The following is a 57671-nucleotide window of genomic DNA, read 5'->3' as shown; positions in this document are numbered from 1 at the left end:
GTTTATTGCAGGAACACGGTTTATTCGCAGAACTCTTTGAGCAAACCCATCGCCTGTTAAACAGCGACTACCCGGTAAATGCCCTGTTGGGGATTGCGCTCGAAAGCACAGACGCCCGCATTCGTGACAGCAAGCCGGTCACACCGGCTTTCGTGTTTGCCGTATTGCTCTGGTTCCCTCTAAAGGCCAAAGCCCTGCAATTACAACAGGAAGAAAACATTCCCGCCCTGCCGGCGCTGGAACGGGCCATGAATCATGTTATCGCCGAACAGAATAAGGTCATTGCCATACCCAAGCGCTTTACTCAGGTCATGCGGGAAATGTGGCTCCTGCAATTTCGCTTTAACAAGCGCCACGGTGGAAGAGCGCTTAATCTGTTAGAACACCCGCGTTTTCGCGCCGCCTTTGATTTTCTTGCCTTGCGGGCCTTGGCCGGTGACGAATCGATGGAATTGGCTCAATGGTGGACAACATTCCAGGACGTGCCTGAGGAAGAGCAAACGGCGATGATTGCGGCTTTAGCACCACCGCCTTCGCGAAAACCCAAACGACGCCGCAAGCCTAAAACCGTGTCATGACCTGTGTTTATTTAGGCTTAGGCAGCAACCTCGGCTCCGCCGAGAGGCAGTTGCGCCTTGCCTTGGCGGCCTTGCGGACTCTCCCTGATACCTGTCTTTTACAGACAGCGCCCTTTTATCGCAATGAGGCCTGGGGAAGAAAAGCTCAACCTCGGTTCACCAACACCGTGGCCGCCATTCAAACCCGCCTTTCTCCACAGGCCTTACTGGCCCACTGCCACCGCATTGAACACAACCAGGGCCGCCTGCGTGAGATCAAATGGGGTGCAAGAACCTTGGACATTGACATTTTGCTGTTTGGTTCCCTGGTTATGGATAGCTTAAACTTGACCATCCCTCATCCGCGCCTGCTGGAAAGAGACTTTGCCTACCTACCTCTGCTCGCACTGAATCCACACGTTACACTTCCTGACGGGCGTCTGCTGTCTGATGCCCTTTGTTTTTAATTGCATGTTGTCTTTTTTAAAGAACTAACTACACTAGATATAACCACGGCGGTTTTTTGCGAGGGAATCGTGTACGCCACTATTTTGCATGCCACGGATTTAAAAGAGAACCATTTTGCCATGTGCCAAAAAGCCGCAGCCATTGCCAAGGCATTTGGGGGCACACTCCATCTTCTGCATGTGATTGAGCCCCCTGCGTCGTTGCAGTTGGCTCAGGGACTGGGTTTTGCTGAGTTGGCCAATCCGGTCAAAGACGATGCCGTAACCGTCATGAATGTGCTGGGTGACGCCTTGACTATTCCTGTGTCGCAGCAGCATGTCGAAATCGGCTCCATTAAACAACTGGTGCTCAAAAAAGTAAAGGAATTAGGCTGCAGTTTAGTGATTATCGGCAGCCACACGCCTGGGCCTTTGCCGGCTTTTTTAGGCAGTACCGCCCATGCTGTCGTCCATCATGCCCCCTGTGATGTGCTGACCTTGCGAATCTAAGGCCAGCCCTGAACCACTTGACGGGTAATTTCGGTAAACCGTTTTGGCGTGAGCGCTTCTTCTATCTCTTCTTTTTGATTGTCTTTAAGCACCTGATAAAAGCTTTGATACCCTGTTTCACTGAGCAGATTGTTATACGCGGCCAGAGAAAGGGACGCCAGTTTCTTATTTTCGCTCGGCATGTCAGGGGGAATTAAAGCGGGTGCAATCTGCTCATAGGCATACCCTATTTCGAGCAAAAGGCCCTCCTGAAACGATTGGGCTATTAATTCCACACCGACAGGCATATGCCCCTTCCGGGTGTAGCCTATGTTGATGCTTAGAGCGGGCAAACCGGCATTAGACGCTACCGGTGCCTGCCAGGTGTTGACCTGATAGGCATCGTAGGTGGCTTCACCCACCCGGCTAATCGGCATCAGCAGGACATCCAACTGATTTTCACGCATGTACTTCTCCACATACGCTCGGTTACTGGCAAAACGCTGTAAGGCTTCCCGGTAAGATCGACTGTTCTTGGCCGGCAGATCAGTCAAAAACGTAAGGCATGCATTTACATCACCATACACCCGGGTCCGGTTTGACTGGCAAAAATCACGGTAATTTTTTCGGACTGAGGCAAATGACTTGAAATAGTCATTGATTTCCTCAGCCATTCCGGACATATTCACATTGCGATTATTAATAAAATCCGTGAGATAGATATTATCGATGACCGTGACGCCGGCCTGACGCAGTTGGGTTAACATCCCCTGCAGCCCTTTTTCTACGTCTCTCGGCATGCCCTGAAACGGTTTGATTAAACCCACCTGACGTACTATGCCAAGCCGCTTGCCCCTCAGCCCCTCCTTCTTCAGAAAGGCTCGGTACGTCGGAACCCGCGGTACCGACAGCGTTTTGCTGTCATGAGGGTCCGGTTTGGCGATGGCATCCAGAATAAGGGCCATGTCTTCAATATGGCGCGTCATGGGACCAGCCGTCCCATCGAGGTTGCCGTTGGGAAAAATGCCTGACTGGCTAACCAATCCAGTACTGGGGCGTAACCCGTACAGGGCATTAAATGCTGACGGTATACGGATGGAGCCGCTGTTATCCGTACCAATTCCTGCCAGAGCAAACCCCGCACTGACTGCTGCGGCGGAACCACCGCTTGAGCCGCCGGGGTTTTTTTCGGTATTGTAAGGGTTACCAATACGGCCACTGCGGCTGCTGATGCCAAACATGCCTGAAGCGAATTCATCCATGGCCCCTTTGCCTAAAATGACAGCCCCTGCTTTTCTTAATTGAACCACCAAAAAAGCATCTCTGGCCGGTTGATTGCCAAGCAAGGCAAGACTACCCACTGTACTGGTTGAATCATACGAGTCAATGTTGTCCTTGATAACGAGCGGCACACAGTGCAGGGGCCCAATCAAACGATGGGTTCTGGCATAATACTCATCCAGCGCCTGCGCTTCGGCCACGCTTTGCGTACTGAGGACTGTCCAGGCATTAATCGGCGGCCGGTCATCACCGCCCAGGTTGTACTGTTTTATCCGTTTAAGATAACGATTAATCACCTCCGTACAGGTGGTTTTCCCTTGAGCAAGCTTAGCCTGCATGTCGCCGATGCTCTCAAAGGGCGGCGCAATCGATGCGCCATAGGCCATACTGTACAAGCCAAGAATCAGCAGTCCCAGATAATTTTTTTTATTTTTCATCCTTAAACCTTCTTTGACACTGCCCGTCCGCTCATCTAACCCCAGTGTGATTAAAGTAACCGGCACTCGACAAGGAAATTAATTAATTTTTAGCTATATCAATCACTTTCCCGTGGCATGTCAAGTCACTGACCTGATAAATTTGTCTTATACTATAGAAATGTTCACTCCGCATTCAGGGAGGATAAGCCGTGCAACCCACATTGTTAATCGTTGATGACGAACCCAGCACGCTTATCAGCCTGCAGCGAACGCTCACGCCCGAAGGATATAAAGTTCATATTGCTGAATCCGCGATGGACGGTCTTCACATCCTTGAAAATAATCCCATTGACATCATTATCTCCGACATGCGCATGCCGCAGATGAACGGCGCGGAATTCCTCAAGGAAGCCGCAGAACGTTGGCCTGATGTCAGGCGTATCCTGATGACCGGTTACGATGACATTCACACGGCAATTGCCGCGATCAACGTCGGTCAGGTGAATTATTACCTTGCCAAGTCCTCTAAAAAGGAGGAAATGTTAAGCGCCATTAACAGCATGCTGGAAAATAAATTACTGCGTGATCAAAATCGCATCATGCAGGAACTGATTAATCAGCAAAATGAAAAATTAAAAATTCTAAACGGCCAATTGGAAGAAAAAATCCAGAAGCGCACGGCGGAATTGCATCGCAGCTACGCGGATTTACAGGAAACCCATGAAGCCGCCATTCAGGTTTTTTTGTCCATTCAGGAATTGAATGAAAATCACAACAAAGGGTATTCCCGCAAAGTGGCCACTCACGCTAAACTTCTGGCAAAAGCCATGCACCTCAATGACAAGGAAATTCAAACCGTGTACCTTGCGGCCATGCTTCACAACCTGGGCCGCAACGGGTTGCGTGAAGAGATACGATTTAAACCCTTTGCCCAACTGACGACCAGAGAATACCAGGAATTCAAGCAATACCCGATTTTAGGCGCCATGTCACTTTCTGCTTTTCCTTCGCTAAAAGAGGTGGTCAATACCATCCTTTATCATCGCGAGCGCTTCAATGGCAAAGGGTACCCGCATGGGGTAAAAGGCGACTCCATACCCCTTTTTGCAGCCATTCTCGCCATTGCTGTCGATTACAATGAATTAATGTATGGCTTAATTTTTCAGGAGAAATACCCAGCCAAACAAGCCTTGGCTTACATGAAAGAAAATGAGGAACGTTACGATCGAAAATTATTACTGCTGTTCATGGATATCATTGCGTCGTTGCCGGAACAACAGACCGCGTTGATGGAAAAAGCCCTGGAGCCGCATCAATTACTCAGCGGCATGGTGTTATCCAGGGATTTGAAATCGAGTGAAGGATTCATCTTTCTTAAAAAAGGCAGCAAACTGGATGATGAACTAATCGATCGGATCACAGCACTGCACAATGTCCTGGTGTACGTTTACGAGCCGGTAATCCCACCTGTTTCTGAGGACTAGCGTTTCTTCACATGTTTCATCAACCGTCTTTTGCGTTTAACCTGCCGTTCGCTTAATTTATTCTTTTTGCCTTTAAATGGATTTTCACTGCCTCTGAATTCCAGTTTCAAGGGGGTTCCCACCAAATCGAGGTGCTGAATAAACGCGTTGGTTAAGTAACGTTTGTAGCTGTCCGGCAAGGCATCCAGTTGATTGCCATGAATCACGATAATCGGCGGATTGTGCCCGCCAGCATGGGCATAGCGTAATTTAATCCGGCGGCCGCTGACTAAAGGCGGGTTGTGCTGGGTTACCAAATCCTGCAGCAGCCGGGTTAATTTAGGTGTCGATAACCCCTGCATGGCGGAACGATAGGCTTGTTCAATGTCATTAAATAATAAACCAACCCCGCTGCCGTGCAGGGCTGAAACGAAACGGGTTTTCGCGAACTGGACAAAGTGGAGCCGGCGGGCCAACTCGTCTTTGACATGTTGTTTATGCGAATCCTCAAGTCCATCCCATTTGTTGACGACAATCACCAAGGCCTTGCCGGACTCGACAATAAAGCCCAACAGGTGCATGTCCTGTTCGGTTAAACCCTCACGAGCATCAAGAAGCATGAGGCAGACGTGGGACTCCCGGATGGATTGCAGGGTTTTGATAATGGAAAATTTTTCAATTTTCTCATCGACCCGCGAACGTCGACGCACACCGGCAGTATCAATCAGAATGTAATTTTTTTCATCCCGGGCAAAAGGAATAGCGATGCTGTCGCGGGTGGTTCCCGGCATATCATACACCACAACCCGCTCCTCACCCAGGATGCGGTTGACCAGGGTGGACTTACCCACGTTGGGGCGTCCGACAAAGGCGATTTTAATGCCCTTTTCACCCGTGTCTTCATCCTCTGAGGCCTGTGCGAAATCATGGGTCATGGCGCGAAGCAAGGGATGCATGCCGCGTCCATGGGCAGCCGAAATGGCATGCAGTTGATTGAAGCCTAAGGACTGAAATTCAGCGGAGGCAATTTCCTCATCCAGACCATCGCTTTTATTGACCACTACAAAAACCGGTTTGTTGATTTTTCGCAATTGCAGCGCAATTTGTTCATCAATGCCGGTTAAGCCGGCCCTCGCATCGACCAGGAAAAGAACGATGTTGGCTTCGTCCAAAGCAATCTCTGACTGCCTGGACATCAGTTCATCCACCGCCTGGTCTTCAACGCCGACACCGCCGGTATCAATCACGATGAAGGGTTTGTTTTCATAAACCGCTTCACCGTATTGGCGATCACGGGTTAATCCTGGAAAATCAGCCACCAGAGCATCTTGCGTTCGTGTCAAACGATTAAAGAGCGTCGATTTACCCACATTGGGTCGACCAACCAAAGCAATAACAGGTATCATCGATTAGCTCACTGTGTAACGGCTTAACTTCCCATTGGAGGTCATGACGTAGAGATTGTTGCCCAATGCCAGCGGCGCTACACTCACCGCGCCACTCATGGGCGCCCTGGCGAGAAACTCCCCGTTTTGGGTTGATAGCACGTGCATTGTGCCGGTTCTATCGCCCACAAACAGCCGATTCCCCATCAATACAGGCTCGGTTAATCCCCGGGCTTTTAACGCAACCTGTTTCCAATTGACCTGACCATTGCGGGTATTGATCGCCCAAATGACGTCATCACTGTCAGTCAGGTACAAACTATCACCGCGAACGACCATGTTTTTATAGAGCGACACGGGTTTGTTCCACAGGAACTGCCCATCCGTCAGCGACAGGGCACCAATGTAACCCTGGTAACTGCCAAGAATAGCCACATTGCCTCGAATAATCGGATCGGCGTCAATGTCCACCAACCTTTCGACATCGCTTGACCCCGTCGCATAGACTATGCTTTTTTGCCACAACAAGTGCCCAGACGCCAGATCAACGGCATCCATTTTGCCATCCGAATAGCCGACAACGACCACATTGCCACTGACTACGGGCGACGAGCTGGCTTTCAGAATCAAGCTGGGCGCGCCATGCACTGAGACCCATTTTTTCTCGCCGGAGTGCACATCAAAAGCATAAAGGTTACCATCAATCGTTTTGGCGATGACCTTGCCTTGAGCAATGATGGGCTTTGCCAATACTTCACCGGACACATTGGCTTTCCAGAGTTCAGAACCATCGCTTTGTTTTAAGGCAACAATGGATGAATCATCGGTAGCCAGTATCAAACTGCCTTCACCGACCGCAGGGCCGCTGACCAACGTGTAGGGAATTTTTTTAGCCCATTGCTGGGTGCCTGTGGATTTATCAATGGCCTGGACATAGCCGTTATGATCCGCGCTGTACAGAATATTACCGGAAACAATAGGCCTTAAGCGGAGGTAAGCCTCATTTTTCCGCGAACTTCCGACAGGTGCATTCCATTTTTCAACCAGGGTCACTTTCGCTTTGACCGGTTTTAACTCGGAAGGCTGCGGCGTGTTGTCCTTACCGAGCATGTAATCATCAATTTTACTGCAGGCTGGCAACAAACCAATCAAAGCCAGCGCCATCATACTTCTACTCAACTTAAAAAACATAAAACCTCTTCTCATGCAGCTTGTAAGGAATGATTATCCATGGTGGTGGATTGGGTCATGGCCGCCAATTCATTGGTCTTCATCTCAAGGAAGAGATTGCCCATGCCGTGTGTACGCACTTCCGTGATGGCTTCCTTGTATGAAATAATTGCCTGCTGATATTTACCGGTAGCCGCATAAATATCGCCTTTCAATTCATTAATGACCGGCATGTAGGCATTGTCATCCACCACGGACAGCTCCGTTAAGGCCTTGTCATAGGATTTTTCAGCCAGCAGCAAACGGGCAATGCGTATCTTAGCAATCTGTTTTAACGCAGAAACCCGGGATGCTGAAGCGACCTGATTGAGCATATCCCTTGCTTCGTTGTATTTTTCCTTAGTGACCAGCAGTTTTGCCAGGGTCATTCTTGCGGCATCGGCATAAACCGTCTGACCGTATTCGTTAATTAACTGATTGGCATAGGCTTTAATGCCTTTATTATCATGATTTGAAAAAGCAACCATCAGGTGTTCATAGGCGGACGAAGCCTGCGTATTTATTTTTTCCTGATGCCAATGCCAATATTTGTAGCCAGCGGCGCCCAGCATGACAAAGGACAGTATTACTGTAATCATCGTGCTGTAACGATTCCACCATTTTTTAATCGCTTGTAATTGCTCTTCTTCAGTCATATAAACCGACATCATCTTCTCCTGCCATCATCCAAGATAGTCTGTAAATGGGTTGCTAAATCCTGTTGTGGGATAGTGACCTGATCTTCCTGATTACGCAAGTTTTTAAGGCTCACCAGTCCGCTTTTTACTTCATCTTCCCCAAGAATCAGGGCAAAATCAGCACCGCTCTTGTCGGCTTTCTTAAACTGGCTTTTAAATCCTCCGCCAACCGTATTGGTCATAACGCACCAGTCTGCGTTCACCTGACGCAGTTCTTCAGCAAGCGTCAGAGCGCGCATCATTGCCTCGTCTCCGCTGGCAATGAGAAACAGTGAAGGTTTTTTGCAGAATTGCGGCACACACTGCAAGGTTTCCATCAGCAGCAGCAACCGTTCTTCACCCATGGCAAAACCAATGGCCGGCGTTTTATTGCCGCCTAAATGTTCGACCAGGGCATCATAACGCCCGCCCGCACAGACAGTCGCCTGGCTTCCCAACTGGTCAGTGACCCATTCAAACACTGTATGGCCATAATAATCCAATCCCCGAACCAGGAAAGGATTGACCTCATAAGCGATGCCCAGTTTCTCAAGGCCTGCGCACAGGTCATCAAAATGGCGTCGGCTTTCATCGCTGAGCGAATCCATGAGACGCGGAGCCTGACTCACCAACGCCTGTATATCCGGGTTTTTGCTGTCGAGAATACGCAATGGGTTTTTTTCGAGGCGCCTTAAACTGTCCTCATCCAGAACCGACAGATTGGCTTTGAAAAACTGCACCAGCTTTTCTTTGTAATGCTGCCGTTCGGAAAGCTCGCCCAAGGTATTGATTTGTAAACGCACCGACTGATCAATACCGAGTGTCTTCCATAACCGGACACAAAGCGCCAGAAGCTCCAGTTCGATGGCCACGCCATCGATGCCCAGCACTTCCACGCCGAACTGGTTAAATTGACGGTAACGCCCTTTTTGCGGTTTTTCATGGCGGTACATCGGCCCCATGTACCATAATTTCTGCTGCTGGTTATGCAACAGGCCATGCTCAAGGCAGGCACGCAGGCAGCCTGCAGTCCCCTCGGGACGCAGGGTCAGGCTATCCCCGTTTAAATCCGTGAAGGTGTACATTTCTTTTTCAACGATATCGGTGACCTCACCGATGGTCCGTTTAAACAGTTGTGTACTTTCGACCAGGGGAAATCGTATTTCCTGATAGCCGTATTGCGACAGGCACTGGATAAACACTGTTTCCAGATTACGCCAGGTCTCTGTCTGATGGGGCAGTACATCGTTCATACCCCGGATTGCTTGAATTCTCTCAACCAAATTACTTCTCCGTTGAGCTGTCTGAATTTAATCGGAACATGGATTGCATCTTGGAAATATCGGTGAGTTTGACTTCCACCTGTTTTTCTTCGCCGTCCACTTCGGGGTTTTTCAGCGAAGCCACCTGGCTATCGTCTTTCGTAAAAAAGAGTTGGTCGCTGTTTTTCTGCCACCAGAAGCTCACTGCCACCACGGCAGCAATGACGATGCAGGCGGTTATCCAACGCACCGCACGCTCGCCGCGATGAGATTCCCGTTTGCTTTGCCATAACGCCGCTTTTTCAGGCTTGCGCTCAGCCACTGCGGTTTTATTGAAGGACGACACATAAGGCTCCGGAGAAACACCCAGTAATTTGGCATAGGCACGAAAGTAACCTTTAACAAACACTGGCTCCGGCATTTGATCATAAGCATCTTCTTCAAGAAGCTCAATTAATCGCACCCTTAAATGCAATTTGCCTGCAACGTATTCACGGCTGTACCCTTTCTTTTCCCGGATATGGGCTAACTGCGCACCTGGGTTCTGTATGGGATTCTCTGCTGGGGCTTCATCCATTGGCACTGTCGAATTCATTTTTTTCTCCGGCATAGTCGGTATTACGGTTTAATTTATTCAGGCGCGCTTGGTAATCCGCTGCAACCTCTGCTTTCCCCAGTTTGGTCGCGGCATCCGCCGCCAGGCTTAACAAGACAGGATCATTTAACGATAATTCCTGGTACTTCTGTAAATACTTCAGCGCCTTTTCAGGCTGGCTTTGTTTCAATGCGATCGTGGTTAATTCAAGAAGCGACTGTTTACGCTCAGGATCCTGTTCCAGGGCCTTGCTGAAATAGGTTTCGGCTTTGGCATAATCCGGCACAGCCGCGGCGCATAACCCGGCGTTTTCGTAAGCTCCGGCGCTGTGAACATAGTGAACATCGCTCACGGCTTTCAAAAAGTAGCTTTCCGCTTCGTTGTATTTACCAGCGCGGCATAAAAAAGTACCGTAGTTATTTAACTGCGCCCCGCTGTTGGGTGCTAAAGACAAGGCTTTTTTGTAATAAATGCGGGCTTCATCCATGTCGCCTGTCTTTTCAAGAAAATAAGCCATGGCCACATTCACATCGGGTGAGTCGGGGGCCAACTCCAGCGCGGCGAGCAACTTGCGTTTCGCCCGCGGCCGATCGCCCTGCCTTAAATAACCCATTCCGAGTTGCACATTGAATGAGGCCGCATCACCCAGTTTCTGGGCGTTTTCCGCTTTTTGCCGCTTGGCGTCCATGCTGTGCTGGCAGGACTGCAGTAAGAGCAGCAGGCCGCAAAAAAGCAGGGAGCGGCAGGAGCGGGAAATGGCTTGAGTCGGTATGAACGGGGCGAAACCGGCGATGGAACCAGCTTGTTCTTTCATTGAATTCAACGGCAAGCGTAATTGTCTTAACACAGTAATCACAACGCGTTAGAAAAGATTGAGCATTATAACCATGAATACCCGAATTTCAAAACGCTTATGTGAAGGATTCTTCGTTAAATCCCTCCGGTTTTTGGGGCATGAAATTTAATTTTTGCCAACGTTGAGAACGACTCGTGCGATCTTTGACCTTTCCGGCCAACTGACCACAGGCGGCATCGATGTCATCGCCTCGGGTTTTTCGGGTTATGGTATTGATTCCTTTGGCAATTAATTTATCCCTGAAGGCATCGATCGCCTCTCGGGATGAGCGCTCGTATTGGGTCATGGGGAAGGGATTAAACGGAATCAAATTCACTTTAGCGGGAACATTGTGCAGCAATTTGATTAATTGATTCGCATGTTCAGGTTGATCATTGACCCCTTTTAACATGACGTATTCAAAAGTCACCTTGCGCTTGGGCTCATCCCTGAAGTAAGTCCTGCAGACTTCCATCAGCTTGGCCAGTGGGTATTTCTTATTGATGGGAACCAGAATATTACGCAATTCGTCGGTTGGCGCGTGAAGCGAGACAGCGAGCGACACAGGGCTCACTTCCCTTAACCGGATAAGATCCGGCAGTACGCCGGAAGTACTTAATGTCACACGACGCTTGGAAAGACCATAAGAGAAATCATCCATCATTAAATCCATGGCCGTCACGACATTGTCAAAATTAAGCAAGGGCTCGCCCATGCCCATCATCACCACGTTGGTGACCTTTTTGTCATGATGACCCTGGCTTGTTGACAGCTCGCGAGCCGCCAGCCAGACCTGGCCTATGATTTCAGCCGTGCTCAGATTGCGGTTAAACCCCTGTTTGGCCGTGGAACAGAAACTGCAGTTTAAACCACAACCCACCTGAGAAGATACGCACAGAGTCCCGCGAGTCGCTTCGGGAATAAAGACCGTTTCAATGGAATTGCCGCAGTCCAGTTTAAGCAGCCATTTATGGGTTCCGTCGCTGGATTTCTGACAGGCAATGATTTCCGGCAGACGAATTTCAGCCACCTGAGCGAGTTTGTCGCGCAGAACCTTGCCCAGGTTGGTCATTTGCGAAAAATCATGAAAGCCAGCCTGATGAATCCATTGCAGCACCTGCTGGGCACGAAAAGGCTTTTCACCCAGTTGGCTGAAAAAATCCCGCATTTGCTGGTAATTAAAATTCAACAGGTTGACTTTACTGCTCATGATTCTCTCAATAACGGCTTATCGTGTGCACACTTCGTGTGGTTCAAAGAAGAAAGCAATTTCCTGACGTGCAGTTTCAGCGCTGTCTGAACCGTGAACGGCGTTGGCATCGATGCTGTCGGCAAAATCAGCACGAATTGTGCCTGGGGCTGCTTCCTTGGGATTGGTGGCACCCATTAAATCGCGGTTTTTAGCAATCGCGTTTTCGCCTTGCAGGACTTGAATCATCACCGGGCCTGAAATCATGAAGCTGACCAGATCATTGAAAAACGGGCGGGCTTTATGCACAGCGTAGAAGCCTTCAGCCTGTTCTCGGGTCAGGTGCGCCATACGGGCGGCAACGATTTTCAAACCGGCCTTTTCAAAGCGGGAATAAATCTGGCCGATGACGGATTTGGCTACTGCATCCGGTTTAATAATGGATAGGGTAAGTTCTTGTGCCATGAATGGTAACTCCAATGTTAAATAAAGGGACATATTATACATGAAAACCAAAAGGATTAGCTAATGGTTAACGCATGCAGCCTCAAAATAGTCCATCTGCCGTTGTTCGGAGCGAGGTCGGTCAGGATTGATCGCCAATGCTGGCATCAAAATGAAGTTCTTCACGGTTAATCTCGTTCTGAACGGGATTAATTTTATAGTCAGGCAATTGCGTTAACAGTTCATTCGCCTTGATGATAGCGGCTTTAAATTCCTCGCGGTAACGTTTGAGCGTGTTCGACATCTCGGTAATGCGCTGACTAAATTCCTGAGCCGCTTCATCCGTTTCGCGGTTAAATCGATTCAAATCGGCTATTTTTTCAATAAAAACAGCTTTTACCTCGGCATTTAAAGTTAGACCCAGCTGCGCGCCAACCCCTTGCCAATAAGGGGCTTCACGCTGCGGATGGTCAAAGTCATGGTGGGCTAATAGCGACAAGACGGCGTTTTTAATTTGCTCGTTGCTCTTATTCACATTGTATCGGCGTAATTCATCGCCAATTTCTTTGGCTACCCGCAGCAGGGCCTCATTCCAATTGGCAGCATGTTTAATCAGCATGGATTGACTTTGGGCAATCAGCTTGTCCTGTTTGATCTCTTCCTGATGAAAACTCTCACCCAAGGCCACCAGTTTTTCCCGTTCAGCATTTAAGGTTTCCCGCGTTTGAGCTCCCGGTGAGGTATCACTTTTGCCGCTTTCTCCTGATAACAGATAGTCGATATAGAGTTTCTGGCCATACACCTGATAATCCCGGCCCTGCTGAAAAATAATGCCATTAAACACATTGCGCAAAGGCAATCGAAGTAATTGATGGTAAAACGTGTGCGGCTTTTTGAGCGCATTGACCAGATCGTCATGACTCAGTTTAATTTTATACCGTTCAAGAAGGCGTTCAACTGTGATCAATCCATACGTGGAAAGCCACATTGATAAATCATTTTCCGTTTGTTCTTCGCTCATTCTTTTTCCAACTTGATTTTACAACTGTCTGTGATATATAAGGCGGTTAAACCTATTATAGATTAATAATCTGATGCTAAACCCTCTCCCTGATGATTTGCAAATGTTAATTGATTTTTTAAAGACGCCAACGCCCAAAGCCTGGATCGACGCAGCCGTCAACCACATTCCTTTACTCCTGCTTGATCATGCTCACTGTGAACGAAAAGCGGCGGCTACGGCCATCAATTTCATGAGTAAGTACCCTGAAAACAGTGGACTTGTGACGATGATGTCCCCGCTGGCACGGGAAGAGTTGCTTCATTTTGAGAAAGTCATTGATTTAATGACGGCGCGGGGTCTCGCGTTCGGCCCGCTTCATCCCTCCGCTTATGCTCAACAGCTTCATGCCTTGGTGATTCGGCGGGATGGCAAGCAGCGTTTATGTGAGCAATTGCTGGTAGGCGCCATTATCGAGGCGCGCTCCTGTGAGCGTTTTAATGCCTTAATCCCCCATCTTAGGGACGTGGCATTGCAAAAATTTTATCAGTCGCTGGTTAAATCCGAAGCCCGGCATTTTGAAAATTATTTAACATTGGCGTCCGATTGCAGCGTTGATTTCAGTGCACGCCTGGCGGAATTTATTCAGCGGGAAAACGAGTTAATCACGCAACCGGACACGGTGTTTCGTTTCCACAGCGGCATACCCTGCTTTTAGCAGGGCAGACCGAATCAGGGCGCAGGAGAGGATGAGGTGACTTTATCCATTTCCGCATTCATGTGATAACGATGGGAAAAGAAGCTTTGCAGACTATTCTGATCATCCGCGTTCAGTTGGATGAATGCGTCTTTGGTCATCGGCTGTTTGCTGGTTCTATCCTTTAACACAGGCGGATTCTGGCTATTGTCCATCGCATACCCACGTGTTTTCGCCCAGGCAAGAAAACCGGTTTTAAAGACTTCTTGTTGCTCATCAGGCAGCGGCTTGCCGTCATAAGTCACCGACAGTGTGGTTCCCCCTTTGTCCGTGAACTCAACATTCAATTTCAAGGGGAATAAATCATCTTTTTTCCAGCCTTTTTCGCGCAGTTTGTCGCCTATTCTATCGCCAAGATGCAGGCCTTTATCATCGAGCAATTTAACCAGAGGAGCAAAACCCAGTTTGGTGTCCCAAATTCCTTTCAGCAAGGGTTCAATCGGGCGATTATCAAATGTCACGCAGAGTGCGGCATGCAAGAGTCTAATGGCATTAAGGATATTCATCATGGCCGTCATCCATTCGTTATATCCTTCCATCCCGCGGGCTAACAGATCATCGGCTGCTTTGCCGACCTGAGCCCATTTTTCGATGACTTTGCTGTCGCGTTCTTCTTTACGCAGCACATCGACTTCGTTTTTAAGTTGAGCCTGCCGTTTGCTCTCTTCCTCGGTCAGGGCTCGTCGGATTGACCGATCGCGCTCGTCTTCCAGGGCTTTTTTGGCATTCGCTTCCCTGGCTAATTCTTCACGGGTTTTCATAAAAATACCTCATCGAATGGGCTGTATAAATTCAAAACCTTTTGGTTGATCATAACACAGTATTTTCGGCGTGTCATCCCAGTCACTGAGTACATAACGGTAATATTCCTTGGTGTCATGGTGATAATGGCTAAGACCCGGCTTATGGGTATGCCCGTGGATGACTTGTTGCACGCCGCAATGGTGCAGGTGTTTAAGGACATCGCTCGCAACCACATCCATCATCTGCTCGTCCTTGTTACGGTTTTGCTGACTGCGTTGGCGGATATGGCTGACTAACTGGTTGCGGTAGCTCAGCGGTAGTTTTAAAAACAGAGCCGTGAACAGCCAGTTGCGAGTTAGACGGCGGAAACGCTGATGCGCCTTATCCAAGGTGCAATAACGGTCACCATGCGTCAACAAAACAGGCACACCGCCAAGCGTAATCAGGCTTGGGTCCCGTAAAAGGGTTATCCTTGCCATGGTTGCGAAACGTTTGCCCAGGAGAAAATCGCGATTGCCGTGAAGGTAGTAAATGGCAAGCCCCCGCGCTGCAGCCTGTGCAAGCGTGTTGGCAATGGCGGAACTCCAATCATCGATGCCGTCATCGCCCGGCCAGGCGTGGAAAAAATCACCCAGAATATAGAGGGTTCGGGCGTTAGCCACCGCCCACTGCATAAAGTCATTAAAGCGATGGGTAATGGCAGGTACATCAGGGTGCAGATGCAGATCGGAGATAAAAACAGCCTCTAGCATAAAGGCTCGATCTGGATGTGTTCATCCTGAAGATAAATCTGACAGGGCCCCTGATGCAATTCGATGGCATCGCTTAAGCGGTAAAATCCAGCAATGGACACGAGTTCTGCTTCCAGCGACTGGCAGAATATTCGGGCTTGCCTATCGCCGGACATGCCGGCTAAAGCCCGCCCGCGTAAAGCGCCATACACATGAATATTCCCATCGGCCAGCAATTCAGCGCCATGACTGACCGAAGCAGCAATCACCAAGTCCCCGCCCTTGGAAACGACCTGTTGGCCAGAGCGTACCTGAGTGGTTAATAATTTACTTTTAATGGGCTCAGAAGCCGGGACTGCCTCACCAGAGGCCTCATCCAGCAAGGGCTTGTCATGAGTCGATGAGGCGTGGAGAACCGCAAGCCCCATGCATTGCCCTATAGAATTTAACAGCGGGTTCGCACCTTGAATGGCCACCGGCAAAATACTTTTTAACCGCAGTGCCTGACAAAAAGCCTGAAGGTCGATTTCACTGTCCTGAATGGCGGCAAAGTCCAATACAACCGGTGTATTATCAAACAATTTGGGCGCTTTGGCGATCACTTCATCCAAATAATGCTCAAAAATGGTGAGATCATGATTCAACAATTGCAGTACTGTAAAGGTGTAAAGCCTGCCCTTGAGCTTAAATGCTTGTGATTTCAACAAATTATCTGCCATAACTACGATATCCATCACTGACTTTTTTATTTATACTAGCATGAGGCAATAAATAACAGAAGGACATCATCGTGGATAGAATATGGTTGGCTCAATACCAAGAGGGCGTTCCACATACAATTAATCCGGAAGAACATGCCTCCCTCGTCTCTTTGTTTGAAGATTCATGTAAAGCGCATGCCAAAAAAACAGCCTATGTCAATCTGGGTTGTGAACTGACTTACGAGGAGCTGGACAAGAAAAGTTATCAGTTTGCGTTGTACCTGCAGCAACTCGGTTTAAAGCGGGGAACCCGCGTTGCCCTGATGATGCCCAATGTACTGCAATACCCGATCGCTCTGTTTGGTCTGCTTCGCGGCGGATTCATCGCCGTGAACACCAACCCGCTTTACACCAGTGACGAGTTGATTCATCAAATGAATGATTCCGGCACCGAAGTGATTGTCGTACTGGCCAATTTTGCCAAAACCGTGGAAAAGGCCCTGCCTCATACTGGCATTAAACACGTCGTGGTCACCGAGATAGGCGATGTTTTTCCGACGGTTAAACGCATCCTGGTGAATGCCGTCGTCAAGTACATTAAAAAGCTGGTCCCCCCCTACCATCTACCCATGGCCATTCGTTTTAATGAAACCTTAAAACAGGACAGCAGCAAAACACTTAAACCCGTGTCGTTGAATCATCAGGATATCGCCTTTCTGCAATACACCGGCGGTACCACCGGGGTGGCCAAAGGGGCGGTATTAACCCACGGCAACATGGTTTGCAACGTACTGCAGGCTTATGCCTGGATTAAGCCCCTGCACATCGAGGAACAGGACATTATTGTTACGGCCCTGCCGCTTTACCATATCTTCTCATTGACAGCGAATTGCCTGACCTTCCTTAAAGCCGGCGCGAAAAACATTCTCATTACCAATCCTCGCGACATTCCGCATTTCATCGATGAAATCAAAAACAGCCGTTTTACGGCCATCACCGGGGTCAATACCTTGTTTAATGCCCTGCTGAATAATCCCAAATTCAAGGACATCGATTTCTCCCGGGTTAAACTCGCGCTGTCAGGCGGAATGGCATTACAGAAAAGCGTGTCGCTGCGCTGGAAGGAAATGACCAAAACCCGCGTGCTTGAGGCCTATGGCCTGACGGAAACATCACCTGCCGTCACCATTAATCCCATGTACCTTGAAGATTACAATGGCAGCATTGGCTTACCCCTGCCCTCGACCGACATTACCATTCGCGATGAATCAGGACAGGAAGTGTCTCTCGGCACACCGGGTGAGTTATGTGTCAAAGGGCCGCAGGTCATGGCCGGTTATTGGCAGCGGCCGGATGAAACGGCATTAGTCTTCACCAAGGACGGTTTTCTGCGCACGGGCGACATCGCCACGGTCGACGACAAGGGGTTTGTGTATTTAGTTGATCGTAAAAAAGACATGATTGTGGTCTCAGGCTTCAATGTTTATCCTAACGAAGTGGAGCAAGTCATCAGCATGCACCCCGGCGTCCTTGAGGTGGGTGTTGTCGGCGAACCGCACGAAGAAACCGGCGAGCGTGTGAAAGCCTGCATTGTCAAACGTGACCCGAAATTAACCGCTGAGGAAATTATTGCCTTGTGCAAAGAGCATCTGACAGCGTATAAAATTCCCAAAGTGGTCGAGTTCTATCATGAGTTACCCAAAACCAATGTCGGCAAGATTCTGCGCCGGGCTTTGCGCGGGTAATCAATTCGTTAAATCAAGGGCGCATAACTGCATCATGATGCGTGCGGTTGCGCCCCAGACGAATCGGTCAGGCTCGCCCAAATAACGGCAGGACTGAAACACCAGCCCCTCCCGCTCAACCGGGATAAATTCATAATTTGCTTCTCTGCACACCTGGCTTAATGGCGTGCGAAACACCTCAGCCACCTCCTGATTATCCAGCCGGCAGGGATTTAGGGTTTTGATTCTGGCCAGCCAGGGATGAATAATAAAGCCCGTCAGCGTCTTTTCCACGGCCAGTGGGGTCTCAGAATAAACACGCCCGGCATCAATGCCCAGTTCTTCCCACAACTCCCTTAAGGCCGTGTGGTACAAGTCCGAATCGCCGGCCTGCCAGCGACCGCCTGGAAAACAGATTTCGCCGGGATGATTTTTTAACTGGTGGCTTCTTTGCGTGAGAATCAAGGACTGACTGCTCTCCTCAATCAGCACAATCACCGCCGAATCAAGACGTGACTTTTCTTTATCCATTTTTTTCAAGCTCCCGACTGATGGCTGCAATTTTGGTAAAACATTCCTGGTACTCTTCGTCACAATCAGAATCAATGACAATACCGCCGCCCGCGGAGAGGCTGATTTGCTGCTGACGGGTTATCAGGGTACGGATGGCGATGTTGGTATCAAAGCGGCCATGAGCGGAAAAATAGCCGATACTGCCGCAGTAAGCTTCTCGCCGGAAAAGCTCCTGCTCGGCAATGACACGCATGGATTCCCGTTTTGGGGCGCCGGTAATGGATGCGCCGGGAAAGCAGGATAAAAAGGCCTCGACGGGCAAAATCCCGTCACGGCAACGGGCTTCGACATCACTGACTAAATGATGCACGGCGGCAAAACTTTGCACGTCGCATAAATGGCGGACTTCGACGGTTCCTGGTTGAGCAATTTTACTGAAATCATTACGCATCATGTCGACAATCATCACGTTTTCTGCACGGTTTTTCTCACTGGCCAGCAGGCGTTTTTTGTATTGTTCATCGAGCACGGGATCACTGGATCGCCGCTCAGTGCCCTTAATTGGCGAAGCCAGTAGAACGCCATGATCCATTTTCATGAATCGTTCAGGCGAAAAACTGACAAGATCGCCCTGACCGGTTTTAAGGCAGGCAGCAAAGGGCACCGGGTTGCTGCGTCGGATGCGCGTATAAATATCCCAACTGCGGCCTTCATAACCGGCTATGAACGGTTGCGTGTAATTGGCTTGATAACAACGCCCGTCCTGTAACGCCTGTTGAATCCGATCAAAGGCATGATGGTATTGCTCCAGGCTAACCAGGGGCGTAAACGGGCTGATGTTCAGGGGCTGACGCGCTGCACACGGGCGATGCCAGAGAGCTAAGGCTTCTTCGACAATGGCTTGGGTGTCAGCCCGGCTGTTGGCAGAAAACAGTTGCACGGTTTTCTGCAGGTGATCGGTAATGATTGCCCAATCGTAGAAACCCCAATGAGCCAACGGGCTTTTTCCCGGCAACGACCTTGGCTTATCAACAGGGATCCCCAGAAGAGCGCATCCCAAATCATAGGTAAAAAAACCAAGGGCACCGCCTTGAAACGGTAAATCGAGCGGCAATGCGCGAGAAGGCAATGCGGCTTTAAACCGGTCTAAAAACCTGGGCAGGTCATTTGCGCTTTCAATCTCGAGTGTCTCATAGGGGCACGCCGTCAGGATATCGTAACGTCCACGCACCCTGTCGCCGCTTTCCAGCAACGCAAAGCCGGGTAGATTCTGCAGGGCCTGATAATGATCAATCAGTTCCTCGCGATAAGGTAAATGAATAAGGGTGTAGTCGCTCAACACGTCAATCGCTAATCCAGTGGGGAGGTCATTAAATAGCCTGAGTATAGGCTAATTTATCACTCTGATTCCAGCATTACGCAACTGCCCTGCCATTTCCAGACGAAACGGGCTTAAGGGTAGTTTTTGCCAAAAATAGTGAGTATTCTATGGCGAATGTTTGTGACAAGGAGAGAATCAGTGACGACTGTCGCCCGTTTCGAAATCACCTTTACTCAATATATCAATGAAAAAGGTGAACAAAGCCATCCCCTGCCGGCCTTCGCCAAAGAGAAAGCCGTGATGCAGGAACTCTATCGCATCATGGTCCGCACCCGAACCTTCGATAAAAAAGCCATTGCTCTGCAACGCACGGGCAAAATGGGAACCTATGCTCCCATCAATGGCCAGGAAGCCATCTCTACCGCCATCGGCCATGCCATGCGGAAGGAAGATATCCTTGTGCCCTACTACCGCGATTATGCCGCCCAATTTCAACGCGGCGTCAAAATGTCAGAAATTTTAGCTTATTGGGGAGGTGATGAGCGTGGCAGTCAGTTCAGTTGCAATTCCGAAGACTTGCCCATTTGTGTCCCCATCGCCTCGCAATGCCTGCACGCAACCGGCGTCGCGTTTGCATTCAAATACCGTCAACAGCCGCGTGTCGCCGTAACCTGCATTGGCGAAGGCGGGACCTCCGAGGGCGATTTTTATGAGGCTTTAAATGTCGCCGGTGCGTGGAAATTACCGGTTGTTTTTGTCGTCAATAATAACCAATGGGCGATTTCCGTACCCTTATCCAAACAGACCGGCACAGAGACTGTTGCTCAAAAAGCCATAGCCGCCGGCTTTGCCGGAGTACAGGTGGACGGCAATGATGTCATTGCCTGCCGGGATGTTATTGGTGAGGCCATCGAAAAAGCCAGACGTGGCGAGGGCCCTACCCTGATTGAAGCCATTACCTATCGCCTTTGCGATCATACCACCGCCGATGACGCGACCCGTTACCAACCTCAGGAAGAAGTCGAGCAGGCCAAACTCAAAGAACCCATAGGTCGTTTCAAGCACTTCCTTGAACAACAGAAGTGCTGGTCGGCTGAAGAAGAAAGTCAGTTACAAAACGAGGCCGCCGATTTGGTGCAGGCCGCGGTCGACGAATACCTGTCGCGCCCTCCACAACCCATTACCAGCATTTTTGATTACCATTACGCACAGTTGCCGGAGTATCTGGTGGAGCAGCGTGCAATAGCCATGGAGGAAGCAGGTCATGCCTGATATAACCTTGATTGAAGCGGTGACGCAAGCCCTGGCCTACGAATTGCAACACGATGAAAATGTCGTCGTTTTCGGCGAAGACGTCGGTAAAAACGGCGGCGTGTTTCGCGCCACCGTCAATCTGCAGGAGCGTTTTGGCGAACACCGCGTTTTTGATTCGCCGCTCGCGGAATCCATGATTGCAGGCTTAGCCATCGGCATGTCGGTGCAGGGGATAAAACCCGTGGCGGAATTTCAGTTCATGGGTTTTATTTACCCTGCGATGAACCAAATCATTTCCCATGCGGCCAGAATGCGAAACCGCACCCGCGGCCGTCTGCATTGTCCGCTGGTGTTCAGGGCGCCATTTGGCGGCGGTATCCGTGCCCCTGAACATCATTCTGAAAGCACTGAGGCCCTGTTTGCCCATATCCCCGGCCTGCAGGTAGTCATCCCTTCATCGCCAAAGCGAGCGTATGGCCTGCTACTGGCCGCCATCCGCAATCCAGATCCGGTGATTTTCCTTGAGCCCAAGCGGATTTATCGCCTGGTTAAACAACCAGTGGAAGACAACGGCGAAGCCCTGCCCCTGGGCCAATGCTTCACCTTAAAAGAAGGCGAGGACGTCACACTCATCAGTTGGGGTGCCAGCATTCATGAAACGCAACAGGCCGCCGCGCAATTGGCTGAAGAGGGCATTTCCTGTGAAATCATTGATGTGGCGACAATCAAACCTTTAGACATTGAAACCATTCTGGCTTCCGTTGAAAAAACCGGCCGTTGCGTGATTGTCCATGAAGGCGCTAAAACAGGCGGTGTGGGTGCTGAAATTTCTGCCCAGATTATGGAACAGGCGATGGATACCCTGCTTGCCCCGGTGCAGCGCGTCACCGGGTATGATGTGGTTATGCCTTACTTCCAGCTGGAAAAACACTACATTCCCAGCGTCAAACGAATCAAAGACAGTGTCTTAAGCATAATGGAGTGACCATGAACATTTTTAATTTACCTGATCTGGGCGAAGGCCTGCCGGATGCCGAAATACATGAGTGGTTTGTCAAGGAAGGCGATACCGTCAAAGCCGATCAACCCCTGGTCTCCATGGAAACCGCCAAGGCGGTTGTCGATGTACCCTGTCCAGAGGCAGGCACCATCGTCAAGCTGTTCGGTAAACCAGGCGACGTCATTAAAACCGGCGAGCCGCTAGTGGCATTTGCAGCCAGCGAGGGCGTGAAAAAAGCCGACAAGGGCACTGTGGTAGGCAACCTTGAAGAAAGCAGCGAAATCAGCGAAGACCATTTTACTATTGGTGCAAGCCGCAGCAGCGCGCAGCGCATCAAGGCAACGCCTGCAGTTAAAATGCTGGCAAAAAAACTGGGCGTCAACCTGCAGGCGATTACCGGAACCGGTGAACACGGGGTTATTACCCGTCAGGACGTTGAAGCCGCGGCCAATAAACAAACCGTTTTACCCGATGGTTTTGAACCCCTGCGCGGTGTCCGCCGTGCCATGTTAAACAGCATGGTGCAATCGCATCAGGATGTCGTTCCCGTCAGTATTTTTGATGAAGCGGACATTGAGTGCTGGAAGGACGGCAATGACATCACGGCCCGCCTTATCCGAGCCATCTGCGACGCCTGCAAGGTGGAGCCGGCACTCAACGCCTGGTTCAACACGCAACATGGCGCCCGCAAATGTTTCGACGAGGTGCATTTAGGATTGGCCATGGACAGTGACGAAGGCTTGTTTGTGCCCGTTATCCATGGGGCGGAGCGATGCTCGCCGGATGAATTACGTCAAATCATCAATGAGTACAAACAGGCGGTGCGCAACCGGGCCGTGGCACCGGAGAAATTAAAGGGAGCTACCATTACGTTATCGAATTTTGGTAAATTCTCAGGAAGGTTTGCGAGTCCCATCATTGTGCCGCCCATGGTGGCTATTTTAGCCGTCGGCCGTCTTTACCAGGGCGCGGTGGTTGAAAACGGCGCGGTCAAATCGCACCGTTTATTGCCTCTGTCCTTAAGTTTTGATCACCGTGCCGTCACCGGCGGTGAAGCCACCCGTTTCCTGGGTGCCGTGATTCAATCTTTATCGCAACCGTTGTAAAGAAAAAAGGATTGTTGGGCTGAGCCCAACAATCCTGGATTTAAGCAGCAGGCGCTGCCAACTGCTCCAGCGCATCATCGACCTTATCGACATTCTTCTCACGTTGAGTTTTGTCCATAAAGAAGGCCGCATACCCTTGGGTTGACTTGGAACTGGCCAGTTTAATGCCCAAGGCAATACCCAGCGTGAAAAGTCCTGCGACGATGTTGGCCACCACAGGGGCAAACCAGGAACGCTCGCTGTGCATTTTGTCGTCTTCGCTGCGTAAAATATCCCTCATTTCTCCAGTAAAAGAGCTCAGTTCCTGCGCCGTGACCTGCTTCTCATCGTTAAGCTTCGTTTTAACAAAGTCATCGAGACGACCCTTAAGTTTTTGGGAGACGTTATTAACCGCACTCACCACTGTCTCAGAGTGATTTTGCAATTTCTCATAGTTCTTCATCTCATCAATTCTGTCGTAAAGAGTCTGAAGCACCCCACTTATCTCTTTTTGAGCAATCTTTCTGGATGAGGTATTTTCTACCTCGTCATTGACTTGGATTAACTCATCAGAAAAGTCTTGTCTTATCTCCTGCAATGCCACGAGCAAACGCCTCAGCATAGGCCGCAACGTTAAACCCGGGAATTCATTTCGACCGCGTTCAACCAGTGCATAGAGCTGATGAAACGTCTCCGGATCCCCTTTCTCTTTAAATGCAGCCAACAGAACGCGGAGTTTAACCATGTACGTTTTACGCTCTGTAGCGTCTTCCGACGAGAAGATGGAGTCTTTAACAACAAAACGTTTAGCACGCTGGGCCTCGTATCCGTTTTCGCCGAATAAATCCAGGTAATTATCCATCAATTCAACACGGTTGCTTATGCGCTGCTGCGATTTCTCAAGAACGCTCTTGTTATCAAGCATGCTGTTATTGAGTGTGGAAATGCCTTGATTAACCTCGTCCAGTGATTCCTGAAGGCTGTCTTTAATCACTGATAAGGATATCGTCTCCTGCAATTGCTCCAGTGGCGCTTTTATTTTACCCAGATAAGCCTCAACTGCCATCCTTTTCCCTTGTTGTGCTTTATCGTCTTCGCGGCTGTAATAATCAAATTGAAGCGTCTCACGATACTCTTTAACCTGGTTAGAAATCGCTGCCAAAAGCGACTGGCTGTCTTTTATCAGTTGGGCACTGATTTCCTCGCGTTTCTCACGCACTGCCGCGAAAGGTTGTTCTTTTTCATACTCTTCTACCAGCACATCGTCTTTTAAAGCAGTGAGCGTCGATGCAAAGGTCTGGTGCTCTTCGTGCAAATGCGAGAGTTCTTGCAACAAGACGTTATAACCCTTCAGCAAAGAGGCTGTCTTGGTCAGGCGCTCAGGCACTTCACTGGATTGACTGTTGATGCTTTGCAAACCAAGGTCTGCAAACTTATTTTTCAACTCTCCAGCGGCAGTTTTCATCTTCTCCATGTGCTCATTAAGCAATGAGCGAGCAAGCATTTGCAGTTGCCCACAATTTGCCGCCAATTGCTTTTGGATGTTAAGCCGATTGGCGTCATAATCCTGGTGATTGGGAATACCGTTTAATTTTTCCAGCAGCAACGAGGATTCGGCCGATAATTGGTGATACTGCTCATACAAAGCAGCAATGCCATTTTTAGCATCAGGCTGATTAATTTTTCCTCCGAGCTCCGTTATTCCCTCTGTCAATTGGATAATCAATCCTATTATTTCGACATTGGGCTTAAGCTCGGCAATGGTTTTTTTCGATGCAACAACAAGCTCTTCCTGCTTTTTCTGCTCTAAACGCCGTGACGAAATGTCCTGGTTAAGGCTTACAATGGCTTTTTCCGAATTGTTCCGGTCTTCGACGAGCAAGCACAAGCCTTCATAGCGTGTGTCAAAATTCTTTTTTTCCAGCTCAAAAGCCGCCGCTTGCGGTTGCCATGCCCGAGCCAGGGCTCTGGTGTGCGCTTTTTCCTCAAGGGAATTTCTTTTCGCGAAAAATAAATTTTGAAATAAACCAAAAGAATCCTGGTACTCTTCAGAATTGACATCCAGGCTGCCTTGCTTTTGTTTGAATTGCCATAAACTTTCAATTTGATCAGATTTGGCATCCAAAAAGGTCAGCAACTTTACAAAGCTTTTTTTGAAGGGATCAAAGAAACCAAGCTTGAACTCCTCAATATTCCCCATGGCCTCAAAATCAATGATGAGTTTGTTTTTCAAGAAGCATTTTTCGATTTTTTGCAGTACCTGTAAATCGGCCTCTACCGTGTCTGGGTAGACTTCTGATTGAGTGGTGCATTTATCCAGAGCATCCTTGAATGATTTATATTTTGCTTCAGCGGCCACTTTAAAACCAGTAAGTTCATTAACGGAAGAAACATTCGCAGATAAAGCGGTACCATCTGTTTTTTCGATTAATCCAGCCACTGCGGTGGCTGATTCTTTAATCTGCCTCCATTGTTCAGGAAGGACCTCTTCAGAATCCTGAATCATTTTTTCATGCCTCTGTCGAGCCTGCTCAGCTTCAGACAACGCCGTGTCTATCTCCGAAGCCTTTTGCATCAACGTGTCCAATTGCTTTTCTTCATCAGACCACTGTTTTTGTTTCTCGGCATAATGCTGCTTGATACTTTCTATGTTGGTTGAACGCATGCTTTCTAAAAACTCCAATGCAGATTGTTCTTTTCTTAATTGAAATACCACCTCGTTACGGTGACGTATGACATCGAGCCGCAGCTGGGCTATGCGCTCATTCAGGGCGGCTCTTGTGTCTCTTTGCGGGTTGTACAAGGCGTTGATTTCATCGTTTAATGCGGGATAAGACGCCTGAAGCAGTCTGTTATCGCGAACCGGGACGGGATTTGCCAGTTGGCCCACTGTTTCCTGATGCAGGGCCAAATTACCAAGATCATTGTCTACTGCTGACAACTCACTCTTCAACATCGCTATTTGCTGTTCGACAGTATCCTTCGGCTCAAGAGGACGATTGGTATTAAGCTTATCCAAATCAGCATTGATCGCATCAAGCGTCATTCCTACCGCAGCACTTTCGTCTCTATGAAACGTCAGTTCAGCCTCATACCATGCTTTGTGAATGGTCGCTGTCTGGTCTTGCAATCGACTGTACAGTTGCTGCAAACCGGCTTGTTTTTCCTCTATGTCTTTTACAGCCCTCGCATACGCTGACTTGAGAATTAATTGTGCACGAACCAGTTTCAGGGGGTTACTTGTTATAAAATACTCCGGCATCTCCTCGTCATCCACGATGCCGCTGGACGCTAAACTGGCCATTTTTTGCTGCAGTATGGTTAACGTACCCTCAGCCGCAGCTATCACTTTTTGCGTCCACTCACTCTGCTTCTGCAGCAAAATCACCTGACTGGCATGGGATTGTCCTTCTAATGACAAGGGTTTGGAAACCTGGGCGCATGGTTCATTAAACGCCTGTGTCAGCTCATCCAGGACGCTTAGGGCTTTCTCAAAGCGGGCCTTTTTTTCACCCTGAGTTTTCGCCTCAGCGATCCCTTCCTGGGTGTCTGCGGACCCCATTAAATAGCCTGCAAGACCGTCCTTAATGACGCTTTCGGCCATGCCGCGGTTATCGCTGAACAAAGACTGAAAATCGAGAGTAAGCACATTCTTGTTGTATTCTATTTTGAAAACATAATACTCCTCCTTACTCGCTCCCGGCGTGTGAGAGGCCGAAAATAAAAGAGGAATACTGATTTTCAGCGCATCAGGGTTTAAGAAGGAGAGTAATTCATCAATGGATTCCGGCATCGCCTTCAGGCCATACCAACATTCGACAGCCAGGGCATAGCTCATGGGGTGTGCTATGAGAAACGCGTAGGGAGATTTATTATCCAGTATTTTTGGTAATACCTCTTTAAAATCTTCTGGCTTTGAGCCACTGAAATCCCATCCGTCAACGAGGTCATCTACCTGTTTCAGGATGGACTCCAGATTCACACCGGGAATGGCGAGAGCCTCCTGGAAGATTTTCGCCTTCCTCAATTCGGCTTTAAAATGGGTGCAGAACGTATCCTTTGACTCCGCGTTGATTTTTTTTATCTTCCCAGCTTTACGGGCAGTTGTTACAAGCTCATCAAAATGCGCTGTAATGGCTTTGATTACCGCCTGCTCCGGTGTAGAAAACACACTCATGTGCTCTTTAGAAACAGCTTCAATTGTGCTCTTGATGGTTGACCAGTCCCCAAGACCCGGGTTTTTGCCGGATTGAAACTTAGGCAGCACTTCCTCATTGATGGCCTTCAGGGCCGCAGCGACGGCAGCCACTTGAGATTTGGCATAACGTAACTCCAGCGATTGGGGTGCGTTGGCATACTCTTTCTGCAATGCTTCGATTTTGCGTTCAAGACGATTTAAAAACTGACCAAGGCCGCTGTCAGCGATGGTTGTAAAAGGTTTTCCAGATGCTCGACGTCCCATATGATCTACCTCAAGCTGAATGATGGGTCTACTTTATAGTATGAAGCTTAAGTAATTATTAAGATCATTTAAAACAGAGCGTTTTTTTTAAGTATAAGTTGTTCAATTTTTTTATTTAATGCTGCCCGCTTTAATCGCATGCGGCCTTTGGCTCTTAAAAAATAGGCGTTATTGGTAATTAACGGCGTGAATTCAATGGCTACTCGTTAGCCGTTATTTTAAATCGGCAACGGATAAAGGTATTATAATTGAGTATTCAAGTCTTTTGACCAGAACAAGGATGTCCATCAATGAGCAGGAAGCCGTTACCCTTCCCCGTTTTATTGCTGTTAGTATTGTCAGCGCTTCTAGTCGCTGGCTGCGGTTCTTCGCCCGCAAACAACACTGCGGCGCCGGCAGAGGTCGACGTCGCTCACCCGCTGGCAAAGAAAATTGTTGATCTCGATGAATACACTGGACGTTTCCAGGCCATTGAAGAAGTGGATATCCGCGCCCGCGTTACCGGTTACCTGGATGCCATTCGTTTTAAAGACGGCCAACGAGTGGAAAAAGGCGATGTGCTTTTTATCATCGATCAACGCCCTTTCCGTTATGCCTTAACACGGGCTGAGGCACAACTGGTTTTAGCCAAACGTCAATATGAGCGCGCCACCCAGTTAAAAAAGGAAAGTTTTATTTCCAATGAAGTCATTGATCAACGCTGGCAGGAAATGCAGACCGCCAAAACGCGGCTTGATGAAGCAAAACTCAACCTCGAATACACGGAAATCAAATCGCCAATAAGCGGCAAAATCAGCCGCTACTTTGTCAGCGTCGGTAATCTCATCCGCATGAATGAAACGGTTTTGACGCGGGTGGTATCGACTGATCCCATTCACTTCTATTTTGAAACCAGCCAGAACGAACTATTGAAATACATCCGTCTCACGCAGTCTGGACAGGGTTTTCGCACAGAGGAAGGCGGCAGTACGATTTACATCAAGCTTCAGGATGAACAGGATTTTATCCATCAGGGCAAAATGGATTTCATGGATAACGTCGTTGATACCGGCACGGGCACGGTACAATCGCGGGCCATCGTTCCCAATCCCGACGGCATTATCTATCCCGGCTTATTTGGCCGGGCACGCTTGGCTGGCAGTGCCGAGTATGAAGCCCTGCTTCTGCCGGACAAAGCCATCAATACCGAACAAACCCGTAAATACGTCTATGTCGTGGATGATAAAAACCGGGTTCAGCGCGTTTATGTTGACTTAGGTCCCCAGCGTGACAGCGGCTTTTATGTGATAAAAAAAGGATTAAAGGGCAATGAGTGGGTTGTCATCAATGGCATCCAGCGGATCCGCGCCCCGGATCAGGAAGTCAAGCCTGTGCAAATTCCCTTAAGCGAAGATCACCAATAACGCAGAATGGACAAGGATCGATTGCATGAGAATGGCGCATTTCTTTATTGACAGACCTATTTTTGCCACGGTCATTTCGATCATTATCGTGCTGGTCGGCGGCCTGTCCTATTTCAGTCTGCCAGTCGAACAATACCCGCAGGTGGTTCCGCCCACGATTCAGGTGACGGCGTCCTACCCTGGCGCCAACGCCAACACGGTGGCGGATACGGTAGCCACACCGATTGAGCAGGAAATAAACGGTGTCGAAGGCATGCTCTACATGAGCTCGCAATCAACCGATGACGGCCAGATGCGGCTTACCATTACCTTTCAATTGGGAACCAACCTCGATCAGGCCCAGGTGCTGGTACAAAATCGGGTGGCCATCGCCGAAGCAAAGCTTCCTGAAGAAGTGAGACGTTTAGGGGTAACTACCGCTAAAAATTCGCCTGATTTGCTGCTGGTGATTAACTTATACTCACCCAATGGCCAATACGATCAGACCTTTATTGGTAATTACGCGGTGCTGCAAATCCGCGATCGCATCAAACGAATTGAAGGCGTGGGCGATGTGCGCCTGTTTGGGGCAAGTGAATATGCCATGCGTTTATGGTTGAATCCCGACCTCATCGACTCCTACGAACTGACGCCCAATGATGTTCTTGAAGCCCTGCGGTCACAGAATATTCAGGTCGCCAGCGGCGCATTAAACCGGCAACCGCAGAAAAAACAATTCGGCATTGAATACAACATTGAAACCCAGGGCCGTTTGATAAAACCCGAAGAATTCGAAAACATCATTATTAAAGCAGGTGAAGGCGGACGAATCCTTCGTCTTAAAGACATCGGCCGGGTTGAACTCGGATCGCAGGACTACCTTACACGCGGATACCTCGGCAAATACCCGGCAGTGGCCCTGCCTGTTTTTCAGCGTCCAGGCACCAATGCACTGGCCACCACGGATGCCATCATTGCAGCCATGAATGACCTGTCGACACGCTTCCCCAAGGGCATTGACTATAAAATTGCCTATAACCCGACGGAATTTGTGAAAGAATCCATTCATGAAGTATCCAACACCATTTTTGAAGCGATTGTCCTGGTGGTGCTGGTCATTCTTGTTTTTTTACAGTCCTGGCGGGCCGCCATTATTCCGGTTGTGGCTATTCCCATTTCATTAATCGGCACCTTTGCCGTGATGCAGGCCATTGGCTTTTCACTGAATTACCTGACCTTGTTTGGCTTGGTGTTAGCCATCGGCATTGTCGTGGACGACGCCATTGTCGTGGTTGAAAACATGGAGCGGAATATCGAAGCCGGTTTGGCTGTACGTGAAGCGGCCAGAAAAACCATGAGCGAAGTCGGTTCGGCGTTAGTGGCGATTGGTCTGGTTCTTATTGCCGTCTTTCTGCCGACGATCTTCCTTAAAGGCATATCCGGGCGCTTTTATCAGCAATTCGGTACAACGGTTTCAGTAGCCACCGCCATTTCTGTTTTTGTGTCTCTGACCTTAAGTCCCGCGCTGGCCGCTCTGCTGCTTAAGGCGCATCATCACACGGAAGGCGAAACCGTCCCTGTTTTCAAAAGGCCATTGCTCGCTTTTAACCGTTTTCTGCAATCCGTCTCCAAACGCTATGGAAAAACCATCAGCACGCTAACACGTCGCGCCAGTGTGGTTTTGGTCGTCTATCTGCTGTTAATTTCCCTCACTGGCCTGCTCTTTTACTTTGTCCCACGCGGATTTATCCCCAAGCAGGATCAAGGCTATTTTATCGTGTCCATTCAACTGCCGCCTGGGGCGTCATTAAGCCGAACCGACAAGGTAGTGCAGATGGCCATTGCCAAACTTCTTGAAACACCTGGAATTGCCAATGCCGTGGCCTTCACCGGTTTTTCAGGCGCCACCTTTTCAAACTCATCCAATGCCGCCGCGATTTTCCCGGTCATGAGCTCGTTTCAGGAGCGGGAGCGTCTGGGGTTAAGCTACAACGACATGCTGGCCACTTTAAGACAAAAACTGAATACGATTAAGGAAGCCATGATTGTAGTCATTCCACCGCCGCCCGTCCGGGGAATTGGTAACGCTGGCGGGTTTAAAATGATGATTCAGGATCGCGGGGGGCGCGGCATTGAGGTGTTAACCGAGGCGGTTGCCACCCTGGCTGAACAGGCCAACAAGTCGCAGGCAGCCACTTCCGTCTTCACCTTTTTTGAAAACAGCACACCACGAATACGCTTGCAACTCGACCGCGAGAAGGCGGAGCGTCTGGGCGTCCCGGTTGCCCGAATCACGGAAGCACTGGAAGTTTATCTTGGCTCCATTTTTATCAATGATTTCAACTACTTAGGTCGGACTTTCCGCGTCATCGCTCAGGCTGACTCGGAATACCGCCATACCGCCGATGATTTGCTGCGCATCAAGGTGAGAAACAACCAGGGGGAGATGGTCCCTATCGGCTCTGTTGCTACCATGGAAAACACCGTAGGCCCCACTCGCTGGCCTCGATACAACCTGTATAATGCCATTGATCTTCTGGGTGATATTGCCCCGGGATACAGTACCGGTGATACGCTCGCAACGATGGAAAATTTAGCCGCTCAATACCTCCCGGATGGCATTGGTTATGAATGGACTGAAATTGCCTACCAGCAAAAAGCCGTCGGTCATACCGCAATCATTGCTTTTGTATTAAGCGTTATTTTTGTGTTTTTAGTGCTGGCGGCTCTCTATGAAAGCTGGATTTTACCACTGGCCGTCATCCTCATTGTTCCCATGTGCCTGTTCTCATCCATGATCGGCATTAAACTATTGGGTATGGAAAACAACATCATGACCCAGATTGGTTTTATTATCCTGATCGGCCTTGCCTGTAAAAATGCCATTTTAATAGTCGAATTCGCACGCAAACTGGAGCTTGGCGGCGCCAACCGCTGGAAAGCGGCAATCCTGGCCGCCAAACTGAGGCTTCGACCTATTCTCATGACTTCTTTTGCCTTTATTTTAGGCGTATTTCCCTTAGTCATTGCCGCAGGCGCAGGCGCAGAAATGAGGCGGGCCTTAGGTGTGGCGGTCTTCAGCGGTATGCTGGGCGTCACTTTTTTTGGGTTAATTTTTACCCCGGTTTTTTATGTATTAACCAGCCGATTCAGCCGGCGTAACCGGCCAAAGACCTTGACTTAACTGAATTTCAGCGTGGACATGGCCTCAATAGCCAGGGTTTCATTGACCCACTGATTGAGCCCCGACATTCGCTGAGCGTCAATGCAAGCCGCCAGTTGGTCATCCACGCCGCCCACGGAAGACTGTGGGGGTTGAGCGCTAGTTGGAGAGCCGGCTTCGACCTGGGGTTGGGTGTCTGATTGTTCCGAGACGTTCGCTAAATAAGCTCTCAAACGACTGTTTTGTTCCTTCATTTTGAAGTTGATGCGTAAATTACGTTCCTCTTTCTCGCCATAACGGTCTTCTACAATCAGACGATAACGGGAAGTTGATAACCTGAAGGTTTTGCCTTTCGCATTCACAACCTCATCGCCGGCATGATTTGCCACATCGTCAATCACCGGCAGGGATTGGGATGTGCGCACCAATCGTGGCGGCAGAGCGCTCACAACGCAGGGGAAATCATACATTTCCCTGATTTGCTCTTCATCCATGCAGCCAATGATGCCGGTTTTGTAGAGTTCGATGAGGTTTCTGCATTCGCTGGCATTCACGCCGTTTTCATGTTCTCTCATGTATTGATACAAATCCTCGAAATTGGATTGATTGGACAACATGGCAATGCTATCCAGAGCCAGGTAGGGGCAGGTTCGGCCAGCAATCTGCAGTACCGTGGCCGGGATGTACACGGTTAGTTTGCAAAAATCAGCCAGGCCGCCAAATCGTATCGTGTTGCTCAACAACAAGGCCAGCACCACGGATTGCTTCATACCCAGCGGATCACAGATGAACACATCCAGTTCCGGCCTACCCTCCGGGTTTGCCCTAAACACAAACTCCATAAAGGACCAGTGGGTTAAGACGGAGCCTTTATTACCCACCGTCACCTGAAACCTAAAATCACAGGCATTGCTATCGATGATGGCTATCAACGCCTGATCGAGTTCTTCGATTTCTGAAGCGAGCATGGCAAATGCGTGCAAATCGCTGCCTTTTTGTTGCCGCTCAAGGCGTTTGATATGTAAAGACAGGGCCATTGCTTCAACCGGAATATCGCCGGGTTGACCAAAATCATTTAAAAGGTGTTCCATTTCAGATACAGATTTCATTCGGGACTACTCGTTTTTCAATACCCCAATAGTATGCCCAATTTGTGACCATTTTTCAATCAATCTGCCCTAACTTTGTAATAAAAAGTGCATTTATGTTGCAATGATTCTCATTTGGTGTAATATTTATCCAGTTATGAAACTGAAACTCTTATCGATTATTACAGGGATAGCGATTGCCGTCTTAAGCCTCAGCGTCTGGTTTAAAAAACCCAATGCGCTTGAACTTCGCCCCGCGACGTTTAAGGCACTGCCTGGCTGGCAACAGGCGGATCTCGTCCAGTCATTAACCACCTTTCAACACTCGTGCAAAACCTTTCTGCGTCAGGATCCGCACGGTCAGGCAGGCAGTCACAGGATTCCGCTGTTGGTTAAGGATTGGCAACCGGCCTGCCAGGCAGCGCTCGCCATTCATCACCCCAACAAGCAATCAGCCCGTGCTTTTTTTGAAACATGGTTTACCCCGGTTGCATTTTACAACAACCGTCCAGTCAAGGGCCTTTTCACTGGTTATTACATGCCGCTGCTTTATGGCAGTCTGACTAAAACCGGGGAATTTAATGTGCCCATTTACGGACTCCCCTCGAATTTAGTGACCGTCAATCTGGGGGATTTCAATTCCCGCTACAAACATTCCCGTATAGTCGGGCGGTTGCAGGGCAATCAGTTAGTTCCCTACCCGACCCGAAAACAAATCAACGAAGGGGCCATTCAGGATAAAGCGCCCGTTCTGGTTTGGGTTAACAGTGCCATTGACCGCCTGTTTCTGGAAATTCAGGGCTCTGGCGTTGTCCAACTACCCGATGGACGCCGGCTGTATGTCGGGTATGCCGGTGAAAACGGCGCACCCTACACGCCAGTCGGGCGCATACTGGTTAAAAAAGGGATTATGACTAAAAAAACCGCCTCCATGCAGGGCATCCGCGCCTACCTTGAAGCGCATCCTGACGAAGTAGACAGGGTCATTAACCAGAACAAATCTTTTGTCTTTTTCCGTATCCTCAAGCAGACAGCCGCCCTGGGTGCCCAGGGGATTGCACTGACCCCCGGTTATTCATTAGCTGTCGACAGGAAATGGATCCCGCTGGGCGCTCCCTTATGGCTGAGCACCACCCACCCGGACAAGACCCATCAGGACAAGAAGACGCTGCAGCGGCTGATGATTGCTCAAGACACCGGTGGAGCCATTCGCGGCATGGTCAGGGGGGATGTTTTCTGGGGGGCAGGTCAAACAGCAACCGACATCGCCGGGAAAATGAAAAACAGGGGACGATACTGGCTATTATTGCCCAAGCATTCCATCCCGCATCTTCCTAAATCACTGACTTAATCCGCCGCAGGCGATTTTTCCAGAAGTGACTTAAGTAGAGGACTTAGGAGGATAGCCTTGGGTTCCTCCTCACCAGTTTGAGCCCCTGCGCTTAAAATCTCATCCAAACTGACAATTTTGTAGCCATTTTTCTGGTACATTTCAATAATGTCCTTCAGCACCAGGCTGTTAAGCAGATTGGCATGAATTAACAAAATCTGCCTGGAGTCCGCATCGCCCCGCTTTGTTGCCTTGGCTTCCGCTTTCAGCGTCTGGTTCCAGATAAAATTTAAATACCGTTTTTTAAACGAAGGCAGATTCTGTTGGCGATTACGCCAGTGAATCGCTAAAAATTGCGCGTTGAATTGAAAGTCTTTGCTGTCTACAGTGACAGGGGCGATCACATAGCCATGAGCAGTTAAAAAATCATAAACCTGTTGTTTTTTTTCACCCTGACTTTCGGCTAAATAGGGGTAGCGGAAATACTTTGTGCCAACCAGCAAAGGCGCCAGCACCTTGTCGGCACGCTCAATGTCCTGGGTGTATTGCTGCGCCGTCACACTGTTTAAACTGCGGTGAGAATAGGTATGATTCCCCAGCTGATACCCGTCGTTACGAAATTTCTCCAATAACTGCCACTGATCTTTTTCGATGGTTCCAGCGATCACAAAGCCGGTTGCGGGGACGTTGTATTGGTTTAACGTGTCCAGGATTTTAGTGAGCCGTTCATTTTCACGCCGGATTCGTCCAGGATCATTGTGGGTGGAACCTACAAAGGGAAGATCATCAATGGTAATGGCTATCTCCCGCACCTGCGCAAACAGGGTTGAACAGGAAAAACACATCAAACCCAGCAAGAATTGACTATAGTTTTTCAACATGATCTGTCCTTATGATTACGCAGGCCAAGGGGATGGTTTTCACCGGATTGGTTTAGTATTACGTTAAATAAGCCAGTTAGACAATACTTCCTTGTTTCAAAGCCTCATAATAAAACACCGCTTAAGCCGCTAGACATCACAATCAAGCCATTGCAACTCCCATAATTCATAAAGAAACAGCTGGTTATCCTTGTTGTTTAAATACGGCGTCAATTCCGTCAGCGGCACAAACCGATGGTCGGCGACCAGCTTTATCAGTGACGAGGACACACCTTCCGTGTTCCAGCCGCACCCATTAACAAACAGCTTCAATGTGTCACCGGATTGGATTTCATAGGCAAAGCGACACAAACTGTTGCGCGTTAAACCAGGGCTGTTTTCAAGTTCTGATAAAAAAAGCTCCAAATCGTCCGTGTCTTCGTTAGGAAGGGGTAACAGTTCTTCCGCCTGCTGATCCAAACGGGTTACAAAACAGCCAAACCAATGGCGAAGTCTCTCCTCGTCATCCAGGATGTTCTGCAAAACACGCTTCGCTTCACTGATTGCCTGAGCAGGCAACTCCCCGCTGCCCTTAAGGTTACGCCAGTCCGGATCATGGTATAACTCATGATGCAGGCTGTTTTCTGCCAGGTATTCACCAAAACTTTCCCATAATTCCAGCGATTGGTAACTACGGTACCCAAAGGAATAAGTCATGCAATCCGGAGACAGGGAAATGCCGTGATGGGCGATGTGAGGGGGCAGATACAGCATGTCGCCCGGTTCTAAAATAAATTCTTCTTCAACGAGGAATTTATCCATGATGCGCAGGTCAACATTCGGTAAATAATTTTCCATTTCACAATGCTTGGAGGACAGCAGCCATTGACGTCGGCCCTGAGCCTGAAATAAAAACACATCATAATGATCATAGTGAGGTCCGACACTGCCCTCCTCTACTGCATAGCTAATCATGACATCATCAACGCGCCAATGGGGTAAAAAATTGAAATGATCGAGTAAGGCGGCCACTTCCGGAATGAAGCGATCAACCCCCTGCACCAGCAAAGTCCAATGGCTTTGCGGCAATTGAGTGAAGTCACGCTCCAGGAACGGTCCACGCTTTAAATGCCAAGCCGGCTTTTTTTCCGGTGTATGAATAACCAGACGGCTTTCCACTTCTTCCTCCAGCGCAAGCCCCGCCAACTCATCCCCGCTTAAGGGATTAATAAATTCAGGCAATGCCTTTCTAAAAACCAGCGGTTTCTTCTGCCAGTATTGCGCGAGGAAATCCTCTTTGCTCAGGTTTTGAAAATTAATCATATCGACTCCTTACGAGGTCTTAGGCCGTATGGCAAATGACACGGCCAGGAAGCGGCCCCTTGCTGCTCATAACCTGATTTTGATAGGTTACTTCGCAATCCGTTAAATTGGGCGGCAGTTTTTTTGTCAGTGCAATGATGGTTTGATTGTATTCACAAAGCATGTAAATCGAGTCTTTTGGCGAAAATGTCCATTTTGCGCGGCGGCTGTTATTGATATCCGGCTTAAGCAAGGCCAACTCGTCCGGTTTGCCGGAGTAAAAAGAAATGCCGTCAAGAAAATAAGTCGCGGCAGGCAGAAAGGCATCCCATCCGCGATAGGTTTTCTTAAGAGCCTGGGTAACGTCAATGGTGGGCAGGCAGGCAGGGGAAATGCTGTTCACCGGACTGACCGGAGAAATCCCCTGCTCTGCAAACACCGGGGGTTGAAGCAGCAAAAAGAGCGTTATCAACAGACTGGCCGGCCTGATCTTGTTCATTACTTATCCTTATTGATGACTGGGGAAGGAAAATGCTACCTATACTACCAAACATCCTGGCAATAAAAACGCCCTGGCTAGAATTAATCTTTTAAAACCACCGCCGGTTAACAGGCTTGCGCTTTGTCTTAAGGAAGGTGCTTGGCTATAATTAAGTTGGTCAATATGTACAAAGGAAGGTCATCATGAACATCCACTATAAAAAGCCAAGGTGGTTATCAATGGCACTGACCTTAGCTCTCTTACTGCCATTATCCATCGCCAAGAGTTACGCTGAAAGCAGAACAACCACATCCTCTCAGCCCTTGCCAGCCGGCCCGCAGTTAGCCTTTTACTTCATGTATGATCAAGGTTACTACCCGCCGCCTGCTTATATCTATTACGGGCCTAAACACCGCCATCGCTACTACTGGACAGGTTGGCAACCCATTTATTGGCGTCATGGCGTCCACTGTCAGCAACGCTGCTTGGTCAATCAATGGAACGGCCGCATTCTTCAGTGTGAACGACGTTGCTTTTAGACTGAAAAGGTGTTGGTGTAGTTGAATAATTGCCGCCAATGCTTGTCGGCCGAGCAGCCGCCTCGACGAAAGAAACCGGGTAACAGTTTCTCAGAGTAGAGGCGGCTTTTGGTATTATTTGCATCGGCCCCCTCCAGCAGTGAATCGAGGCTGTTTTCCCTGAAGCGTTGTTCAGTCTGTTCATACGCTGCCTGTAATTCCTGTGGCAAATCCGGGAGAGTCTCTTTTTTCTCAGGCAACAGCGTCTTGATAAAATCCATTTTTTCCTGGACGGCAGTAAGGTAGCTGCTGCGCATTGCATTGTATTCCGCCGGGACCTTATCCGCCGGGACAGCCAGAAGCTCCTCAATGGTAAATTCTTTTTTCTTTTCCTTTGTTTCTTTCGGTCGGTCCTTTTCCGGTTTTACGGCGCTTCGCATTTTATGCCCGTGGTAGATTCTCAAATGCTTTTTGCTCAATGCATCCCCTTCACGGCCCGCGCCGGCAAGCATTTGCTGCTTTTCCGCTTTTTTCTGATCTTTCCATGCGAGCAGGAAACCATTCATTTTGTCTTGAAGGGTATTTAAGTTTTCATCAATAAACGTCAGATCTTTACCTATGACAGTAACCAGAGGAAAACTGTTCTCCGACTGATGATCCTTGATATGCTGCCTTAGATGCTTAAAATTGCCAGCCGGTGAATACATATCCAGGAGGTGGTTAAGCTTTTTCCTGCTGATTGCCGGCAATTCGTCCCCGCAGCGGAGATAACTGTCCAGCAGATTCAGCGTGACGGAGACCAGCATCCCCCCTTCATAGCAATTCCTGGAAAACAGAATGTCCGCCACATCTATCCAGCGCCGAAACGCATTAAGTCTGGCGGCCCGGCTTTTATGCACAAGAATATCCCGTCTGAGATAATATTGCAGCGTGCGGTGAGCGTGAAAATACTCCTTTTGCCGCGGTGTTCCTTTCTTGTCATTGGAAAACCCGGCTACATTAGCCAAATCATCCTGAGTCAGGTTAGCGAAAGCCTTGCGAAGCGTGAGGTTAATTAATTTAGCCTGCTGATGAGCAAGCGAGGATTCAATGTAGCTGTAGAGTTGATGGGCCTTTCGATTGTTTTTGATTTGACCTTGAATATCGGAATGCGAGATCAACCGATCCCAGCGAATGGAAAAGAAGGGATCCCGATGACTCGTGATGTTCTTATTAAGCCAGGTGATTAAATTACGCTCAGCCATTCTGCAATCCTGTTGTACCCAGATAAGTTACCTTACCAGTCAATCAGGAATTATGCAAAATAATCAATCAAACCACGGCTATTTTTGATTACACTGGTCTCCTGGCTGCCTTCTTCCACAACCGGGGAAACAGGGTTACCCGGGTGTTGTGCATGACCCGGCTGCCGGCCCGCCTGATGCTGACTGGCATTGGACTCAATTGAGAATTGCGACAAATTAATTCCCTGCTCAGACATCATGTCCCGAAGTCGTGGAATCGCCTGCTCAATCATGTCCCGCACGTGCAGGGTATGCGCGGTGATGGTCAACGACGCCTCATCCTTATGAAACTTAATGTTGACCTCAAGGGGGCCCAGCTCCTGAGGATTTAAGCGAATCACTGCCCGGTCGATTTTTTGCTGACCAAGCCAGGTAATCTGTTGTGAAAATTGACTGCCCCATTCCGGGCTGTCCACTAACACCGGCAAATCCAGGCTTTTGGCGGGCATCGGAACCTGAGGTGTGGGTGAAGCCTGAGTTTTAGCCTGGTTTATTGCGCCCATTGCACCATTGAGATGGTTCACGGCGGCCTCGGCGTTAAGGCGTTTTTCCAGCCGTGTGGCTGACTCTGCCATAGTCAGCAACTTATCATCCATGGTGAGGCTTGCGTCCATTTCCTTTTTATTGCCAGTCAACTCGCTCATTAAAGACAGCGCATCAACGTCATCTCCTTCAGCCGATGAAACGTTTGTGGCGGGAATAGTGGTCTTGCCGCCTTGAACAGCCGCAGGCTGAGACGGCGGAATCATGAACGTCTGCTTGTCGGAAGCCATTACCGCATCGGTGTCCAAAAGATTGACAGTTACAGGCATTGCATCGTCAGTGGGCGAGGCGTTGGGCGGTTCAAAGCCAGTCGCTGCGAACCAGGCTAAATGGGGACTTTCATTTGCCGGCAACGCAATGATTGGTTCCGCCAAAAGGGTTTCATCCGGCAGTACAGGGGTTTCAGACAAAACCTCAAGCTCAGGCTCAGACACTGTAACCACAGGCAAGTCGACCGGCAGAGCCACGGGAATCGGCATTGGCCCGCTATCGGCTGCACCCTGGCTTTCAGCAGGCTGGTCAGTTTCCTGATTAAGCGCATCGCCCGCCAGGACATCTTCCATGACGCTCTTAAAATCATCATTGGTAACTAATTGACCATTTTCGTCACTTTCGATGCCCAAAGGGGAAATAGTGTCTGGGTTTGTCACCTGGGTAACAGGCAATTGGGTCACATCCATCGTTATCCTGCGCTGCATCATTGAATGGTGATTTTCGCTGCAATATCTGTACCATTTTCAGCAAAATTAATTTTTTTGTTAATTATTATTTCTCAGCTGTAAAACAGACCACGGCTATCTTTTGATGCATCAAAGACCATGCTAGCCTCGTTTCAAAAGGACTATAAGGATTTAATGCCATGATCTACCGCTTCTTTAAAACCAAAGACGTTTACACAGAAACACAACTGAATGAGTTATCAGCCGCGCTCATTAAAAAATTCCGCGACCGCTTTTCCGCTAAAGCGCTTGACTTGTTTTTTCCTCTCCTCACTATGCGCACAACCGCCTTTGATTATCACATCGACAATACGATTCCCCCCGCTGAAAAACAACTGTTTATTAATGCCAAATATGCCTTCCTCAAATGCCTCGACGATTGCCTGGCTGAATACGACAAAGTAAAAAAAGAACAACGCGAAGAATGGGTGGAAATTTATGATTTTGTCAGCCATTACTACACTTCTCCGCATTACCTGCGGGTTGGGGGTAATCAGGGTGAACATACCATCAATGCCTTTGATCAGGCAGCAACAGGATTTATGATTTTAAGCGGTGTCATCCTTGCCGCAGGCCTGGTGGCATTTGCCTTTAATTTCCCCATCGCTCTGCTATTGACCGCTGTCGCATTGACCATCATGGCGCCCAGTCTGTTTTATACCGTTGCCGAAACACATGGCCATGAGGCTGTCGTCAACAAGCAGGAAGAGATCCTGTTCTCCGCCTTAAATGGAATGGTCAATCATCAGGAGCTGTCCGACGAAGAATTACATCCCTACGTTGAAAGCACCTTTTCTGTTTAAATACGAATAATTTTCATTTCAATTTTGATGATGCAGAAAACTTCGTTTTAAACTGTAAAGTTGATCGTTTTAGGGCTATGATTGACGTTTTTAGCATGCAGGAGTGATGTATGAAAGTGGGTCACGATAGCCTTTCTACTCGACGTGAATTACAGGTCGACGGCAAGACATATCATTATTACAGCTTACAAGAAGCCGAAAAAAATCATTTTAAAGGCATTAACCGCCTGCCTTATTCACTGAAAGTGCTGTTTGAAAACCTGTTGCGCTTTGAGGAAGGCCATACTGTCACAGTGGATGATATCAAGGCCCTTGCCGGTTGGCTTCATACACGAACCTCACAACATGAAATCGCCTACCGTCCGGCACGCGTGCTGATGCAGGATTTTACCGGTGTTCCGGCTGTGGTTGATCTTGCCGCCATGCGCTCTGCACTGGAAAAAATGGGCGGCAATGCCAATAAAATTTCACCCCTGTCCCCCGTGGATCTGGTCATTGACCACTCCATCATGGTTGACAAATTTGCAACGCCGGATTCCATGCGGATCAACACGGCGATTGAAATGGAGCGTAACAAGGAGCGTTACGAGTTTTTACGCTGGGGCCAAAAAGCGTTTGCCAATTTCCAGGTGGTTCCGCCGGGTACCGGTATTTGCCATCAGGTCAATCTGGAATACCTGGGTAAAACCGTCTGGAGCAGCGAACACGACGGTCAGCATTATGCTTACCCGGACACCTTGGTAGGAACCGATTCCCACACGACCATGATTAACGGTCTCGGCGTTTTAGGCTGGGGAGTCGGCGGTATCGAAGCCGAAGCGGCCATGCTCGGACAACCCGTTTCCATGCTGATTCCTGAGGTCGTTGGTTTCCGTTTGACCGGCAAATTGCGTGAAGGCATTACCGCCACCGACTTGGTACTCACGGTTACCCAAATGCTGCGCAAAAAAGGCGTTGTCGGAAAATTCGTTGAATTTTTTGGCCCCGGTCTTGCCGACTTGCCTTTAGCCGATCGCGCCACCATTTCCAACATGGCTCCAGAATACGGCGCCACCTGTGGCTTCTTCCCGGTGGATAAAGAGACCCTGCGTTACCTCGAGTTGTCCGGTCGTGATGCCCACACCATTGCGCTGGTGGAAAAGTATTGCAAAGCACAGGGCATGTGGTATGAAGCGGGAAGCGAAGACCCCGTCTTTACCGACACCCTGGAACTGGATTTATCCAGCGTCGAGCCCTCGTTAGCCGGTCCCAAGCGCCCGCAGGACAAAGTGAATTTAACCACCTTAGCCGGCGAATTTAGCAAATTCCTGGTTGAAACCGGCAAGGATCATGAGAAAAATAAGCCTTTCCCTGTGAAAGGTGAAGAATATAACCTGCAACATGGTCATGTGGTGATTGCAGCCATTACCAGTTGCACCAACACCTCGAACCCGAGCGTGCTGATGGCTGCAGGCCTTGTGGCGAAAAAAGCGGTTGAAAAAGGACTGTCGCGTAAACCCTGGGTTAAATCATCCTTGGCCCCCGGCTCCAAAGTCGTTACCGATTACCTGCACAAAGCCGGCCTCTCTCAATACCTGGATCAATTGGGCTTTAACCTGGTCGGTTATGGCTGCACCACCTGTATCGGCAACTCAGGCCCGTTACCGGACGCCATTGCAGCGTCAGTCACCGACAATGACGTAGTGGTTTGCTCTGTGCTCTCTGGAAACCGTAACTTTGAAGGCCGCGTGCACCCGCAGGTACGCGCTAACTGGCTGGCCTCGCCGCCGCTGGTTGTCGCTTATGCCTTAAGCGGTACCACCACCGGTGATTTAAGCAAAGACCCGATTGGTCAGGATAAAGCGGGCAATCCTGTTTACCTTAAAGACATTTGGCCAAGCAATGATGAAGTGGCCGCCGAAGTAGCCAAAGTAACCGGTGCCATGTTCCGCAAGGAATACGACGAAGTCTTTAAAGGGGATGAACACTGGCAGGCGATTAAGGTCAACAGCGGCATGACCTATGAATGGGATGCCGACTCGACCTATATCCAGCATCCGCCCTTCTTTGAAAACTTAAGCCGTCATCCGCAGGCGATTGAACCGATTGAAGGGGCTTATGTTCTCGCTTTACTGGGTGACTCCATTACCACCGACCACATTTCACCGGCTGGCTCCATCAAAGCCAACTCCCCGGCAGGCTTGTATTTAAAGTCCAAAGGGGTGAAGGAAGCTGACTTTAATTCCTACGGCTCACGCCGCGGTAATCATGAAGTCATGATGCGGGGAACGTTTGCCAATATCCGAATCCGTAATGAAATGATTCCAGGCATTGAGGGAGGGATGACGCGTCATATCCCCAGTGGTGAAGTCATGTCCATTTATGATGCAGCCATGCTTTATCAGGCCCAACATCAGCAATTGGTTATTGTGGCCGGTAAAGAATACGGCACGGGGTCTTCTCGTGACTGGGCCGCTAAAGGGACCAATCTTTTAGGCGTCAAGGCAGTCATCACGGAAAGTTTTGAACGTATTCACCGTTCAAACTTAATCGGTATGGGCATTCTGCCTCTGCAATTTGAAGAAGGCACCACCCGCAAAACCTTAAACCTTGATGGCACCGAACGATTCAGCATTGCTGTTGATGATTCGCTGAAGGCCGGCGCTAAATTGCCCGTCATCATTCGACGCCAGAACGGTGATGAGATGACTGTTCCCGTTCTTTGCCGTATTGATACCGCCAATGAGCTGGAATATTACCGTCATGGCGGCATTTTGCAGTATGTTTTACGCAATATGATTTAATCTTCAGACCCCGGAGGCTGAGGCAGCATCGCCTCGGTGCGGCGCAGATTGCCGCCGCAGCCTCCGGGTAAATTTTCCCCTGCTCGTCATCCATTGATTTTACTGCGCTTAACTGTTAAATTCCGCCGTTTGTATAAACCACGGTTTTCGGTGTGCTGCGGGTGTGGCCATCGTCATTCTCTGTGTCATCGTGCCAGAAGGAACATCATGAATCCTAATCATAAAGTGTTGTCGGTTTTTTCCCTGGTCATGATCAACGTGATTGCCGTAGACAGCCTGCGTACGCTGCCCATGAGCGCCAAGCTCGGTCTGCCGTTGGTGTCCTATTATTTGGTGGCCGCCGTTGCTTTTTTTATCCCCGTGGCCCTGGTTGCCGCTGAACTGGCCACCGCCTATCCGAATACGGGGGGATTGTATGTCTGGGTTCGTGAAGCCTTTGGCAAACGCGCCGGGTTTATCACCATCTGGCTGCAGTGGATTTATAATGTTGTCTGGTATCCCACCATTCTTGCGTTTATCGCAGCGACCCTGTCGTACTTGTTTGCCCCTCAGCTGGCAAATAACAAATTCTATCTTTTAAGCAGTGCGCTTGGGCTATTTTGGCTGTTTACCCTGCTCAACTGCTTTGGCATGCGCCTGTCCAGTATCGTCAGCACGGTGGGCGCTATCCTTGGCACCATTTTACCCATGCTCGGAATTATTATCCTTGGGGGATTATGGCTTTTGCAGGGAAGACCGACCTCCATTGAGGCCCCCTCTTCCTGGATTCCGGATTTCAGCTCGTTAGGCAATTTATCCCTGTTTTCAGCCGTGTTGTTTGGCCTTATCGGCATGGAGATGTCAGCAGTGCATGCCGAAGAGGTGCGTAATCCGCAACGCGATTACCCCCGGGCTATTCTTTATTCCACCCTGCTTATTTTTTCAACCTTAATGTTTGGATCGCTGGCGATTGTGATTGTCGTTCCTAACGCCCAATTAAGCGTTGTCTCAGGTTTAGTCGATGCGTATGCAGTGTTTTTTAAAGCCTATGCGATGCCCTGGATGACTTATGTCATTGCCATTTTGATTATTCTTGGGGGATTAAGCGGCGTCTCCGCCTGGATTATTGGCCCCACCAAGGGATTGCTGGTGTCAGCACGGGATGGGTCGTTGCCTGAATTTTTCTCGCGGGTAAACCGTCATGGTGCACCCGTGAATATCCTGATTACTCAGGGGATTATCTTTTCACTGTTAAGCAGCGTGTTTATTTTGCTCGATTCGATCAATGCAGCGTACTGGATTTTAAGTGACTTGAGTGCGCAAATGGCGCTAATGGTTTATGTGTTTATGTTTGCCGCCGCGATTAAACTCCGCTACAGCCAACCTGAACGCCACCGCAGCTACACCATTCCCGGGGGCAATTGGGTCATGTGGCTGGTCGCCGGTACTGGCATGTTATGCTGTTTGTTAGCCATGGCCATTGGCTTTGTTCCACCAACACAAATTCCGGTTGGCAACATTTCCTTCTTTGAAGCCTTCTTAGTCGGCGGGCTTTTCCTGTTCGTGGTTCTTCCCTGGATTTTTGCCAAACGGCATGATTAAGTGGCAGCGGCTGGATCTTTCCGGACCCAACCGCCCCTGAACTACAGTCCTTCTGGCAGCGACATCAGGCTGGCATTTCCCCCTGCCGCTGTGGTATCCACGGTGTAGGTCCGCTCGTGGCACAGACGCAGCAGATAATAAGGGCCACCAGCCTTAGGCCCTGTGCCTGATAACCCCTCCCCGCCGAACGGTTGCAAACCGACAACCGCCCCAATCATGTTGCGGTTGACGTAGCAGTTACCGGCATGGACACGTTGGCGAATGTATTCCACTGTTTGGTTAATCCGACTATGAATACCCAAGGTCAGGCCGTAGCCCGTGTTATTGATCTCATTAATGACCTGATCAAGCGCTTTACGTTTGTAACGGATTACATGCAGAATCGGTCCAAATACTTCTTTTTCAAGGGAAGCAATCGAATCAATGGCAATGGCCGTGGGCGGCATAAAATAACCTTCGCTGCATTCTTCAGGAAGACTGCATTGATAAATCAGTTCATGAGTATTCAGCATGGTGTTGACATGGGATTTTAAAACCCCCAGGGCATCACTATCAATCACAGGGCCGATGTCCGTGGACAACCACCGCGGATCACCAATTTGAAGTTCTTCCATGGCCCCTTTCAGTAATTCAACCAGGCGTGGATACACGTCATCCTGGACGTAAAGGACCCTGAGCGCCGAACAACGTTGCCCCGCGCTGCCAAAAGCGGAGGTCACCGCATCCACAGCCACCTGTTCAAGCAGTGCGGATGAATCAACAATCATGGCATTCTGACCGCCAGTTTCTGCAATCAGCGGGATAATTTCACCGCCACGGGACGCCAAGGTTTGATTAATAAGATTGGCGGTTTGGGTAGATCCCGTAAACAAAACCGCTTTAATGCGTTTATCGGCGACTAAGGGCGCACCAACACTTTCTCCACTGCCCGGCAGCAGTTGCACGACAGCAGCCGGAATCCCCGCCTGATGCATTAGCTGCACAGCAAACGTGGCGATAATCGGGGTTTGTTCAGCCGGTTTGGCAATTACGCAGTTACCGGTTACTAAGGCCGCAACCACCTGCCCCGTGAAAATGGCCAGCGGGAAATTCCAGGGACTGATGCATAACACCGTTCCTCGTCCGTGCAGACTCAACTCATTGATCTCGCCGGTATAACCATGAAGCGACAGCGGTTTGGCCATTAATTTGGTCGCCATGGCGGCATAATAACGGCAAAAATCAATGGCTTCCCGCACCTCGGCCACGCCGTCATTCCAGGTCTTACCTGCTTCAAGGCAAGCCATGGCTAACAGTGTCGCCCTGTTTTCTTCCAACAAATCGGCATAACGGGTGAGGCAGGCTGCGCGCTCACTGACAGGTCTTGTGCTCCAGGCAGGAAATGCCGCGTCTGCCTGCGTTAATGCCCAATCGATGTCTTCGCGGGTGGCGTCGCTGACACGCCCGACGGGTCGCCCAGGCTGTTGCGGCGACGTCACACTTCGGTCAACCTGACCGCCGTCACGCCCGGCAATGACTGGTTTAGCCTGCCAACGTGATAAATCCATGTCGGCATACTGCTGTTTCAGCGCTGCCACAGCTTCTCTGTCGGAAAAATCAAACCCGGAGGAATTTTTCCGCTCTGGCGAAAAAATGGCGGAAGGCAGCGGAATATTCTGATTGATCTTGCCGAGTAATTGGTTGGCTTTGCTGACGGGATCGTCCACCAGTGTACTGATGGGCGCTTTTTCATCCACAATGCGGTTCACAAACGAGGAGTTAGCCCCGTTTTCAAGCAGTCTTCTGACTAAATATGGCAATAAATCTTCGTGGCTTCCTACTGGCGCATAAATGCGGCAGGGTATGCCAAGACGTTTCGCAGGGACAATCTGCTCATACAATTCATTGCCCATACCGTGCAGGCACTGAAATTCAAAATCGCGATAATTTCCGACAATATTGAGGATCATCGCGACAGAATAAGCATTGTGCGTCGCAAACTGCGGGTAGATGGCATCGGTCATGGTCAGCAGCTTTTTAGCGCAGGCCTGGAAGGACACATCCGTAAAGACCTTGCGGGTAAACACAGGGTAACCGGAAAGTCCCTGCATCTGAGTTTTCTTGATTTCACTGTCCCAATAAGCGCCTTTAATCAGGCGTACCATCATGCGCCGTTGTTTGCGACGGGCTAATTCCGCGACCCAATCCAGCAAATAAAAGGCCCGTTTCTGATAAGACTGCACCGCCATACCAAACCCGTGCCAGCCGTGCAGGCTGTCATCGCAAAACACCTGCTCAATCACATCCAGAGACAATTCGAGACGCTCGGATTCTTCTGCGTCAATGGTCATGGCAATATCATAACTCTTGGCGGCCTGCGCCAGGGCTAGCAGTTTAGGCGGTAGTTCATTCATAACGCGTTCGCGCTGTGATTCATTGTAGCGCGGATGCAGCGCGGACAGTTTAATCGAGATGCCAGGCCGCTGGTAAATCGTCATGTTCTTATCCGCATGACGGCCGATGGTGTCAATCGCTTCTTTATAGGCTTGAAAATAACGCGCGGCATCCACCCGGGTTAATGCGGCCTCACCCAGCATGTCATACGAATAACGGTAGCCGATGCTTTCCTTTTTACGTGCTCGTGACAGCGCCTCGCTGATGGTCCGTCCCATCACGAACTGCTTGCTCATAATGCGCATGGCCTTGTCCACCGCTTTGCGCACCACGCCCTCACCGCTGCGATTAATTAAACGAAGAATGGCTTTACTGAGTGTCGACTCCGCCGATTCGGGCGTTAATACCTTGCCTGTCAGCATCAAAGCCCAGGTGGTGGCATTGACAAAAAACGAGTCGCTTTGCCCGCGATGTGCCTTCCAATCCGCCGCGGTCAATTTGTCTTTAATCAAGCTGTCAATGGTGGCATTGTCCGGAACCCGTAACAGGGCTTCCGCCAGACACATCAGGGCAATGCCTTCATCACTGGATAAAGAATATTCTGTCAAAAATGAATCAATGCCCGTACTCTTTTTGCGCTCATACCGCACTTGCTCCACAAGTTGGGTTGCCTGGTTACGAATCGCCATCAACTGCTCATCGCTTACAACCGCGCTGGAAATCAGCTCATTCATCAGAGTGAGTTCATCAATGCGATAGGCTTTATTGATTTGTGCCCGGGTTCCCTGGGGTTGTTGTGATGAATAGCGCTCAAGCATGTTATGCCTCCGAATAAAGCCATTAATAAGCTGGGAATGATAATGCAGAATGTTGGCATTGGGAACGGATTCTTACAACTCAAACGTCAGCGAGACAGGTAAAAAATGACGCAACAACCCTGTCCGACGAGGCCTGTTTGCGCGTCAATTTTGATCTAATTATGGCAAAATAGATCTAATTTTATACAAGCAAACGCCTTTTCCCGGCCAAATTTAGTTTAATTTTTATCCACATCGGACTTATTTAAAACAAACTCGAGTCAGGCCACGGCAGTAAGGCCTTGAATTGATTTTATTTTTTCCCAAGTGGCAAATATTAGCCCTAAAAATTTTACATTTACCCGGGTTGTCAATATAATCAGCCGTCCTTTGACAACCTTGATTCGAAATTCTAATTAGAAAAAAGGAGCATTATGAGTATTCTTAGTTTTTTGTCTGCCGCCCTGTTTTCCGGCAGCGCCCACGTTGCCGCACCGGCAACGAAAGTGAATGTGGACACCAACATTCAGCTGCAACATTTAAGCCGTAAAGCACCACAGCTTAACAAAAAAGTATTAAAAATGGCATTAAGCGCCTATAAAAAAGCATCCGCCAGAGGCGCTGTTAAAAAACCAGTCCTGACCGTCATTGACTATTCACTGCCTTCTTACAAACAAAGAATGTGGATCTTCGATTTACGCAAAGAACGTTTATTGTACAACACCTATGTAGCTCACGGTAAGAACTCCGGCATGGATGTTCCCCGCCATTTCTCTAACCGTCCATCCAGCAAGGAAACCAGCCTGGGAACTTATGTGACGCGTGACACCTATTACGGTTCCAAAGGACTGTCCTTGAATCTTCAGGGGCTTGAAAGAGGATTTAACGACAATGCTTACAGCCGCCGCGTCGTCATTCATGGGGCCTGGTACGTTGAGCCGGATTTCATTAAGCGTGCCGGACGTGCGGGACGCAGCTGGGGATGCCCATCCATCGCCAAAACGCTGGCGAGACCGGTGATTAACACCATTAAAGGCGGTTCGGTGGTATTTGCCTACTACCCGGATCATTACTACCTGTCTCACTCAGGGTACGTGATGGCCTAAAACAATAAAGCCAGGGCACTGTGCCCTGGCTTTTCGCAGTCTTCCAATTCAGAACATCGTGTTCTGAAAAACGGTCCGTGTTTATTATTTCCTTATAATTACAAATCCCTTTGTGGCGACTTCTATCCTTGAAGTCTTAATTAAAATGTAGCAAGTGCTCTTTCTCCGCGCAAGCCGGTCTACCGAAGGACGCACCCGTTTTTTTACCCGCACAATAAAAAAATAACATTATTATTCAAATGGTTAATAAAAATCAATTCGCTTTCTCAGGTAGAATTGCCCGTTATCCGCAGGCAGATTGAGATATTTCTTACACAAAACCAAGACGAGGAGCCATGGAGAAATCCAATGTCTGTCACTGGAAGTCATTTGCAATGCCGCAGACAGCGGCAATGATTCGTCTTTACACTGAAAATCACCTGGCAAACTCTCGCATTTCCATTTGCCAACGGCTAAAATGATGCGATAGTTTAATACTCACTTCGCAGCCTTAACAGAGCAGGATCATGAATCAACAAGTCGAAAGCGCTAAAAAAGAAAAACTGGTTATCATTGACTGGCTGATAGAGCATTTTCCTAATGCTTTTTTTAAAAAGGCCAATCAAGTTAAACCCTTACAAATTGGAATTTTTGACGAAATCGTCGATTTCTATGATCGCCTGGACTCTCCGCCTTTCAGTAAAAAATCCTTACGGGAAGCCCTAAGCTATTACAGCTCCTCGCCTGCCTACCTCAATTGTCAGAAACCTCAGACCGCAAGAATCGATTTGTACGGCAATGAGGTGGATGTCGTCACAGAGGAACAGGCCAAGTATGCCCATCAACGTTACCAGCAGCGTTATGCTGAGAAAAAGAATCAGGGCTTAAAGCAGGACAATAAATAATTCACATCAACTGAATCCTTAAGGCCCGAACGGCGGGCAAAGGGATGGTAATCAATGCCTTTTAATCCCCTGATCTCCAATCCGGCATGCCTTGCCATCGCGGCCAGCTCACTGGGCTTGATGAATTTATCGTAGTCATGGGTTTGTCTTGGCAATAAGCCTAACAAATACTCGGCGGCCACAATCGCTGCAGCATACGCTTTTAAGGTACGGTTTATAGTCGATAAAAAAAGGCTTCCGCCTGGTTTTAGCAATCTCGCACAGTGACGGATGACTTCCTCAGGATGTTTCACATGTTCAAGCATTTCCATACACGTTATCACGTCAAACAAATCGTCATCGTACGCTTCAATCACGCTTGAAACATAACGCACGGTTAACTGGCTTTGTTCCGCATGTCGCCGCGCTGCGGCGATACTGTCCTCTTCAGCATCCAACCCAGTTACCTGAGCCCCCAAACGGGCCATGGCCTCACTGAGGATGCCTCCGCCGCATCCCACGTCGAGGACACGCAGACCATTTAAGCTTGTGTACTGCTCAATAAAGGCTAAACGGGCAGGATTGATGTCGTGCAGGGTTTTAAGCGGCCCGTCTTTATCCCACCACTGCTCGGCAAGATTGGCAAATTTAGCAATTTCCTGTTGGTCAACTGTGTCTTTCATGGCAACTCAATAAGTCCAAGGGTTTAAAAAAGGCTAAGACCTCGGGGTTGTTAATAAAACTGAGATTATAGGGGTGTTCTGCAACAAGGCAAGAAAAGCGCTCGGCATTTTTCACCTGCGCCGCAATTTTGCCGAATAAAACCAGTTGAATGTGGGGATGTGATTGAGACAACTGATTAAAGAGACTGTTCATAAAAGGCTGCCACTGCTTTGAATGATAAGGCACCTGATTGTCGCGGTAAACCAGCGAGGCATTCAATAACAGGAACCCTCGTTCCATCATGCCATTAAATAACGCCTGCGCCGTCTGGATGTAGTGACTCTTATCCAGGCGGGCAATAGCGGTCTGCGAACAATCCTCCTGCAAGTCACCCCGGGCCACCAGAAGCATTTTTATCAGATTACGCAAGGAAGTGGCGCGGTTGACTTCACGGCTTAATCCCCTGTCGCTAAAGAGGGAACCGACGGCATTATCCCAGAAAGCATACCCATTGGCCGATTGCGGACGCGGATAGGGTGATTCCCCTAACAGCAGAAATTTCATGCACTCTGGCGAACGGTTAAACGCAGCCAACAGTTTTTCATGGCCTGGCAACCAATCGTCCTCCCGCTGCAGCTGCCTGAGGTACTCTGAGTTCATGCAACCCAGCGCCCTGTCCAGCGTGTCATGCCATTTTGAATGGGTTTTTTCGATTAATTCCCGCATCCTGTTACCCTATCCCTTAAAGCCAGGGATTATACTCCTAAAAACCATGCCATGGACAGCCGCATTCAATTTGCATACTAATAAATCAAAGTGCCCATTGTGTATTCCAAATGGCATTGATTCATAGTATAATAGGCCAGATTTCAAATGGTTTATAAAGCATGCCCAGAGGAAAAACACATTCCGATACTCCCATCAGCAGCGACACTCTGCATAATGAGAATTGCTTTGCCTATTTGCAAATTATTTACAACAAGATCCCTGCATCCCTGCTTAAGCAGCTCAAGCCCCTTTTAGCTGAACGGCTGCACCTGCTCGCCGGCGTCTACAATAAAGACACTGCCTACGGTCTTCTTTACAAGGATTTCCTGGAGTACATTGAAAAGCATTTAAACGAGTTGATAATCGACCCCCTGAATGCCCTTTACCGTGAAGAAAAAAATGCCCGAAAAAAGCAGGGAGAAAACAATCCTTCATCCTCCCAGTCCAGTCACGGCATGATGCTTGAAGCCTTTGAAAAAAGCCCTGAGGCGCTAATGAGGCAAATCCATGAGATGGAAGAATTTATTCTGTGCATTTACTCGAATGACAGCCACCTTCTGCCGAAAACCTATCAACACATTGAACATACCATTTCGACGCATCGCCCGTCTGACTCTAAAAAGCTTGAGAAAAAGATTTCCTCTCATTTAAAAGACAGAGGTCCAGTTATCAACCAAGGCGTCACACCCGCCACGATGGGTTCCCTGGTGGGTCGTTTTACCTCCACCTACAGCAGCAACTTTAAGCCACAGCACACCACCAGCTTAGCCACCATTCGCCATTTTGATTACAAGGGACCTGACGATCCCATTGAATACCGCTTTGGTACCCAGGGTCAACGGCATAAAGAAATCGCCCGGGTGAGTCCCTTGTTTAACGTCTGGTTAGACGTTCAGCGCATTCGACGCATTCGCTCAAAGCAGCCTGTGGTCGTGTCGCACATCTATTTTAACCTGTTAGGCCTGCACCGGGATGACATCGAAGGCATTAAAGAAGTCGATTTAACCTGCGTCCTGCACAACCTTGAATTAAACCATCCCAATATTGCGGTCATTACGCTACCGGCTGACAAGGGAATCATGGCCGACGACCAATACCGCTACACTGAACCTGAATACGCTCGCCAGCATGTGATTGAAGAATTTGTCAATATTGCCTGTGAAAACGGTAAGGCTAACTCAACCATTCAGGATTTCCATATCAGTGACAAAATAAGACGATTGGTTTTCACAAAAGACGGGATTTACAGTAAGAGGATTGAAGAAAACATCATCAGAAACCTTCTTAACGAAAGTTTCAAGCAACTTAATATTAAATCATTAGACATCTCCCCGGCTGAATGCCAGGCCGCCTGGTTTCATTTTAACAAATCAGTCCTGCCTGAGTATCTCATTACCCAGCTGAAGCCTCAGGGGATTAACTTTACCTGTAAAGACGCCATTGATAGAGGCGGCGTTGCTTCCGCTTACTATAACCTTATCAAGTCATTTAAAACGGACACACCGATGTCCCGCGAAAAATTTGAAGAAAATCTGCATGCCGCGGCGGCCATGGTGAAAGGACGGGGACTGAATCATCAATTAAATCTGATCTGGAACGCCATCGATGCTTATGTTAACGCCAATTATGAGGATATCGTTTCAAACCCACGCAAATACTGGCTCATTCAATGGCGCGATCTGAATTGCCCGCATGAGCGGGTCAGCGGCCTGCTGGCCAGACGCATTGCAGAAAGCATCCGTGAATTGCAAACGCTTAAACTCAGTGCGGAGCAATTGCCCATACGCTTCAACAACCGCGAAGGGATTATTAACAAAGGAATTGCCATCCTTGACAACATTAAAATTCAGGCTGACATGGGGTTCAGCGGGCAGCGCCTGCTGCTGGAAACAGTCAGTGACACGCTGAGTCTCATCAAGTCGCCCTCACAAGACAAAATAGAACGCTATGAAACATTGGCCAACGACTTAACCGTGAACTATCCCAGACTGTATATTCTGGGGGGACTGCTGAAATCATTCCTCGGCAGTCTCTTATTTGCCCTCACCCTGGGGTATGCGGAGCGTCCCATGGCATCCGGCTGGGCAACCTTTCGCACCGGACTTAATGCCTTAAACCGGGACTCTCAAACGCAGGTCATGAAAACTCTGGCGAGCGACATGTCACAGACTGTTGCATTAAAAGAAGAGCTCCAAAAGCTGGAAGAGAATTCCAAACCTCACGCCGAGATTGGGCATCTCAGCAGCAGCACCCTCATTATTGAATCCTGATTCGCCTTCCTGAAAACGCGCGCCCTATCCCGCCTGGTTGCTAAGACCCTTAATTTAAGCTAATGTCATATCTTTGTAGCGGGACTTACATTATGAACAAAGCACTCGAGGACTTGGTTTACTCATTACAGGGCAGTAATTTAACCATGCTTGAGCAGCTGCATCAGTTTTGCGAAATCAATTCAGGAACCAGTAATCTGGATGGCCTGCAACGCATGCACGCGGTTTTAAACCAGGCATTCGCACCCGTGGCTGATCAGATTGATTCACTGACGTTGCCGACGATTACCAGCATCACTATGAATGGCGATACGGTCACAGAAGCCTGTGGAAAGGCCCTGTTCATCCGCAAACGGCCATCCCTGAAACGACGCATCCTTCTGACAGGCCACATGGACACTGTTTATGGCGCCCATCACCCTTTTCAAACATTAACTCCCATCGACTCCAATCAGATCCGCGGCCCGGGCGTTGCAGACATGAAAGGCGGCTTGATTGTCATGCTGCATGCGTTGGCTGCCTTTGAACAAAGTAACGTGGCTGAAACCCTGGGCTGGGATGTGTTCATCAACAGCGACGAAGAAATTGGCTCGCCAGCATCCGCGGCCGTTTTTGAGCGCATTGCCGGTGATTACCAGGCGGGTTTAATTTATGAACCTGCGATGACGCCCCAAGGCACTTTGGCAAAAAATCGCCGCGGCAGCGGTAAATTGACCGTGATTGCCACAGGCCGGGAAGCCCATGTCGGCCGAGCCTTTAACGAGGGCCGAAATGCCATTGCCTACCTTGCAGAAGCAGTCCTTGCCATCCATCAACTCAATGGCCAACGCGATGGCGTAACTATCAATGTCGGTAAAATTGCCGGTGGTGAGGCCTTGAATGTCGTACCTGCCAAGGCAGTGGCGAAGCTCGATGTCCGTATTGCACGCCCGGAGGATGAATTTTGGGTAAACGAACAACTCGATCAGATTCTTAAGCAGCAGCAACAGGTGGATTACACACTGAGCATCCAGGGGTATTTCGGCCGTCCGGTGAAACGCGTCTGCAGAGCCACCGAGCGTCTGTTTCAGCGAATTCAACAGGCTGGCACGCACCTCGGTCTCACGATTGACTGGCAGGACAGCGGCGGTTGTTGCGATGGCAATAATCTCGCTGCACATGGCCTACCCGTTATTGATACCTTGGGAGTAAGAGGCGGCCACATCCACAGTCCGGAAGAATACATCATTCTGGATAGCTTGCCGGAGCGAGCCGCGTTAAGTGCCCTTTTATTGCATGATCTGGCCTCAGGGGGGCTTGAGGAGTTGGCCTCATGATGTTGTTTCGCAGCGCAAATTCAGGCGATCTTGACGCCATCTACTCGCTCGCCCAATTGTGCGGCATTGGCATGACCACCCTGCCGAAGGACAAAGAGCTATTACAGAAACGGCTGCAATGGTCCTGTGACTCCTTTAAACGAACCATTCAGCATCCTCACGATGAATATTACTTTTTTGTTCTTGAGCACCCAGCCACGGGCGAAGTCGTAGGCACATCCGCCATTGAGGCTTCTACAGGACATGAATTACCCTTTTATTCATACAAGGTCTCCAAGCGGACACGGATTTGCCATTCACTCAACATCCGCAGCGATTACGAAGTATTAAGTCTGGTCAATGACAACCAGGGAAAAAGTGAAATATGCACGCTGTTTTTGCAACCGGAGTATCGCAAAAACCACAATGGCCTTCTGCTCTCGCGGGCGCGTTTTTTATTTATTGCGGAGCACCCGGAACGCTTCGCACCGACCATCATTGCCGAAATGCGGGGCATTTCAGACGACCTCGGCCATTCCCCCTTCTGGGACAACGTCGGAAGGCATTTTTTTCACATGCCCTTTCCTGATGCGGATCGGCTGACCATATCAACCAATAAGCAATTCATTGCTGATTTGATGCCGCGAAATCCCATCTACATCAAGCTGCTATCACCTGCCGCGCAAGCGGTGATTGGCCAACCGCACCAATCGACTGTGCCCGCCATGAATATCCTCTTGCGTGAAGGATTCCGCTATAATTCCTATGTCGATATTTTTGATGCCGGACCCACCATTGAGGCTCCGATCAATCAGATTCGTACGGTTGCCGTCAGCCGCGTCATGACCATTAAGAATTTAAGCGATGAGGTCAGCGGCAGTCATTATCTGCTTGCCAATACCAAGCTTGATTTCCGCGCGACAATCAGTCAGATGATTTTTAACGAAGCAAAAAATACCTGCATCATAAGCAAACCCACGGCAGAATTATTAAAGGTCCGTCAGGGCGACAGGATTCGCGCAGCCCCGCTGATTGAAGCCGTACCGTTTTAAAAGGAAGACCATGAACAGACAGCAACACTCAGGCAAACATTACATTGCCGGCCACTGGCATGAAGGTTCCGGTATGGCCTTTGTTTCTAAAAACCCGGCCACCCATGAAATCCTGTGGGAAGGCAAAGCAGCCTCTTCCGAGGAAATCAATCAAGCCGCTGAGGCGGCTCATGCGGCATTAGCCTCGTGGAGCGCACGTTCCGTTGAAGAACGTATCATTTACCTCAAGGCGTTTGCCAACGAAGTGGGAAAACGACGTGATGAACTGGCAAAAGTCATCGCCATGGATAATGGTAAACCGTTGTGGGAGGCATTGACCGAAGTGACAGCAGTCATTGGCAAAATCAACCTTTCCATTCAGGCGCATCAGGAGCGAAACGCAGAAAAAATAACCTCTGCCGGCGACAGCAAGTCCTGCCTGCGGTATAAACCTCATGGTGTCGTCGCCGTGCTTGGACCCTTTAATTTTCCGGCGCATCTTAGCAATGGCCATGTTGTTCCTGCCCTGTTAGCCGGCAATACTGTCATTTTAAAACCCAGCGAATTAACCCCCTACGTCGCTGAAGTCATCATGGAGTGCTGGCATGCCACAGGCATTCCTGCCGGGGTCATTAACTGCGTCCAGGGTGATGCCGCAACGGGGAAGGCACTGCTGGACGCCGATATCCAGGGGGTTTATTTCACGGGCAGCTATTCAACAGGCAAACGAATCAATCAGCATTTTGCCGAACGGCCTGAGGTGATCATAGCCCTTGAGATGGGGGGTAATAATCCATTAATCATTGATGAGGTAGAGGATGTGGATGCGGCGGTTTATCAAACGCTGCTTTCATCGTTTATCACATCCGGCCAGCGTTGCACCTGCGCGCGACGGCTTATCATTGCTCAAAATGCCGTGGGTGATCGCTTCCTTGCCAAGCTTTTAGCCGCCACTCAGCGTCTCCGTGTGGGAGCATGGACAGAGCAGCCTGAGCCTTTTATGGGACCGGTAATCCGTTATGAGCATGCGTTGGACCATTTGCAGGCCCAGAAGAAACTGCTTCAGTCAGGAGGGAATGCCTTATTACCCATGACCCTGCTGAAAGAGGAAAGTGGATTATTATCA

General features: G+C 49.2%; 47 protein-coding genes (2 of these 47 running past the window's edge). 22 read left to right on the top strand and 25 right to left on the bottom strand.

What is annotated here, in order from left to right; translation table 11 throughout:
* The 3 genes from pcnB to DYE45_RS07220 form a co-directional block, all read left to right on the top strand.
* Nucleotides 1–578, top strand: partial view of a polynucleotide adenylyltransferase PcnB gene (gene pcnB, locus DYE45_RS07230; protein ID WP_108292003.1) — the end only. The gene continues 736 nt to the left of window position 1, outside the view; 578 of the gene's 1314 nt are visible here — the last part of the coding sequence; the start codon falls outside the window, past its left edge; its stop codon occupies nucleotides 576–578.
* Nucleotides 575–1024, top strand: a complete 450-nt coding sequence (folK, locus tag DYE45_RS07225) for a 2-amino-4-hydroxy-6-hydroxymethyldihydropteridine diphosphokinase (RefSeq protein WP_108291653.1) — start codon at nucleotides 575–577, stop codon at nucleotides 1022–1024. Before pcnB ends, folK begins: the two co-directional genes overlap by 4 nt.
* A 69-nt stretch (nucleotides 1025–1093) precedes the next feature.
* Nucleotides 1094–1513: a universal stress protein gene (locus tag DYE45_RS07220; protein ID WP_108291655.1), complete on the top strand. Its 420-nt coding sequence runs from the start codon at nucleotides 1094–1096 to the stop codon at nucleotides 1511–1513.
* Here the strand turns inward: DYE45_RS07220 and DYE45_RS07215 are convergent.
* Nucleotides 1510–3210, bottom strand: coding sequence for an amidase (locus tag DYE45_RS07215; RefSeq protein WP_115300683.1), 1701 nt, complete (start codon nucleotides 3208–3210; stop codon nucleotides 1510–1512). The two genes, DYE45_RS07220 and DYE45_RS07215, sit on opposite strands and share 4 nt — an antisense overlap.
* Before the next feature lie 191 nt (nucleotides 3211–3401).
* Here DYE45_RS07215 and DYE45_RS07210 point away from each other — a divergent pair, with 191 nt between their 5' ends.
* Nucleotides 3402–4676, top strand: coding sequence for an HD domain-containing phosphohydrolase (locus DYE45_RS07210; RefSeq protein ID WP_108291659.1), 1275 nt, complete (start codon nucleotides 3402–3404; stop codon nucleotides 4674–4676).
* Here the strand turns inward: DYE45_RS07210 and der are convergent.
* From der to DYE45_RS07165, 9 genes are all read right to left on the bottom strand, one after another.
* Complete coding sequence (gene der / locus DYE45_RS07205) at nucleotides 4673–6061, bottom strand: ribosome biogenesis GTPase Der (RefSeq protein WP_108291661.1); 1389 nt, start codon at nucleotides 6059–6061, stop codon at nucleotides 4673–4675. The two genes, DYE45_RS07210 and der, sit on opposite strands and share 4 nt — an antisense overlap.
* A 3-nt stretch (nucleotides 6062–6064) precedes the next feature.
* The gene (gene bamB / locus DYE45_RS07200) at nucleotides 6065–7207 is read right to left on the bottom strand and encodes an outer membrane protein assembly factor BamB (protein WP_242602634.1); all 1143 of its coding nucleotides are present in this window, start codon (nucleotides 7205–7207) and stop codon (nucleotides 6065–6067) included.
* A 35-nt stretch (nucleotides 7208–7242) separates the two neighbouring features.
* Nucleotides 7243–7917, bottom strand: a complete 675-nt coding sequence (locus DYE45_RS07195; RefSeq protein WP_108291665.1) for a YfgM family protein — start codon at nucleotides 7915–7917, stop codon at nucleotides 7243–7245.
* Nucleotides 7917–9209: a histidine--tRNA ligase gene (gene hisS / locus DYE45_RS07190; RefSeq protein WP_108291667.1), complete on the bottom strand. Its 1293-nt coding sequence runs from the start codon at nucleotides 9207–9209 to the stop codon at nucleotides 7917–7919. Before hisS ends, DYE45_RS07195 begins: the two co-directional genes overlap by 1 nt.
* A gap of 1 nt (nucleotide 9210) precedes the next feature.
* Entirely contained in the window at nucleotides 9211–9783 is a 573-nt protein-coding gene (locus DYE45_RS07185; RefSeq protein WP_108291669.1) for a helix-turn-helix domain-containing protein, read from the bottom strand.
* Nucleotides 9758–10630 carry a type IV pilus biogenesis/stability protein PilW gene (gene pilW / locus DYE45_RS07180; RefSeq protein ID WP_308810086.1) on the bottom strand — a complete coding sequence of 291 codons (873 nt, stop codon included), beginning with the start codon at nucleotides 10628–10630 and terminating at the stop codon, nucleotides 9758–9760. The genes DYE45_RS07185 and pilW overlap by 26 nt, the downstream gene beginning before the upstream one ends.
* Before the next feature lie 64 nt (nucleotides 10631–10694).
* The gene (rlmN, locus tag DYE45_RS07175) at nucleotides 10695–11828 is read right to left on the bottom strand and encodes a dual-specificity RNA methyltransferase RlmN (RefSeq protein WP_108291673.1); all 1134 of its coding nucleotides are present in this window, start codon (nucleotides 11826–11828) and stop codon (nucleotides 10695–10697) included.
* Between the two features lie 18 nt (nucleotides 11829–11846).
* Entirely contained in the window at nucleotides 11847–12272 is a 426-nt protein-coding gene (gene ndk / locus DYE45_RS07170; protein ID WP_058530220.1) for a nucleoside-diphosphate kinase, read from the bottom strand.
* Between the two features lie 121 nt (nucleotides 12273–12393).
* A complete protein-coding gene (locus tag DYE45_RS07165) occupies nucleotides 12394–13272 on the bottom strand; it encodes a hypothetical protein (RefSeq protein WP_108291675.1) in 879 nt (292 codons plus the stop codon).
* A 73-nt stretch (nucleotides 13273–13345) separates the two neighbouring features.
* Between DYE45_RS07165 and DYE45_RS07160 the strand changes: the two genes are divergently transcribed.
* On the top strand, nucleotides 13346–13969 hold the full coding sequence (locus DYE45_RS07160; protein WP_108291677.1) for a MiaE family protein: 624 nt from the start codon (nucleotides 13346–13348) through the stop codon (nucleotides 13967–13969).
* Nucleotides 13970–13983: 14 nt separating this feature from the next.
* On the opposite strand, the gene DYE45_RS07155 is transcribed toward DYE45_RS07160, so the two are convergent.
* The 3 genes from DYE45_RS07155 to minC are packed head-to-tail and all read right to left on the bottom strand — an operon-like array spanning nucleotide 13984 to nucleotide 16202.
* The gene (locus tag DYE45_RS07155; protein WP_115300681.1) at nucleotides 13984–14769 is read right to left on the bottom strand and encodes a hypothetical protein; all 786 of its coding nucleotides are present in this window, start codon (nucleotides 14767–14769) and stop codon (nucleotides 13984–13986) included.
* Nucleotides 14770–14778: 9 nt separating this feature from the next.
* Entirely contained in the window at nucleotides 14779–15504 is a 726-nt protein-coding gene (locus tag DYE45_RS07150) for a UDP-2,3-diacylglucosamine diphosphatase (RefSeq protein WP_115300680.1), read from the bottom strand.
* On the bottom strand, nucleotides 15498–16202 hold the full coding sequence (gene minC / locus DYE45_RS07145; RefSeq protein WP_108291683.1) for a septum site-determining protein MinC: 705 nt from the start codon (nucleotides 16200–16202) through the stop codon (nucleotides 15498–15500). Before minC ends, DYE45_RS07150 begins: the two co-directional genes overlap by 7 nt.
* Nucleotides 16203–16273: 71 nt before the next feature.
* Here minC and DYE45_RS07140 point away from each other — a divergent pair, with 71 nt between their 5' ends.
* A complete protein-coding gene (locus DYE45_RS07140) occupies nucleotides 16274–17929 on the top strand; it encodes an AMP-binding protein (protein ID WP_108291685.1) in 1656 nt (551 codons plus the stop codon).
* On the opposite strand, the gene DYE45_RS07135 is transcribed toward DYE45_RS07140, so the two are convergent.
* Nucleotides 17930–18439: an NUDIX hydrolase gene (locus DYE45_RS07135; RefSeq protein WP_108291687.1), complete on the bottom strand. Its 510-nt coding sequence runs from the start codon at nucleotides 18437–18439 to the stop codon at nucleotides 17930–17932. It abuts the gene before it with no gap.
* Nucleotides 18432–19760, bottom strand: a complete 1329-nt coding sequence (gene pabB, locus DYE45_RS07130; RefSeq protein ID WP_115301073.1) for an aminodeoxychorismate synthase component I — start codon at nucleotides 19758–19760, stop codon at nucleotides 18432–18434. The genes DYE45_RS07135 and pabB overlap by 8 nt, the downstream gene beginning before the upstream one ends.
* A gap of 180 nt (nucleotides 19761–19940) precedes the next feature.
* On the opposite strand from pabB, the gene pdhA reads away from it, so the two are divergent.
* From pdhA to DYE45_RS07115, 3 genes are read left to right on the top strand one after another with little or no spacing between them, the layout of a single operon-like run.
* Nucleotides 19941–21014, top strand: a complete 1074-nt coding sequence (pdhA, locus tag DYE45_RS07125; protein ID WP_165481667.1) for a pyruvate dehydrogenase (acetyl-transferring) E1 component subunit alpha — start codon at nucleotides 19941–19943, stop codon at nucleotides 21012–21014.
* A complete protein-coding gene (locus tag DYE45_RS07120) occupies nucleotides 21007–21981 on the top strand; it encodes an alpha-ketoacid dehydrogenase subunit beta (protein WP_108291691.1) in 975 nt (324 codons plus the stop codon). The genes pdhA and DYE45_RS07120 overlap by 8 nt, the downstream gene beginning before the upstream one ends.
* A gap of 2 nt (nucleotides 21982–21983) precedes the next feature.
* Nucleotides 21984–23102 carry a dihydrolipoamide acetyltransferase family protein gene (locus DYE45_RS07115; RefSeq protein WP_108291693.1) on the top strand — a complete coding sequence of 373 codons (1119 nt, stop codon included), beginning with the start codon at nucleotides 21984–21986 and terminating at the stop codon, nucleotides 23100–23102.
* A gap of 40 nt (nucleotides 23103–23142) precedes the next feature.
* On the opposite strand, the gene DYE45_RS07110 is transcribed toward DYE45_RS07115, so the two are convergent.
* Nucleotides 23143–27543 (bottom strand): coiled-coil domain-containing protein, encoded by a 4401-nt coding sequence (locus DYE45_RS07110; RefSeq protein ID WP_115300679.1) that lies wholly within the window; start codon nucleotides 27541–27543, stop codon nucleotides 23143–23145.
* Between the two features lie 290 nt (nucleotides 27544–27833).
* Here DYE45_RS07110 and DYE45_RS07105 point away from each other — a divergent pair, with 290 nt between their 5' ends.
* Nucleotides 27834–28946 carry an efflux RND transporter periplasmic adaptor subunit gene (locus tag DYE45_RS07105; protein ID WP_108291697.1) on the top strand — a complete coding sequence of 371 codons (1113 nt, stop codon included), beginning with the start codon at nucleotides 27834–27836 and terminating at the stop codon, nucleotides 28944–28946.
* 25 nt (nucleotides 28947–28971) lie between these two features.
* A complete protein-coding gene (locus DYE45_RS07100) occupies nucleotides 28972–32109 on the top strand; it encodes an efflux RND transporter permease subunit (protein ID WP_108291699.1) in 3138 nt (1045 codons plus the stop codon).
* Here the strand turns inward: DYE45_RS07100 and DYE45_RS07095 are convergent.
* Nucleotides 32106–33197 (bottom strand): hypothetical protein, encoded by a 1092-nt coding sequence (locus tag DYE45_RS07095; RefSeq protein ID WP_133138145.1) that lies wholly within the window; start codon nucleotides 33195–33197, stop codon nucleotides 32106–32108. The two genes, DYE45_RS07100 and DYE45_RS07095, sit on opposite strands and share 4 nt — an antisense overlap.
* Before the next feature lie 136 nt (nucleotides 33198–33333).
* Here DYE45_RS07095 and mltA point away from each other — a divergent pair, with 136 nt between their 5' ends.
* The gene (gene mltA / locus DYE45_RS07090; protein WP_115300678.1) at nucleotides 33334–34527 is read left to right on the top strand and encodes a murein transglycosylase A; all 1194 of its coding nucleotides are present in this window, start codon (nucleotides 33334–33336) and stop codon (nucleotides 34525–34527) included.
* Here mltA and DYE45_RS07085 read toward each other — a convergent pair.
* The 3 genes from DYE45_RS07085 to DYE45_RS07075 form a co-directional block, all read right to left on the bottom strand.
* Nucleotides 34524–35387, bottom strand: a complete 864-nt coding sequence (locus DYE45_RS07085) for a polysaccharide deacetylase family protein (protein ID WP_115300677.1) — start codon at nucleotides 35385–35387, stop codon at nucleotides 34524–34526. The genes mltA and DYE45_RS07085 overlap by 4 nt on opposite strands.
* 129 nt (nucleotides 35388–35516) lie before the next feature.
* Nucleotides 35517–36689, bottom strand: a complete 1173-nt coding sequence (locus tag DYE45_RS07080) for a cupin domain-containing protein (protein WP_108291705.1) — start codon at nucleotides 36687–36689, stop codon at nucleotides 35517–35519.
* Between the two features lie 19 nt (nucleotides 36690–36708).
* Complete coding sequence (locus DYE45_RS07075; protein WP_108291707.1) at nucleotides 36709–37167, bottom strand: STY0301 family protein; 459 nt, start codon at nucleotides 37165–37167, stop codon at nucleotides 36709–36711.
* Between the two features lie 185 nt (nucleotides 37168–37352).
* Between DYE45_RS07075 and DYE45_RS07070 the strand changes: the two genes are divergently transcribed.
* Nucleotides 37353–37688, top strand: a complete 336-nt coding sequence (locus DYE45_RS07070; protein WP_108291709.1) for a hypothetical protein — start codon at nucleotides 37353–37355, stop codon at nucleotides 37686–37688.
* Here the strand turns inward: DYE45_RS07070 and DYE45_RS07065 are convergent.
* On the bottom strand, nucleotides 37685–38911 hold the full coding sequence (locus tag DYE45_RS07065; RefSeq protein ID WP_108291711.1) for a RasGEF domain-containing protein: 1227 nt from the start codon (nucleotides 38909–38911) through the stop codon (nucleotides 37685–37687). The genes DYE45_RS07070 and DYE45_RS07065 overlap by 4 nt on opposite strands.
* A gap of 50 nt (nucleotides 38912–38961) precedes the next feature.
* Nucleotides 38962–40173, bottom strand: coding sequence for a flagellar hook-length control protein FliK (locus tag DYE45_RS07060; protein WP_160160695.1), 1212 nt, complete (start codon nucleotides 40171–40173; stop codon nucleotides 38962–38964).
* 179 nt (nucleotides 40174–40352) lie between these two features.
* Here DYE45_RS07060 and DYE45_RS07055 point away from each other — a divergent pair, with 179 nt between their 5' ends.
* From DYE45_RS07055 to DYE45_RS07045, 3 genes are all read left to right on the top strand, one after another.
* The gene (locus DYE45_RS07055; RefSeq protein ID WP_115300676.1) at nucleotides 40353–41015 is read left to right on the top strand and encodes a hypothetical protein; all 663 of its coding nucleotides are present in this window, start codon (nucleotides 40353–40355) and stop codon (nucleotides 41013–41015) included.
* A gap of 110 nt (nucleotides 41016–41125) precedes the next feature.
* Nucleotides 41126–43798: an aconitate hydratase AcnA gene (gene acnA / locus DYE45_RS07050; RefSeq protein ID WP_108291717.1), complete on the top strand. Its 2673-nt coding sequence runs from the start codon at nucleotides 41126–41128 to the stop codon at nucleotides 43796–43798.
* A 207-nt stretch (nucleotides 43799–44005) separates the two neighbouring features.
* Nucleotides 44006–45379 carry an APC family permease gene (locus DYE45_RS07045; protein WP_108291719.1) on the top strand — a complete coding sequence of 458 codons (1374 nt, stop codon included), beginning with the start codon at nucleotides 44006–44008 and terminating at the stop codon, nucleotides 45377–45379.
* A 41-nt stretch (nucleotides 45380–45420) separates the two neighbouring features.
* On the opposite strand, the gene putA is transcribed toward DYE45_RS07045, so the two are convergent.
* Nucleotides 45421–48570 (bottom strand): bifunctional proline dehydrogenase/L-glutamate gamma-semialdehyde dehydrogenase PutA, encoded by a 3150-nt coding sequence (gene putA / locus DYE45_RS07040; RefSeq protein WP_115300675.1) that lies wholly within the window; start codon nucleotides 48568–48570, stop codon nucleotides 45421–45423.
* 410 nt (nucleotides 48571–48980) lie between these two features.
* Here putA and DYE45_RS07035 point away from each other — a divergent pair, with 410 nt between their 5' ends.
* Nucleotides 48981–49655, top strand: a complete 675-nt coding sequence (locus DYE45_RS07035; protein WP_242602642.1) for a murein L,D-transpeptidase catalytic domain family protein — start codon at nucleotides 48981–48983, stop codon at nucleotides 49653–49655.
* 506 nt (nucleotides 49656–50161) lie between these two features.
* On the top strand, nucleotides 50162–50539 hold the full coding sequence (locus tag DYE45_RS07030; RefSeq protein ID WP_108291725.1) for a ProQ/FINO family protein: 378 nt from the start codon (nucleotides 50162–50164) through the stop codon (nucleotides 50537–50539).
* Here DYE45_RS07030 and ubiG read toward each other — a convergent pair.
* On the bottom strand, nucleotides 50512–51201 hold the full coding sequence (gene ubiG, locus DYE45_RS07025; RefSeq protein WP_108291727.1) for a bifunctional 2-polyprenyl-6-hydroxyphenol methylase/3-demethylubiquinol 3-O-methyltransferase UbiG: 690 nt from the start codon (nucleotides 51199–51201) through the stop codon (nucleotides 50512–50514). The two genes, DYE45_RS07030 and ubiG, sit on opposite strands and share 28 nt — an antisense overlap.
* Nucleotides 51185–51907 (bottom strand): uracil-DNA glycosylase family protein, encoded by a 723-nt coding sequence (locus DYE45_RS07020; protein ID WP_115300674.1) that lies wholly within the window; start codon nucleotides 51905–51907, stop codon nucleotides 51185–51187. Before DYE45_RS07020 ends, ubiG begins: the two co-directional genes overlap by 17 nt.
* A gap of 161 nt (nucleotides 51908–52068) precedes the next feature.
* Here DYE45_RS07020 and DYE45_RS07015 point away from each other — a divergent pair, with 161 nt between their 5' ends.
* From DYE45_RS07015 to astD, 4 genes are all read left to right on the top strand, one after another.
* A complete protein-coding gene (locus tag DYE45_RS07015; protein ID WP_115300673.1) occupies nucleotides 52069–54219 on the top strand; it encodes a hypothetical protein in 2151 nt (716 codons plus the stop codon).
* Nucleotides 54220–54311: 92 nt separating this feature from the next.
* Entirely contained in the window at nucleotides 54312–55535 is a 1224-nt protein-coding gene (locus tag DYE45_RS07010; protein ID WP_108291733.1) for a hydrolase, read from the top strand.
* Nucleotides 55532–56566: an arginine N-succinyltransferase gene (gene astA / locus DYE45_RS07005; protein WP_108291735.1), complete on the top strand. Its 1035-nt coding sequence runs from the start codon at nucleotides 55532–55534 to the stop codon at nucleotides 56564–56566. Before DYE45_RS07010 ends, astA begins: the two co-directional genes overlap by 4 nt.
* Before the next feature lie 10 nt (nucleotides 56567–56576).
* Nucleotides 56577–57671: the 5' portion of a succinylglutamate-semialdehyde dehydrogenase gene (gene astD, locus DYE45_RS07000; RefSeq protein ID WP_108291737.1), read on the top strand. Its footprint extends 396 nt past the window's final position; 1095 of the gene's 1491 nt are visible here — the first part of the coding sequence; it begins with the start codon at nucleotides 56577–56579; its stop codon lies beyond the right edge, outside the window.

Source organism: Legionella taurinensis (assembly GCF_900452865.1).
GTDB classification, from domain to species: domain Bacteria; phylum Pseudomonadota; class Gammaproteobacteria; order Legionellales; family Legionellaceae; genus Legionella_C; species Legionella_C taurinensis.
The sequence above is the reverse complement of the archived record's forward strand: the minus strand, read 5'-3'. Positions and strand labels throughout refer to the sequence as shown.

Excerpts from the sequence above, each read along its gene's own strand:
- folK (WP_108291653.1), top strand. The coding sequence starts at position 575 with ATGACCTGTGTTTATTTAGGCTTAGGCAGCAACCTCGGCTCCGCCGAG.
- DYE45_RS07215 (WP_115300683.1), bottom strand. The coding sequence starts at position 3,210 with ATGAAAAATAAAAAAAATTATCTGGGACTGCTGATTCTTGGCTTGTAC.
- der (WP_108291661.1), bottom strand. The coding sequence starts at position 6,061 with ATGATACCTGTTATTGCTTTGGTTGGTCGACCCAATGTGGGTAAATCG.
- bamB (WP_242602634.1), bottom strand. The coding sequence starts at position 7,207 with ATGATGGCGCTGGCTTTGATTGGTTTGTTGCCAGCCTGCAGTAAAATT.
- DYE45_RS07195 (WP_108291665.1), bottom strand. The coding sequence starts at position 7,917 with ATGTCGGTTTATATGACTGAAGAAGAGCAATTACAAGCGATTAAAAAA.
- DYE45_RS07185 (WP_108291669.1), bottom strand. The coding sequence starts at position 9,783 with ATGAATTCGACAGTGCCAATGGATGAAGCCCCAGCAGAGAATCCCATA.
- rlmN (WP_108291673.1), bottom strand. The coding sequence starts at position 11,828 with ATGAGCAGTAAAGTCAACCTGTTGAATTTTAATTACCAGCAAATGCGG.
- ndk (WP_058530220.1), bottom strand. The coding sequence starts at position 12,272 with ATGGCACAAGAACTTACCCTATCCATTATTAAACCGGATGCAGTAGCC.
- DYE45_RS07165 (WP_108291675.1), bottom strand. The coding sequence starts at position 13,272 with ATGAGCGAAGAACAAACGGAAAATGATTTATCAATGTGGCTTTCCACG.
- DYE45_RS07160 (WP_108291677.1), top strand. The coding sequence starts at position 13,346 with ATGCTAAACCCTCTCCCTGATGATTTGCAAATGTTAATTGATTTTTTA.
- DYE45_RS07155 (WP_115300681.1), bottom strand. The coding sequence starts at position 14,769 with ATGAAAACCCGTGAAGAATTAGCCAGGGAAGCGAATGCCAAAAAAGCC.
- DYE45_RS07150 (WP_115300680.1), bottom strand. The coding sequence starts at position 15,504 with ATGCTAGAGGCTGTTTTTATCTCCGATCTGCATCTGCACCCTGATGTA.
- minC (WP_108291683.1), bottom strand. The coding sequence starts at position 16,202 with ATGGCAGATAATTTGTTGAAATCACAAGCATTTAAGCTCAAGGGCAGG.
- DYE45_RS07135 (WP_108291687.1), bottom strand. The coding sequence starts at position 18,439 with ATGGATAAAGAAAAGTCACGTCTTGATTCGGCGGTGATTGTGCTGATT.
- DYE45_RS07120 (WP_108291691.1), top strand. The coding sequence starts at position 21,007 with ATGCCTGATATAACCTTGATTGAAGCGGTGACGCAAGCCCTGGCCTAC.
- DYE45_RS07115 (WP_108291693.1), top strand. The coding sequence starts at position 21,984 with ATGAACATTTTTAATTTACCTGATCTGGGCGAAGGCCTGCCGGATGCC.
- DYE45_RS07110 (WP_115300679.1), bottom strand. The coding sequence starts at position 27,543 with ATGGGACGTCGAGCATCTGGAAAACCTTTTACAACCATCGCTGACAGC.
- DYE45_RS07105 (WP_108291697.1), top strand. The coding sequence starts at position 27,834 with ATGAGCAGGAAGCCGTTACCCTTCCCCGTTTTATTGCTGTTAGTATTG.
- DYE45_RS07100 (WP_108291699.1), top strand. The coding sequence starts at position 28,972 with ATGAGAATGGCGCATTTCTTTATTGACAGACCTATTTTTGCCACGGTC.
- DYE45_RS07095 (WP_133138145.1), bottom strand. The coding sequence starts at position 33,197 with ATGAAATCTGTATCTGAAATGGAACACCTTTTAAATGATTTTGGTCAA.
- mltA (WP_115300678.1), top strand. The coding sequence starts at position 33,334 with ATGAAACTGAAACTCTTATCGATTATTACAGGGATAGCGATTGCCGTC.
- DYE45_RS07085 (WP_115300677.1), bottom strand. The coding sequence starts at position 35,387 with ATGTTGAAAAACTATAGTCAATTCTTGCTGGGTTTGATGTGTTTTTCC.
- DYE45_RS07080 (WP_108291705.1), bottom strand. The coding sequence starts at position 36,689 with ATGATTAATTTTCAAAACCTGAGCAAAGAGGATTTCCTCGCGCAATAC.
- DYE45_RS07075 (WP_108291707.1), bottom strand. The coding sequence starts at position 37,167 with ATGAACAAGATCAGGCCGGCCAGTCTGTTGATAACGCTCTTTTTGCTG.
- DYE45_RS07070 (WP_108291709.1), top strand. The coding sequence starts at position 37,353 with ATGAACATCCACTATAAAAAGCCAAGGTGGTTATCAATGGCACTGACC.
- DYE45_RS07065 (WP_108291711.1), bottom strand. The coding sequence starts at position 38,911 with ATGGCTGAGCGTAATTTAATCACCTGGCTTAATAAGAACATCACGAGT.
- DYE45_RS07060 (WP_160160695.1), bottom strand. The coding sequence starts at position 40,173 with ATGGATGTGACCCAATTGCCTGTTACCCAGGTGACAAACCCAGACACT.
- DYE45_RS07055 (WP_115300676.1), top strand. The coding sequence starts at position 40,353 with ATGATCTACCGCTTCTTTAAAACCAAAGACGTTTACACAGAAACACAA.
- acnA (WP_108291717.1), top strand. The coding sequence starts at position 41,126 with ATGAAAGTGGGTCACGATAGCCTTTCTACTCGACGTGAATTACAGGTC.
- DYE45_RS07045 (WP_108291719.1), top strand. The coding sequence starts at position 44,006 with ATGAATCCTAATCATAAAGTGTTGTCGGTTTTTTCCCTGGTCATGATC.
- putA (WP_115300675.1), bottom strand. The coding sequence starts at position 48,570 with ATGCTTGAGCGCTATTCATCACAACAACCCCAGGGAACCCGGGCACAA.
- DYE45_RS07030 (WP_108291725.1), top strand. The coding sequence starts at position 50,162 with ATGAATCAACAAGTCGAAAGCGCTAAAAAAGAAAAACTGGTTATCATT.
- ubiG (WP_108291727.1), bottom strand. The coding sequence starts at position 51,201 with ATGAAAGACACAGTTGACCAACAGGAAATTGCTAAATTTGCCAATCTT.
- DYE45_RS07020 (WP_115300674.1), bottom strand. The coding sequence starts at position 51,907 with ATGCGGGAATTAATCGAAAAAACCCATTCAAAATGGCATGACACGCTG.
- DYE45_RS07015 (WP_115300673.1), top strand. The coding sequence starts at position 52,069 with ATGCCCAGAGGAAAAACACATTCCGATACTCCCATCAGCAGCGACACT.
- DYE45_RS07010 (WP_108291733.1), top strand. The coding sequence starts at position 54,312 with ATGAACAAAGCACTCGAGGACTTGGTTTACTCATTACAGGGCAGTAAT.
- astA (WP_108291735.1), top strand. The coding sequence starts at position 55,532 with ATGATGTTGTTTCGCAGCGCAAATTCAGGCGATCTTGACGCCATCTAC.